We start from the raw sequence: 57,671 nt of genomic DNA, 5'->3' as shown, positions 1-57,671 counted from the left end.
TGTGTATTCAGGAGATTCGAAAGACACAGCGACATGACTCATAGCCCCCAAGTTATACACTTCATCGGGTTGAATCTCGGAGATCAAACGAGTTAAGTTTGATGTGTCTGATAAATCACCATAGTGTAAATGAAATTTTGGGTTTGATGAATGTGGATCTTGATAAATATGATCTACGCGATCAGTGTTAAAAGAAGAAGAACGTCTTTTAATCCCGTGAACTTCATATCCCTTTTCTAACAGAAATTCTGCGAGATATGAACCATCTTGCCCAGTGATACCGGTAATCAGAGCTTTTTTTACATTAGTCATTTCTTGTTTCCTATTAATTATAATCAATAACGATTTCTTAATACTTTTGCAGGTACCCCACCTACTACAGAATTAGGTGGGACATCTTTATTAACAAATGAACAGGCTGCAACAATAGCACCTTTCCCTATCGTGACATTTCCCAAAATAACCGAACCAAATCCGATAAAATTATCTCCTTCCAGTACTATAGTGGCAGGCTTGTTTCTTCCAGAGAAATATGCTGAAGATGACTCATTGAATAAATCATGGTCGTTACCAATAAATGATACACGTGAGGATATTAAACTATCATTTCCAATAGTCAGATTCACTTGTGAAATAAAATCAGCACCAATAGATACGTTATCACCCATTTTTACAAAATTAGGGATATAAACATTTGCACCTGGGCCAACATAAGCATTTTTTCCCCGCGAAATTTTCCCTCTATTTTTAAATCTAATTAATTGAAATCTCCAATTTCTTATAAAGGATCTGATTAAGGAAACTAAAAAACTCCTTTGAACATCGGGATTATCTTGTTTGCGTGACACTTTCAATTACCCCATCAACCATAGTCTCAACTGAATACCTATGTTTACAATCATTAACTATTTTTTCTCCGTCAAACATATTATATTGACGCCCGTGAAAATACTTTAAGATTTCATCTGCTAATGACTGAGGATCATTCGTATTAAAGAATCCTCCATTCAACCCGGTCTGTAATGCCTCAAGTTCAGGAGAATGGTTTTCATCCTTTGAAACCAACATAGGCACACCAAATGAAAGACTTTGGGTTATTGAGAGACCAACATATCCCGGAGATATTGATACAAAGCTTTTTGAATAAATCTCCTTCAGTTTTGAATGATCTGCGATATGTCCGTAAAACATAACATTTTCATCGATGCCGAGATCACGCGATATTTTTTTTAATTCATTCGATTGTTCGCCATCGCCAACAATATGAAAAACAATACTCGGTTCGACTTTACAAACTAACGGAATTGCTTTAATTAACACATCAACTTTTTTACTTGAAACTAAACGTCCTACATATATTACACCAGTGGATTTAGAGGACAAAACATTCATCATGTCATTTCTGTAATAAAGAGAGTTTGGAGCAACAAAAATTTCATTCTCTTTTTTACATTTTTCGCCATAAGCATTAAGTAATTCTTGTTTCTGATTATTGGTATACAATAATAATGAGCTTGACGCTTTTCTCATTAAGTTTCTAATCTTTTCTGTTTTGCTTTCTTTACCTTTCCTTGCCCAAACATGCCCCCAAAAGACTGTTTTTTTATTAAGAATTTTACGTAAACACAAAACAAGCCAAACTGAAAGGATTCTAGGATTAAGTTCACATATAAGAATATCAGCTTTAAGGACAGTCCTCCAAGGAAGGTGTTGAAATGCCAATTTTCTTTTAAAGAAAAAAGAATTTTTTATTACCGTTGTTTCATCTAGCGAGAGGACAAGTTTGCTTGTTTTGGTGGATTCTTCAAAATACTCTTCACCAACTACGATTTTAAATTGCATATCACGATCATTCATTACATCAACAAGATGACGAATAAACTGATTTCTATAATCTGCAATGGCCATTTGCGTTAGTACAATTAGCATTGTTCTTCCTCTATTATTTTAAATCTTTTTGCATTAAAAATTATTCTGTCCCTTTTCTAAATTACCATATGTAATGAAAATTAATGCAATCGAAGTGAAGAGTGCTTTATGCATCCAAAACGATAAGCTTACAAGTGAAACAAAAAATAAGAAAATGAACATTGCCGCTACTACAGGAGTTTTGACATCCCCTTTATTTGTAATAATGCTATAAAAACAACTTCCTATAAGTACTACGGTTAATAATATGCCAACAATTCCCGTTTCTGCTGCAGATTCGAAGAATATATTATGAGGGTACATGTTGAATCTTTGAATGAATATTCCCACTCCCTCTCCAAGTATTGGATGCTCATAAAACGTGGCTATTGCATGATGCCAAGCATCAATTCGTTCACTTTCGGACTGGCCATATTGCTCCGTAGCAATATGACCGAAAGTTGAAAATAAACGAGCTACTAATTCTGCATTATTGGTTATAATATACCCTATAAAAACTGCCATTCCACTTATAGCTAGTAACACTTTACCAAAATTCTTTCTTACAATAGAAAATTTATCTGACGATAAAAGAAGCAATAAAGCCAAAATAAATCCAATAACTACACTTCTCGTATTTGCGGCGAGAAATGCATAAACGATAGGAAGGAATGATATTAAATAAGGAATACTTTTTTTGCCCTTTTGAGTCATTATATAGTACACGTTCACAACAGCTGCCTGACCTAAAGTAATAGCAAGAGGTATAGTGCTTGAATCACCTACTGTAAGGCGCATTGTATATTGCGAAGAGCTATTATTTTGCATTAATGCTGTCACAGCAACAATAAAGCCAGTTATTAAAATTCCATGCATGTAATCATTAATAAACTTACCTTTATCTAAGTACAATACATAACTAAATCGTGCGAAGAAATAAAATGAAGCACCAAGGAAAAGATATCTTAACGAAAATTCTAGCCCTATGACTAAGTCATTTGAGAAAAAAGCAGATAATATATAGAGTAAAAAGAATCCAAATATTATTCCATCTGCGAATTTAAACCTAACTAATGAAACTTTATCTTTAAGAATGACTTTGCTGAAAATTGTGACAAAGCAAATTAACGGTCCTAACACATTAAATACAGGAGAATCAGAATCTCCGCCACTTATCATAGCATTAAATAAGTATGCATTTGATGCTAAAGCTAACCCAACCATCGGTCTAAGCCATGACAGACTTAGTACAGCAATGATGTAAAGAGCACCTGATATCATTGTTTTTCATCCCTTTATGAGATATTAAAATTCAAATAAAATCACACATTGCATCATTACCATTCCATTTATTTGAATTTAATAGTTGGGATTGAATTGCTCGTTCAAGTTCGTAACGGTTTACATCATCGTTTTCAATATTTACGATGATATGATCCATTTTAAGATCATTCAATACATGAAACACCTTAAAATTTTCATCCTTATCCCCTATGGCAATTGGATACGCTCCATATTCGAAAGCAAATAAGAGGCTATGCAATCTATTGGAAAGAATAATTTTTGTTTTTTTATAAATATCACCAAGAGCTTCGAAACTTGTTTTTGTTATATCATAATAATACTTTGTGACAATTAACCCATTTGCAACAAGTTCTTTTTCAATTAAATTGTTAAATACTATATCAGTTTGAACCTGTGTTACATTGTTTACAATTTTAATACTATTCTTTGTAGCTACGTCTAGTATTGCCGATGCTATCTTTTTCGCTTGTAACTCAGGTGGCAGATTAGATTGCTTATACGGACGAAATGAATAACTTATTGTATCTCTTTTTTCATCTAAATATTTCTCTCTATTTTTTAAAATAGAGTAATAAGCTAAATCTGAAACTCTCTTATATTTTTTAAATGAGTTACCCTCCACAAACTTCAATGAATAATCTTCTCGAACACCATATATATAAGATTTAGCACTAATATTCATTTCCGCTTTTAAAAAAGAACCACTTAGTGGGCCTACAGAAACACCTGTCTTAATAATCTTCACACCTATGAAGTGCAATACATTGACATAACTTATTTTTAAAAGCGCCTTGATGCCGGTTCCATATTCCTTGCTACCCCCAAACAGATGTCCCGGCTTATATATAAAGGCAACATCTCTATTTAATAGACGATAAACTAAAGGCATCAGGGCAAATTTAACTTTGCTAATTCCGACACAATTATCATTTTTAATGATATCGACAAATCCTTTAGGGATGTCTTCTGTTAGCAAAAAAATAGTACCTTTTTTACTTAATATATCTAATAGATTTTTTGCAATTAATGCATCGCCAAGATTTTCGTATTGTGTTGTTGGTTTATAAAATAAAAACATATTAAATTTCTCGTTCCCGTAAATAGTTTTTATTGAGACTAATTAATAACAACCATAATGCTATGACCATTTCTGTTATACAAAATGCCAGAACATATGCCCAAGTTAATGAATCCGTTAAAACTGATAGCAACCAAAACAAAGCAGTTGTCAAAATTGCATTTAACATTATTATCTTAGCATATTTTTGATGCCTTTCAGTCGATAATAAAGAGACACTATTATAATATGAAATAGCGATCAACAATGAATGCAACGATACAACTAAATAAAGAATATAATCTTGCTTCGTTGCTACATCCTTCAATTGAAACCATTGACAGAAATAGTCATAACCAAATACAAGAATAACACTTGCCATAAATAATATGGCAAAATTCACAACATTAAACTTTAAAAAAACCCTATTGAATTCTTTATATTTCTCTTCTGCCCATAACCTCGAAAGTTCAGCCCAGATACTTTTACCTAATAATGAGGAGAACATTACCATAAAACGAGATGTATTTCGTATAACAGTAACAAAAGCTAAAACCGCCGGACCGTAAAATGATGATATAATAACTGAACTACCCTGAAGAAATACAGCTTGACTGAAAGGTATTCCTGCATATGGAATAGATTGCTTAATAAAAGTAAAAAACTGTCCTAATGAAACTTTTGCATTAAATATTTCAATCTTAATAAATTTTAATTGTTTTATCAAAAGGCTTATCATAATAGTTATAACTATTAATCTCGCGAGTAAATAAGCAATAGATGCTTCAACGATATCTCCACCTGTTATTAATACTATACATACAAAGGCTATTTCTAAAAAGCGTGTAAATTGTGCCAATGCATTATATATATGATATCTTTCTGTTGCACGTCCAAGCGAGCATAATATTTGAGAGCATAGTATCATGCCTGCATGTAGAGACATAAATAAAACGGAATAGGTTATTAAATTTACATCAGAATCGGCTATACCTAAAAAACTTCTTAAATCAAAAAAAAACTGTCCTATTCCAAAAACCAAAATGATACTTAATAATAAAAATATCAAAAAAACACTTAGTTTTATTACATGAGCAGCTGCATTATATTCTTTTTTTATTATCGCTACACTGATTGCGTTTCCTGCATGGCTTGCAATACCTACATCTGTAGTTAATAATAAATTAGGTATCGTCCTAATTAATATCCACTCACCAAACTTAGCCAATCCCCATGAATGAATAAATAATGGTACTATAAGTAGTTTTTCTATAACATTAATCGCAAGGCCAAATCCTTGTGATAATAGCATGCTTAGTATTCTTTTATTCACACCCAGTCCTTAAGTAAATTAAATTTACCCGGGTTTGTATTAAACCCGGGAAATTAATTTAGCTTATCTATTCTTTCGATTTATACTCGTATTCATAATACGCATATTCACCATATTTATTACTAGCTTTTCTGGTCACAGCATTTAATATTACGCCTTTAACTATAACACCGCTATGTTCCAATCTATTTTTAGCAACATCGATTTCTTTGACAGTGTTTTTTTCAAAGCGAGCAACTAATAATGTGGTTCCTACATGGCGACCAATTATTGCAGCATCGGTCACTGCTAAAATTGGCGGAGTGTCTACTAATACAAGATCATACTTTCCACTTGCCCACTCAAGGAACTTTTCAATGCGACTCCCCATTAATAGCTCCGCTGGATTTGGTGGTATTTCACCACGACCAATGTAATCTAAGCCAGCTATATCAGTATGAACAACAGCCTTCTCGTAATCTACCCTACCTGTGAGTATCTCTGACAAGCCATTGTTGGGCAAACCGCCAAAGTAGTGATGCATATATCCTCGTCGCATATCTGCATCAATTAATAAAACTTTTTGTCCTGCCTGAGCAACTACCCCTGCAAGGTTAGTACTGACGAAGGTTTTGCCTATTTCAGGACTTGGACCTGATATCATTAAAATATTATTTTTCGCTTCTAACATTGCGAAATATAAACGCGTCCGTAACCCTCTAATAGCTTCAATAGCTAAATCTGCACCATTCTCCTTAATTAATACATCAAATTTTTTCTTATCCTTTTTCCTGCTGTTGTTTACATTTTTCAACTGCCAGTCAGATAAAGGGATACTCGCGTACACATTCAAACCATTTTCTTCAAGTTGTTCGGCACTTTGAACACCTTTATGGAACGCAACCTTAACTATGACATACATCAAGGACAGCATTGTTCCAAACACCGTTAGAACGACTATTACAAGCAGCTTTTTAGGTTTGATTGGATCGGGCTGTGTTACGGCATTATCAATTATTCGAACATTACCCACTGTACTTGCTTTAGTAATGCTCAATTCTTGTTCTTTGTTTAATAGTTGTAAATAGACATCTTGCCCAACCTGGACATCACGAGTTAAACGTAATACTTCTTGTTGTGTTTCTGGAAGATTATTAATCTTTTTCTTAAGATTATTTTTTTCTTCTTCCAGAGTTTTTCTTTTTTCTAAAAGAGCTCTATATGTTGGATGCTCTTTTGTATATAGTTTGGATACTTCGGCCTCAGAAAATGTTAGTTGATTAATCTGCGCATCTAATTGAACCATTGTATCCAGAAGAGATTTTGCCTCCATAGTTAAATCAACAGAACTATTTTGCTGTCTGTAATAATTTAGCTTATTTTCTGCAGCATTAAGCTCATTTTTTACATCAGGGATTTTTCGATCCAAAAAGTTTAAACTTTTTGCTGCCTCTTCCGATTTTCTCTCAATATTCTGTAACAAATAATTATCAGTAATACTTTGAAGTATCGTCTTTATTTTTTCAGGATCATTTCCTGTTAATGATAGCGACAATACACCTGTATCTTTTCCAGTATCTGCGACAGTGAATGCGTCATTAAGATCACTGAGTACTTGAAGAGTATCTTTGCGTTTTATACTAAATTCAGTACCTGGCGGAGACTCAATTTGCGTCAGCAATATTTCGAATCCATTTTTCGATACGGGCTCATTAACTTGACCTTTCAATTCGCCGGCATCATCAAGATTAATGGTATAGCTGTCTTTACCAGTTATTTTGATTGTAAACTTCGTGTCTAACGCATCATGAGGGACATTAAAATATTTTACATTTATTTTACTGCCGTCATCACCACGTATTTTCTTTAAAAACTGACCTATAATAGGCGTAGTTTTCTCTTCAATTACTACGCTCAGATTTAAATCATTGATAGTTTTACCAAGCACCATCCTAGATTTAATTAGTTCAATTTCAGCTGCTGATTGAGGCGGTGTTGTTGGAAGAACGTCAGAAAGGCTCGATAAAAAATTATTTCCTGCATTTTGTTCAACCTGCACTAATGAATCTGCTTCATATACGGGTGGAGCTAAAAATGCATATAAAAAACCTAGCCCCATAAAAAAGAAAGTTACAGAAATTATCAATCCTTTATGATCAATAACTTCACCAATTAAACGACCTAGATCGATCCCGTCACTTTCTTGGCTTCCTGTAGACATTGAATTAAGTTTATCAGTCATCTGATACCCTGCACTATTTAATTAAGACGTCTGCCCATTTTTGAGCTGATTCGTCGAGAAGTTTATATACAGATTCGAACGCTTCTTTACTTTTCATATATGGATCGGCTATTTCTCGTTGCCCTATCCAATGTCCGAATAACATAGTTTTGCCACGTAATTCCGGAGCTAGTTTACATATTAGGTCTATATGTTTTTTTTCCATAACAAGTATTAAATCATATTCTTTACAAATATCTTTAGTTACTTGTCTTGCAATGTGTTGATCAAGATCTAAATTGTTCTCAAAGGCGACCTTTTTTGCTGTAGCGTCCGCTGGATGGTTAACTAAAGCACCGAGTCCTGCAGAACCGATCTTGAAATCTTTCAGTCTTTTTTTCAGCAACATTTCGCCAGTTGGTGATCTGCAAACATTTCCAATACAAACAACTAAAACTGATTTAAACATATGGTTACCAGTTCCTTACATATCTCGCGGCTTCTGTCATATCATGTACCCCGGTAATAGTTGGAACCAATTGAGAGACTACACGGTTCCAACGTACTACTGGAGCAGCTGTAACGTAAACAATGTCGTAAGGTTGTAAAGCAAATTCGGTGCTTAGTACCATGGCAGATGCATCTTTCGCATTCAATTGGTAAACATTAGCGATTTTACCTTGCTTATCACCTTTGAGCTGTCTTATTACAAATACACCTGTCGCATCACTCAATGCTTGTGACATTCCTTCAGCATTACCTATAGCTTCAGCTAACGTCATCCCACTGCGATCCATTTTCATGGTGCTTTGTTTACCTACCTCGCCCATGACAAACACTTTCAGATCATCATTTCGTGGTACAAATAAAATATCACCCGGATAAAGCAAGTGATTTTGTGTGAGATCACCTTTTTGCATTAAGGCATATAAGGAGATCTTAGTATCTTTACCGTTATGCGTGAGAACGACATTTCTCCAATCAGCGTCAGGAGCCAAGCCACCCGCGGCATTAATAGCATCCATTACAGTCAACGGGATATTAGTGATTGGTTGTTGACCAGATTTAACAACTTCACCTGTAACATAGGTTTTTTGCGATCTAAAAGATGCTATGCTTACATCAACCTGAGGGCTTTCAATATAAGTCGTTAATCTGCTGGCGATATCCTGGCGTACCTGACTGAGGGTTTTTCCAGCTACTTGCACCTTACCGACATAGGGGTAGAAAATAGTTCCGTCAGAATTAACCCAGTTACCAGTATCGCTCGCGCTACGGTACTGGCCTGCCGGAGTAGTCAATTCCGGGTGATCCCATACGGTTACCATAAGTACATCGCCAACCCCAATACGATATTCATAGCTACGCAATAAATTATCCAATTGCGGGTTTGGTCGTGCTAACACAGATTCAGGACGAAGCTGATCAATTAACCCAGGTGTCATAGGATAGACATTGACCAATTTATCCAGATCGTAATCGCTATCCGGTAGCTCAACCACGTTCTTACGTAAACTATTCAATCCCTGACCCGGGATAATGGTACAGCCCGATAAAAAGCCGATTACCAACGCTAATGCCGAAATTTTAACAATTTTTTTCTTCATAATGTCACATCATTAGTAAACCAAGATTGCCAATTCCTGAGCAGCTGTCATCGCCGTTGCTTCCATGCCGGCTTATGGAGAGAAAAACTGACTGCGTCCTGCAGCGCTATCACACTCTCTCCCCTGTTTTCAGCATTCAGCCTTATAAACTAAACGGTATTTCTATCCCTGCGCTGGCGCCAACGTCATCGCTGTCGCTGTTGTTAGCGTTGGTGTACCACAAAGAAGTGTTTAGTCGAACCGATTGATAAACATCCCCACTCCAGCCTAGCTGTACTCCCTTTAGGGTATCAGAATGAGGGAATGCTTTATTAATCAATTGATTTTCTGGGTTAACTTTGGCGTATACCAGACGCGTGCTCCAGCGCTGGTTATCCTCCGTTATGATCTCAATTTTTCCGGCAAATAATTGGCCATCCCCACCCATGGCATCACCTAGTGAATAGCCCTGCTGATAATAACCATCCGTATAGATATGATGCCAATAACTATACCCTGTTCTGTTCATATTCGTACGAGTATCATGCGCTTCAATATACCAGTTCACCGCATCTTTACCCCAACCGTGGTGTCCTTCCACCCCTCCCAGGAACATATTCGCCGATGGTAAGTAGCCAGATTCATCCTCGCCAACCATCTGCCCATAGAAGCTAACTGGCCAACCCAAGGTCGGCTCCAGCTTGAATTTAAAATCAAAGCCTGCCAACTGGTTTCCCGGCTCATTCTCTGTCCCGGTATTATCTTTGCCAGTCAAACCATCCCAAAAGCTACTAAAAGATTCTGGTCGACCTTCCCCCCCCCACTGCATAATGCGAGACGCACCTAATTCTAACGACTGGAATGGCGTGAAGGTGAAACGGCCGCCGATAATTTTAGTATGTGGCACAGCGGTGTACTGATTCATTTGGCTGGCGGAGATCTGGTACTGCCATGGCCCCACCCAGCGCAGCCACCAAGTCTCTGGTGCCGCCTGCTCGGCCCGCTGCATCAGGAAGCCAGTCATTGGCCGCATGGCATCCCCGCGGATCAGGCTCCCTTCATAGCCCGGTCCCCACCATTGGGGTACCTGACCGAAGGAGAGCCACTGGTTCCAGAACTTCACCGCACCGTAGGCGCCGTTAGCGTTGAAGCGTGATCCGTTGCTGATCCGCTCCCCCCCTTCGACGTTGCCCTGCAGGTGAACATCCCACCACTCGCCGCTGTTGTTGAACGCCAGGCCTAACGAGTTATCCGCTGGCTGTGTCTGACCAAACCCCTGCGGAGTGCCCGGTTGATCGGTTGAAGTGTAGCCGGTGACCCGGAAATCCGCTTTTAAGGCAGACAGTCGCTGGTTAATTCGGGCCAGTACCACTTGCTCAGATGAATAGGACGGCTTGGCCTTTTTAAGCGCCCGGGCGATCTCTTCCTGGCTTAGCGGCCATGTCGACAGGCTCAGATGGATGACCCCGCGATCGGAAAGCCAGGCCAGGTCGTTACGCAAGTCGTTGTCATTTACCACTAACCCGGCCGCGTAAGCCTGGGCTCCCAGTGAGGAAAGCAAACCCAACGTAACGGCAATGCGCGCAATTTTTATCATTGTACAAGATCCATTTTCAGCCCCGCTGTTGTTTCTCAATGAGAATGAGGGGAATACCAAGATAGAAAGCGCTCGCGGCACCAGCTGACTTCGCTGTGCAACACCGGCGAGGCAAGTACATTTACCCTAAGCTGCTTGTTAACCTTTATAACACCCACCCAGCTCACAATGTAGGCGAATTTTACCGTACAGGCTATCGATGAGACGGGAATGTTGGTGAACAGGCGATATCAGCAGCCGCTCCTGACCTCTTTATAGGGATACCTGATGAGCATGATAGATATCTTATGGCGTTAATCACCCAGATTGCATCGATTTTTATAGCCGTTCAGAGTTGGAATTTTGTACAGCAGAAGGTGATTTCAGCGACGCTACCGCCCCTGGCTTAACAGCTACCAGCGCACTGACTACCTGAACGGCGTATTTAATCGGCCTTTGGGTCATAAATTGGTCAGGCCTTTATTTTTTGCGGCGTTAAGTCTACGGGATTTCGGTCACAATTGGGAGTCTTACTGCCGAATATTTGCCAATTAATCCCACCCGCTGTTTATTAGCGAAAAATAAGCGTCTCGCCAATAAAGATTATTTATTGCTCTTATCCACCGAACCTCTGCCTGGCGAAGCTATGCCGGCTCAGACACGGATAACCCTCTGTAAAAAAAGACCTTTTTCATCACGCTTACGTCATTTCAAAATCAGATGATGACGCTACAGTCAACTACAAATTCTAATAGTTTCTCGATGCAGGATTATTCATCCAACGTGGAACAGGTGCTCTCTAAACGCATTTAAGAAACGTCTGATCACAGCTATATCCACGTAAACTGACACTAACAATGTAGTAGCACTTCATTATTTCATAAATATGAATTATCAATTACCGGATATATAGTAGATTATTTTCTTATTTGTCTAATTAACCGGCGAAAACTTAATTTCCCCTGTAAAACAAATGGCGATTACCAGGCCTGCTTGTGCAGATCGGTACGCGTAAAGGGTTTATCCAGCGGCCCCACCGCGGTGGCGATTTGTCCCAGCAGGGACTGAGTCGGCGCTTTGCTGCCGCTATGTAACAGGATAAGAGGGACCATCACCAGGCATGCAACACCGCCCCATGAGATATTCACGCTTTCCGGATCAGAGGTACGTTTTTGCAACACCAGGAACAAAGCGCTGCCAGCAGCGCCCAGCAGCAGGCCGGCAATCACTTCCGAGACGGAATGCGCATGGATGACCAGTCGCGAATAGCCCACCACGGCGGCCAGAACATAGCCGGTAATAACGGCCGCTTTACGCAGACCGACGGAGAAACGGGCGCTGAGCAGCCACAGGAAGATAGGCCAGAAGGCCGCGGAGAGCGCGGAGTGGCCGCTGAAGCCGGTGTAATCCAGCTCGCGAATACCCAGACCCCAGCCCATAAAGGCCAGTTTGGAGGCGCAGACGATAGCGCCGGTGATGCCGAACAGCAAACTCCACTGCCACGCCAGCAACCGCGACGTTTTACGCAGCATCAGGACAATAAACAGCGCCGCTGCGCTGGGCAGCAAAACGGTGCTATCGCCAAAAAATGAGATGAGTTGCCAGTTCATATACCTGTGATCCTTCGATGATGTCCACTGCCGTGCTCAGGGATTATCCGTAATGTCTGTACCAGCTCGCATGCCAATTCATTTCACATTTTTATGCATGCAAGTGAGATGTTTAAAGCGGAAACATGATCGCAGTCAAGTTTTATTTTTGGCTGACGTTGACCGCTATCCCTGCGCTTTAGGAATTGTCGCACTAAGTGACTATTCATAAAGCATTATTGCCGCTACTCCGACCATTGCACCACAGAGGCCAGAGACAAACTACCAGAAGTCTCCGAAGCCATACGTTTCTTTACAATCGTTATAACATTCACGTTATGAATAATTTCTGCATAACGTTATGAGCGGCAGGACGAATGCTTCAGCCTTGCCGCTCGGTTTCAGGCTGGCGCTCAGGCCAGCAGTTTTTTAATGCTTTCGCGGAATTTGGCGCCTTCTTTCAGGTTACGCATCCCGTAGGTGACGAAGGCCTGCATGTAGCCCATTTTCTTCCCGCAGTCGTAGCTTTCGCCGGTCATCAGCATCGCGTCGACGGACTGCTTCTTCGCCAGTTCGGCAATGGCGTCGGTCAGCTGGATACGGCCCCATGCGCCCGGCTCGGTACGTTCCAGTTCGGCCCAGATATCCGCCGACAGCACGTAGCGCCCCACCGCCATCAGATCGGAGTCCAGAGTCTGCGGCTCGTCCGGTTTTTCAATAAACTCGACGATACGCGCCACCTGGCCTTCAGCCACCATCGGCTCTTTGGTCTGGATGACGGAGTATTCGGAGAGATCGCCCGGCATGCGTTTCGCCAGCACCTGGCTGCGGCCGGTCTCGTTAAAGCGGGCGATCATAGCGGCGAGGTTATAGCGCAGCGGGTCAGCGGTGCCGCCGTCAAGGATGATATCCGGCAGGACCACCACAAATGGGTTGTCGCCGACTACCGGGCGGGCGCAGAGGATGGAGTGGCCCAGGCCCAGCGGCTGCGCCTGACGCACGTTCATGATGGTCACGCCCGGCGGGCAAATGGCCTGCACTTCCGCCAGCAGCTGGCGCTTCACGCGCTGTTCCAGCAGGGCTTCCAGCTCGTAGGATGTGTCGAAGTGGTTTTCCACTGCATTCTTCGAGGAGTGCGTCACCAGAACAATCTCTTTGATCCCGGCGGCGACGATTTCGTCAACGATGTACTGAATCATTGGCTTATCAACGATCGGCAGCATCTCCTTTGGAATTGCCTTTGTGGCCGGCAGCATATGCATGCCTAGTCCTGCGACCGGAATAACCGCTTTCAAATTCGCCATATTCATCTTCACCTGTTTGGTTGCAAAACACGCGGTTTTGCAAAATTGTACATGTCACAAATCCATTGGAACTGATAATACACGGATACTGCCCGGGCATCTGCCCGCCAAATTCTTAAATTCACTGTCACGTAAAAGAATACACACAACTCCCTTTTACCAACAGTAAGAAGTGAGAATAATCTTATTTTCGTTCAGGTTATTCAGCGGCTCGTTCCTTTGCGCCGCGCGATGTGGCTGAGAGGCCCGTCTATCGTGGTCTGTTGGCCGCCGGCCCCGCCGCGCCGCGCGTATGCCCGAAAAGAATAGATATAGATAATAAATTTCGCCAGGCAATATATTTCAGCATAAACAGCCGGATATGATGACATATTAGCCTGAATCCGCGGCGGTGAACTGCGATCCGCCCTATTCTGCACTCACTTCATAATATGAATTATGCCGGTTTTGTGAGCTGGCTTCGCGCTTCGCTTTGCTCTGAGCATCCGCGCTCGCCGTGACGAACCGCGGGAGGAAGCCCTTTTGCCGCCCTCGCTGAAACGCAGCGGAAAAAGTTCTGATATCGGCAAGCTTATTCCATGGTCGCCGCCATGGTGTTATTTTTTCACTGTTCTTTTCCGGAACATAATTCTTATCGGTTCGCTTAATCCGCTGGAAATATATCCACCCACGGCAGGGCGATATCCGCGTCGTTATTGCATTTTAGACTCATCTTATCCATGATCGTGGTAACACATACCGCAGTCGTACAGGTTTTAATACATATGGAATGGATTGCCGATCCGTCAATCTGGGCAGGTCTCGTCACGCTGGTGGTTATCGAACTGGTGTTGGGTATCGATAACCTGGTCTTTATCGCTATCCTCGCCGAGAAGCTCCCTCCCGCCCAGCGCGACCGCGCGCGGATCACTGGCCTGATGCTGGCGATGGTCATGCGTCTCCTGCTTCTGGCCTCTATCTCCTGGCTGGTCACCCTGACCAAACCGCTGATTGTTTTTCACGACTTCAGCTTTAGCGCTCGCGATTTGATTATGCTGTTTGGCGGCCTGTTTCTGCTGTTTAAAGCGACCGTCGAGCTTAATGAGCGGCTGGAGGGGAAAGACAGCGATAACCCCACCCAGCGCAAAGGGGCGAAATTCTGGGCCGTCGTGGCGCAGATCGTGGTGCTCGACGCCATCTTCTCACTCGACTCGGTGATCACCGCCGTCGGCATGGTTGATCACCTGGCGGTGATGATGGCCGCCGTGGTTATCGCCATCAGCCTGATGCTGATGGCCAGCAAGGCGCTGACGCGCTTCGTTAACAGCCACCCGACCATCGTGATCCTCTGTCTGAGCTTCCTGCTGATGATCGGCTTCAGCCTGATTGCTGAAGGCTTCAGCTTTATCATTCCGAAAGGCTATCTATATGCGGCCATTGGCTTCTCGGTCATGATTGAAGCGCTTAATCAGCTGGCGCAGTTTAACCGCCGTCGCTTCCTCTCCGCGAATATGACGCTGCGTCAGCGCACTACCGAAGCGGTGATGAATCTGCTGAGCGGGCAGAAAGAAAAAGCTGAACTGGATGCTGACACGGCGTCGCTGGTCGCCGATCAGGATCAACATCCACTGTTTAATCCGCAGGAAAGACTGATGATTGAGCGGGTGCTGAACCTTAATCAGCGCAGCGTCAGCAGTATTATGACGTCGCGCCATGATATTGAGCGCATCAACCTCAGCGCGCCGGAGGAAGAGATCCGCAGCCTGGTGGAGAAAAATCAGCATACCCGGCTGGTGGTGACCGGCGGGAAGGATAATGAAGATCTGCTGGGTGTGGTGCATGTTATTGACCTGCTCCAGCAGTCCCTGCGTCAGGAGCCGCTGGATCTGCAGGCGCTGGTGCGTCAACCGCTGGTCTTCCCGGAGGGCCTGCCGCTCCTCTCGGCGCTCGAGCAGTTCCGCCAGGCCCGCACCCATTTTGCCTTTGTGGTCGATGAGTTTGGCTCCGTCGAGGGGATTGTGACCCTCAGCGACGTGATGGAGACCATCGCCGGTAATCTGCCCAATGAGGTGGAGGAGATCGATGCCCGGCACGATATTCAGCATCATCAGGACGGTTCGTGGACGGTCAATGGCCATATGCCGCTGGAGGACCTGGTGCAGTACGTTCCGTTGCCGCTGGATGATAAACGTGAGTATCACACCGTTGCCGGTCTGTTGATGGAGTATTTGCAGCATGTGCCGCAGGTGGGGGAGACCATTGAGATTGACGGTTATACGCTGCGCACGCTGCAGGTCAACAGCCATCGGGTGCAGAAGGTGCAGATCGTCCCGCCGGTAAAGCAGGATGAGCTGGATTATGAGGTGTAATCGTCAGGCATAAAACGGCCCGGGGTATCCCGGGCCGTAAAATTGATAGCCAGGTATCCTGTTTAATGCCTGATGGCGCTGCGCTTATCAGGCCTACGGGATGGCGAACTAATCGGGGGATGACACCCACCGTATAATCCAGGCCGGGTCAGGCGTAGCCGCCACACTGCCTGATGGCGCTGCGCTTATCAGGCCTACATTAAGTGGCGACGCAAACGGATGATATTGCGCACATCCCGGGCCGGGTCAGACGCAGCCGCCACCCGGCATCATTGTGACATTAAGCTTTGACGATAAACACAGCCCGGAAACTTCCGGGCCGCGGGGGTGGGAATTACAGCTTATCGAGCAGCTTTTTGGCATCGTTGCCGTCTTTGCTGCCTTTATTACGCTCAACCCAGTCGTTGAGGCGCTGCTTCGCTTCATCCTGCAGCTGTTTGCGCAGGATCTGATCGACCTGCAGACTGTAGCTCAGCGACTGCCACTCGCCGTAGATGCGCAGCGGGATAGCGGTCTGTTTCAGGCGGTCGATAAGCTTGCCCTCCCCTTTCCAGCCGCCGAGCACGCGCACGTTGAAGCGCATATCGCAGTTCTCTTTCTGCAGATCGAGCTGTCCTTCGCCGGTCATCGCCATCACGTCGGACTGCCCCTGCAGGCGGTTCAGCGTCACCAGCCCGTTATCCAGCGTCAGCCGGCTGCTCACGGAATCCAGGCGGGTGGCATTGTCGTAATTTTCCTGCGCCCGCACGTTGGTGCTGCGCTCCACGGCCTGCTGCACCAGCTGCTGGAAGTTCAGCCCTTCGGTGCGGGTATCGGCCATCTGGAGCTGAGCCTGTCCCTGCCAGTGGCGACGGAAATCATCGGCGTCAATGCGCGTTCCGGAAAATTCGCCGCTCAGCGACAGCTTGCCGGTCAGGTTTAAGGAATAGTTAAAGGCTTTGATCAGCGAACCGATCTCCACATTCTGCAGCGCCGGCTGGAACGTCGCCAGCGGCGTGTCGCCGCGGGCATCCAGGGTGCCAGGGAGAGAGAGCTGCCCGCCGTCAAGATTGCCCTGCATTTTGCTGACCGTCAGCAGCCCCTGCTGGTTGCTGATTTCGCTCTGCACCTGGGTGAAGTTCAGACCGCGCCACTGCAGCTGGTCGGCGCTCAGGGCCATTCGGCCGTTGAAGCCGCGCAGGCTCTGGTAATCTTCGCGCTCATCGCTGTCGGCGATCACCGGGCGCAGCGGTCGCGTCTGACTCTGGCCCTGCTGACTGGCGCTACTGTCCGTCGCCGGCGACCTTTGCGCCAGCAGACTATCGAGATCGAGAGTGGTGGCGTGCAGATCCAGCGACCAGTCCGGGCGGTCTCCCAGCACCACGCTGCCGCTGCCGGTAACGGTGCTGCGGTTAGCCATCAGATTCAGGTTGTCAAAACGCAGGGTCTTGTCATCTTCCTGCCAGCTGGCCTGCAGACTCCCCTGACCATTAATGCCGTCCGGTGGGAGCTCGGCGCCGCGCAGCTGCCAGCTAAGCTGGGTAAAGTCGGCTTTTAAGGAGTGCGGATAATCGCCGCCCTGCACGGTGGCGGAGAAGTTCAGCGCCAGGTCGCGCTGGTCGCGGTTCACCCGGCCGGAGAAATCCACGGTGGCCCGGTGATTCTCATCCTGCTCCATCTGCAGACGGATATCGCGCACGGTCACCTGCTCGCCGTTCTCGTGCTGGAAGAAGAGCACGCTGTCGGCCACCTGCAGCTGACGCACATCGTAGGACCATCCTCGATCCTCCGGGGCCAGCGGCAGGGTGTTGTCATGCGGCACCACCGGCGCTGAGCTGTCGCGAACCGCCTCGGTTTTCGGGGTCAGCTGGATCACCGCGCCCTTGAGCATCACCTGCTTCACCTGCAGCTGATGCGAGAGCAGCGGCAGCAGCGCCACGTCGAGGCGCATATTGTCGGCGCGGATCACCGGCTCTTCGGCGCCTCGGGCGGTCAGCGTCATCCGTCCGCTGAGAATGCTGAGCTGCGGCCAGACGTGCCAGCGCAGCGGGCCATCAAGGTCAAGCTGATAACCGCTGCGCTCTGCCACCTCATGCACCATATAGGCGCGAAAATCGTTGGGATTGACCAGCAATACCAACGAGGTAAGCCCGGCGACAATGACCGCCAGCAGGATCATCAGCGTTGTCAGTATTCGTCTCATGGCACCCTCAGCAACACCCCGTTGACGTTATCAATCCTTGTCGATTCGGCTCGCCACCGCGCCCTGCTGGTCGCGATATTTGGCGTCTTCACGGCGGTTATACGGCCGGGCCGCCGGGCCCGATAACGGTTCAAAGCTCAGCGCGCCGATGGGCATCCCCGGGCGCAGCGCCAGCGGCAGCTTACCGGAGTTGTAAAACTCAAGCACGATGCAGCCGGACCAGCCTGGATCGATACGGTGCGCGGTAACGTGCACCATCAGCCCCAGGCGCGCCAGCGAGGAGCGTCCGTCCAGCCAGCCTACCAGGTCGGCAGGCAGGGTGACAGACTCGTAGGTCACCGCCAGCGCCAGTTCGCCCGGATGCAGGAAAAAGGCTTCCCCTTCCGGCAGGACGATCTCTTCGCTCATCACGCGGTCCAGCGCGGCGCTGACCTCGGCCTTCGGGCCGCTTAAATCGATAAACGGCGCCGTGTGGCCACGGAAGGTGCGAAATTTATTACCCAGCCGTACATCAACCGTCGCGCCATTAATACGCTCAACGGGCGGACGCGGATTGATGGCGAGTCGCCCTTCATCCAACCAGGCTTCGATATCTCGGTCACACAGACGCATGGGCTTTCTCCTTATAAGGCTGCTTCCCGCACGCTTCGCGGCGGAGAGGGCAACAGGGCTACTCTTTGCACGTTACACAATTCGGCCAGGTTATTCAAAGAACTGACTGATTTTGGCCTTCAGAATATCAATAGCGATGCGGTTTTTGCCGCCGCGCGGCACGATGATGTCGGCATACTGCTTCGACGGTTCAATAAACTGCAGGAACATCGGGCGCACGGTTTTCTGATACTGGGCCATCACCGAGTCCATGGAGCGGCCGCGCTCGTTAACGTCGCGCTTAATACGGCGCATCAGGCAAATATCGAGAGGGGTGTCGACGAAAATAGAGAAGTTGAGCTCGTTACGCAGGCGCGCATCGGTCAGCAGCAGGATCCCTTCAAGGATAATCACCTTCTTCGGCTCGACGTGAATGGTGTTCGGCGTGCGGGTATGCTCGACGTAGCTATAGACCGGCAGTTCAATCGGCTGGCCGCTTTTCAGCATCTGCAAATGCTGGAACAACAGACTGTGGTCCATTGAGCTCGGGTGGTCATAGTTGGTTTTGACGCGCTCTTCCATCGACAGATGACTTTGATCTTTGTAATAGCTGTCTTCCGGAATGACGCCAATATGTTCGTCGCCAACTTGTTCACGCAATTCGCGATAGAGAGTACTGGCGATAAGACTTTTGCCAGAAGCCGATGCGCCGGCGATGCCTACAATGACGCACTGATGGGACATATCAGTCATAAATTTTTGCGACCTGATTAACCTGGATAGAGATGGAGGGTGGCGGCGGACCGCCAAACGCGGCAATTATAGGGATTTCAGCGTCCCGATACCAGTGGTATGCGCCCCGGGCGGCTATTCCGCCGCCGGCGCCCAGTCATCGGTATACCAGATATGCAACAGCGCGTAGGATCGCATCGGCTGCCAGCGGCGGGCATAGCGGGCGATGGCGGCCGGGGTCATTCCCGGAAAGCGCTGTTTAATCAGGTAATCATCCGGCAAAAAGATATCTTTCGCCTGCCAGCCGCGCAGGGCAAAGTAGTTTGCCGTCCAGCGGCCAATCCCGGGCAGGGTCTGCAGTTGACGCAGCCCGGCGTCAATATCCGCCGGCGCCGTCAGGGGCAGCTCGCCGCTGAGCGCCGCCCGGGCGAGGTGGATCAGCGCCTCCGCGCGTCGCAGCGGCATCCCCAGCGCCTTCAGCGCCTGCGGATCGGCCCGGGACAGCGCCTCTGGCGTCGGGAACAAGACATATCCAGGCGCCTCCGCCAGCGGTTCGCCCCAGCCAGCCGCCACTTTGGCGGTGAGCCGGGCGGCCATCGCCACGCTCACCAGCTGGCCCAGCACCGCGCGCACCGCCTGCTCGAAGGCATCCAGCGCCCCCGGCAGGCGCAGCCCCGGCCGCGCCTGCGGCAGGTCGCCCAGCGTGCGAGCGACCTGCCGCGGGTCGCAGGCTAAATCAAACAGCTGGCCAATTCGCGCATAGCAGATTTCCGCTACCGGCTGCAGTCCCGGGGAAAGGGTCACCCGCAGGCCCTGCGCCTCTTCGTCCGGCGCCAGATGAATCAGCCCGCGGTGGCCTTCCACGCCAAAGCTGCGGCTGTAGCCCCCATCGTGAAAACGCTCGACGCCGGCAACCGCGCGCGCCTGCAGAAAACCAACCATCCACGCCCAGTCATAGGGCGGGGTCCAGGGTAACAGCACCATAAGCTCTCCTTTATATAGCGTTTCAATGATAGTCGCCCTTGACCATCAGCGCCTTGCTTTTAAATTCCGGTTGTCGGCATGGCGACGATCCGCTAAAGTCGCCCCCCTTCTTCACCGGCATGGGGATTTTGCAGACGATGTTTATTGGTTTTGACTACGGCACCGCCAACTGTTCGGTGGCCGTGATGCGGGAAAACACCCCCCAGCTGTTAACGCTGGAAAACGGCAGCGCCCTGCTGCCCTCCATGCTCTGCGCGCCGACGCGCGAAGCGGTCAGCGAGTGGCTCTATCGCCATCATGATGTCCCCACCCACAGCGACGAAAACCAGGCGCTGCTGCGTCGGGCCATCGCCGCCAACCGCGACGAAGACATCGAGGTGCTGCGCAACAGCGTGCAGTTCGGTCTCGCCTCCCTGCAGCAGTATGTTGAAGATCCGCAAGAGGTCTACTTCGTTAAATCGCCCAAATCCTTCCTCGGCGCCAGCGGGCTGAAGCCGCAGCAGGTGGCCCTGTTTGAAGACCTGGTCTGCGCCATGATGCTGCATATCAAGCTGCAGGCCGAAAGCCAGCTGCCCGAGCAGATCGACCAGGCGGTGATTGGCCGACCGATTAACTTCCAGGGCCTCGGCGGCGATGAGGCGAACGCCCAGGCGCAGGGGATCCTTGAGCGGGCCGCCCATCGCGCCGGTTTCCGCGATGTGGTCTTTCAGTTTGAACCGGTGGCCGCCGGGCTCGATTTCGAAGCGACCCTCAGTGAAGAAAAGCGGGTGCTGGTCGTCGATATCGGCGGCGGAACCACCGACTGCTCCCTGCTGCTGATGGGCCCGCAGTGGCGGGAGCGCGCCGACCGCCAGCAGAGCCTGCTCGGCCACAGCGGCTGCCGCATCGGCGGTAACGATCTCGACATTGCCCTGGCCTTCAAATGCCTGATGCCCCTCCTCGGCATGGGCGGCGAAACGGAAAAAGGCACCGCGCTGCCGATCCTCCCGTGGTGGAATGCGGTGGCGATCAACGACGTGCCGGCGCAGAGCGATTTCTACAGCACCGCCAACGGCCGCCTGCTGAACGATCTGCTGCGCAGCGCCCGGGATGCCGACAAGGTGGCTCTACTGCTGAAGGTCTGGCGCCAGCGTCTTAGCTATCGTCTGGTGCGCAGCGCCGAAGAGAGCAAAATCGCCCTCTCCAGCGCCGCCAGCGTCGAAACCGCGCTGCCGTTTATTCAGGACGATCTGGCCACCGCCATCGCCCAGCAGGGTCTGGAAGCCGCGCTGGATCAGCCCCTGACCCGCATTATGGAACAGGTGCGGCTCGCGCTCGACAGCAGCCAGACCACCCCGGATGTGATCTATCTTACCGGCGGCAGCGCCCGTTCGCCGCTGATCAAAAAGGCGCTGGCCGCTCAGCTGCCGGGTATTCCGCTGGCCGGCGGCGATGATTTTGGCTCGGTGACCGCCGGGCTGGCCCGCTGGGCGCAGGTGGTTTTCCGCTAGCCCTCGTCCGGCGCTGCCGCGCAGCAGGTCTGTCCTGATCCTGGCGCTGCAGATTACACTGGAATATTCCTGGTCTCCCACGCAAAATGGCCTGTTCGTCCGGACAGGCCTGTCCACTCTCCCCCGCTTCCGGGGGCGTATTATCCATACCGTAGCCAGACGTCTGCGGTCAGTAATCTTTGCATGCCGCAAGGGGGCGTGATTGAAAAGGGTGTCTGCGATCTTCGCGGCGGTCCGGCGTTGCCGGCCGCGGCTCCTGGCAGGCTGGCTGCTCAGCTGTGGATTACTCTTGCTGCTGGTCGCCCCGCAGGCGCAGGCGGCGACGCGCCAGGTGGGGATTGATATTCCGGTCCAGTGGTACGCCGACGACAGCGGCCAGATGACCCTCGATCGCTTTGCCGCCCTGCCCACAGACCAGCTCGCCACCACCCGGCAGATCCCCTCCTTTGGTTATTCGCGAAAAACCTGGTGGCTGCGCAGCGAGCTGCCGGGCACGTGGTTTGCCGGGGAGCCGCGTTGGCTGCAGCTGGGCCCCACTTTCGTCGACCATCTGACCATTTACTACCGGCCACTGGGCAGCGATGGCCCGTGGACGCAGCGCATCTTTGGCGATCGCGACGGCGCCCGCGGAAGCGATCTGCATTATCGGGAAAGGGTGCTGATACTGCCCCCTCCGCCAACCGACGCCGGCTATGAGCTGGTCTTTCGCCTGCAGAGCACCAGCACCCTGATCCTGCTGGCCTCGCTCTCCTCTGCGCAGACGTTTGTGCAGCGGGCCACCGCTGACACCGCTTTCTGGAGCTTCTACTTCGGCCTGGCCGCTGTGGCCAGCGGTGTGGCGCTTTGGCTGGCGCTGGCCCTGCGCCGGCGTCTGCTATGGGGGATCTGTCTTTTCTCGCTCAATTATCCGCTGGTGGCCGCTCTGCACGGCTTCCCGGAGTGGTTCTTCGGCCACGCCGCGCTGCCCTTCCAGGATTTTATGATCAGTAGCCTCTCGCTGTTCAGCTATGCCACCGCCCTCTGGCTGCACAGCGAGATTTTTGATCTGAAGAAGAATATGCCGCGACTTCATCAGCTGCTGATCGCCGCCGTGATACTCAACCTGGTGCTGCAGGTCAGTATTCCGCTCGGGTTTTACGGCTTCGCGATGCAGATTGAAGGGGTAGTATTCATCATTATCACCCCGGTGCTGCTGTTCACCTCCTGGTGGCTGTGGCGCAAAAAAGCTATCGACCGTACCACCCTGCTGCTGGGTCTGCTGCCGCCGTTCTATGTCGTCGCCGCGGTGCTGGTGCAGTTGTCGATCCATGGGATTATCCCGTTCCATATGGCGATCTATTCCCTCTGGCAGTACGCGCTGATCGTCCACATCATTACGGTGCTGATCATTGCCATCCTGCGGGTGCGTGCTGAAAACCGCCAGCTGGAGCAGAAGCAGCGCCTGGCGCGCGAACTGCAGATTGAGCGTGAAGCCAGCTTCCACCAGCGGCAGTTTATGGGCATGGTGGCGCACGAATTCCGCACCCCGCTGGCGGTGATCCAGGCGGCGCTGGAGAATCTTCGCCTCTCGGCGGCCTCGACCAGCCAGGAGGCGCGCTTCGATCGCATCGGCCGCGCCGCCACCCGCCTGGTGCAGCTCACCGATAACTGCCTTGCCGACGCCCGGCTCGCCTCCCACGATCTGCACGTCGAGCGCCAGCAGACCGCCCTGCTGACGGTGATCAACATGGCCGCCTCGGTGGTGGCCATCTCCCATGATCACTACCTGAACATCCGCCAGCACGGCGCGGTGGAAAGCCCGCAGCTGCAGGCCGATGCCGGCCTGCTGTGCATCGCCATCGCTAATCTGCTGGATAACGCCGTCAAGTATTCGCCCCCCGGTGAAATCGCCATCGATATTCATTCCGATGCCGGGCAAACGGAGCTACGCATTCGCGACCACGGCCCGGGACTCCCCGCCGGACAGGCGGAACTGATCTTTGAGCGCTACCGCCGCGGCGAGCACACATCGCCGGTGCCAGGCGGCACCGGTCTCGGACTGTATGTTGCGCGTCAGATAGTGCAGGCTCATGATGGCAAACTGTGGCTGGCCGAGCATGGCCCGGACGGCTGCACCTTTATTCTCACCCTCCCCACGGTTGCTTAAGAGGAGAACGACGTATGGCTTTACGGCTGGCGATAATTGAAGATAACGCCGATCTGCTGGATGAACTGCTGGCCTGGCTGGGCTATCGCGGCTTCGAGGTGTGGGGGACGCGCAGCGCCGAAGCCTTCTGGCGGCAACTGCACAGCCATCCGGTGGATATCGTGCTGGTTGATATCGGCCTGCCCGGCGAGGATGGCTTCAGCGTACTGAACTATCTGCATGAGCTGGGGCACTACGGTCTGGTGGTGGTCAGCGCCCGCGGTCAGCAACAGGATAAACTGCAGGTGCTGAGCCTTGGGGCCGATGCCTATCTGATTAAACCGGTAAACTTCGCCCATCTTGCCGAGACCCTCACCGCCCTCGGCGTGCGCCTGCGCCAGGACCGTCCGGCGGCTCCGCCTGCGGAGGCGATCGGCACGCCGCCGGCCGTCTCCCCCGGCAGCTGGCGTCTGCAAGAGGATAAACTGATTTCACCCGACGCCCGGACGCTGGAATTAACCCAGCAGGAATATCGCCTGGTGGAGCTCCTGATGCGCAATCGCAACGAAGTGTGCAGCAAACTGGATCTCCATGCCTGCCTGTTTTCCCATGAAAGCGAGCCTGACCTGCACCGGATCGACGTGGTGGTTAGCCGCCTGCGTCACAAGGCACGCCAGCAGGGGATCCACCTGCCCGTTCGCGCAATCTTTGGTAAGGGACTGGCCTTTATTTCCTGAACGACGGGGCGCGTCGGCGGCCGTGCGGGATATAAAAAACTCGTAAGTGTTAATTTTTCTCATTTTCTGAGAGAAATGAGAGGAATGAGACTGACGATAACCTTAAGAACTTTCTTATAGTGCTAGCACATCAGGATGATGGCGTAAGATTTTCACGGGACAGAAAAGCATATAACAAAACGTATTAGCCGTTCGCGGCAAATTCTGACACCATGCAACACAATCAGGGTAAAAACGATGGCCATGCAAACGTGGTTAGTTTTATTGCTATGCATTTTTTTCTTCAGCATCTCTGTATACAGTCTTATTTCATATCTGAAAGACAGGAGGCGGCAGAAATTTACTTTTAACGATAAGCGTTCGATGCGTCGTAAATAATTCACTTTAAAATAATAAAAAATTATTGTAGGTGCTTTTATATCTTCAACACACCGCATACGCCCGGAGGATTTGTCACAGCATGGCGTTATGTTTTGCGTAAGGAAATAACGCCATGAGAAACATTAATGTCACCATCAACACCCGCAACGCCTTTGTCCGTGAATCGCTGGTAGCCATGGTCAATGACCTCACCCGGGGCGATCTGCGGGCGCGTTTTTCCTGGCGTAACACCGATCTGTCAGCTGAAGATATCATTATCTGCGAAGTGATCCCCGGGGAAATATACCTGTGTAATACCCTGATTAAGAACAGAAAAAGAGGAAGCTCGCTGATTATCCTCCATAGCTATGACCAGCTGCCGGAAGATGAGTTCATGATTAACTGCCTGAAAGGGGTCATTTTTGTTTCGCTAAAAACGGCCAGTATTCCGCAATTGCTGACGATCATTAAAAGCGAGCTCCAGCATTGTATGACCCCCACGGCTACCGACGCCGCAGGCCGGGAACTCAGCTGCGCCAGCTGTCCGCATCGCGTGTTATCGCGATCGCAGACCGCCGTAGTGCACGGTATTCTCGAAGGGCTGGATATGAGTAAAATCGCCGCCCTGCAGCGTGTGAGTCCCCGCACCGCCGCCTATCATAAGAATAAGATCATGGAAAAATACAGCCTGAATAATAATCATGAATTTTTCCAGTTTATGAATCTTTTACGAGAGCGCTGGTAGGCAAACAGCAGCACAAAAAAATAAGATATTGACCTGGCTATATTGTCGGAAATCCGAAAATAGCCGCAGGATGCTAAAAAATATCCAGCGCTGGCGGACATAACGTTAAACTCTGACGCTTCCTCGGTATAAAGACGTTACCGCCCGTCTTTATATAATAAAAAACACGCTACACGAGGAAAACTGATACTTCGTCACATTGCCCCTGACGTGCCTGTCAGGGGTTCTTTTTTCCTTGTGGAATAACGCCCTCAGTGAAAGGGCGCGGCAGGATCAGGCTTCCGCTTTCTCCACTTCCCAGTCCGGCTGCGCTTCCTCGTCGGTCAGCAACCCTTCATTTTTCGACAGCATCGCGGTGGCGATGCCATTACCCAGCACGTTGATGGCGGAGCGCCCCATGTCGAGGAAATGGTCGATACCCATCAGCAGCAGGATCCCGGCGACCGGTATATTGAAGCTGGGGATCGTCGCCGCCAGCACCACCAGCGCCGAACGCGGCACCCCGGCGATACCTTTCGAGGCCAGCATCAGGGTCAGCATCATGACCGTAATCTCGCTAAAGCTCAGCGGCACGTTATAGGCCTGGGCGATAAACATCGCGGCGAAGGAGCAGTAGACCATCGAGCCAACGAGGTTGAACGAGTAGCCAATCGGCAGGACGAACGAGACGATATTGCGCGAGCAGCCAAACTTCACCAGTCGCTCAAGGGTCTTCGGATAGGCCGCTTCCGAGCTGCTGGTGGTAAAGGCCACCAGCACCGGATCTTTCAGCATGTTCAGCAGGCGGAAAACCTCTTTTTTCAGCACCATATAGCCGACGGCAATCAGCACCGCGCTGGTCAACAGCACCGCCAGGTAGTAGCCGCCGATGAACGAAGCATAGTTGAGCAGGATCCCCAGCCCCTGGGAGGCAATCACCGACGAGATGGCGGCGAAGATGGCCAGCGGCGCAACGTACATCACATAGCCCGTCACCTTCAGCATAATGTGCGACACCACGTTAAGGGCCGCCACCAGCGGAGCATTGAACTTCTCCCCCAGCGACGCGCCGGCGATGCCGAAGAACATCGAGAACACCACGATCTGCAGGATCTCGTTGTTGGCCATCGCCTCGGTGATGCTGGTGGGGATGGTATGCGACAGGAATCCTTTCAGGCTCATGCCGCTGACCGCCAGGCCGGTATCCACCGCCTCTTTCGGCACCGCCAGGTTTAACCCGGCGCCCGGGTGCTGGAAGGTGACGATCACCAGCCCGACGAGAATGGATAGTACTGAGGAGGTGATGAACCAGACCATCGCCTTGCCGCCTACCCGGCCGATGGTCGCCGTCTCGCCGAGGCGCATAATGCCGACCGTCAGGGTGCTGAACACCAACGGCGCGATGACCATTTTGATTAACCGCAGAAACAGATCGGTGAGCAGCGTAATATTGTCCGCCCAGGCGGAGACGGTGGTTGGCGTCGCGTAGGCATGGATAGCCGCGCCGGAGAGGATCCCCATCAGCATAAAAATGACGATGAAGAGCGTGAGTTTGTTTGCGTTTGCCACAGCAATGACCCCTGATTATTTAACACGTTGATTTTTAAGTGCATATTTTATTATTATGAGAATGCACTGATTTATTCACCGCATAAATCTAATTAAAGCCCCCGCGGATACAACTATTTTTTGCTTTTTTAAACTAAAAGTTGATATCACCCCGGATATCGGCCGCGGGAGCGCCCGGCGTCGCGGCGGTTATCCAGACATTTCTCAACCTTCTTTTCATAATTCCTCCATTTTTACGGCCCCTTCCCTCACTAAACTAGTATCATTCAGCGAAACGCTTCAGGATGAGACCGTAAACTAATGAAAGGCAGTAACATACGTCGTTGGGGCGCCGCGCTGGCGGTAGTGATTATCGCCGGGGCCGCCTACTGGTTCTGGCACGATCGCGGGACGAGCGGCAGCGGGGCTCCCGCCGCCGGGCATGGCCCGCAGGGGCCGGGCGGCGCACGCCATGGCCGCTTTGGCGCCGCGCTGGCGCCGGTGCAGGCGGCCACCGCCACCGAAGAAGCGGTCCCGCGCTATCTTACCGGGCTGGGTACGGTGACGGCGGCCAACACCGTCACCGTCCGCAGCCGGGTCGACGGCCAACTGCTGAGCCTTCACTTCCAGGAGGGTCAGCAGGTCAAAGCCGGCGACCTGCTGGCGCAGATCGACCCCAGCCAGTTTAAAGTCGCTCTCGCCCAGGCGCAGGGTCAGCTGGCGAAAGATCAGGCCACCCTCGCCAACGCCCGCCGCGATCTCGCTCGTTACCAGCAGCTGGTGAAGACCAACCTCGTCTCCCGCCAGGAGCTCGACACTCAGCAGTCGCTGGTGGTGGAATCCGCCGGCACGGTGAAAGCTGATGAAGCGGCCGTCGCCAGCGCCCAGCTGCAGCTCGACTGGACCCGCATTACCGCGCCAATTGACGGCCGCGTCGGCTTAAAGCAGGTCGATATCGGCAACCAGATCTCCAGCGGGGATACCACCGGGATCGTGGTCCTTACCCAGACGCACCCGATCGACGTGGTCTTTACCCTGCCGGAAAGCAGCATCGCCACGGTGGTGCAGGCGCAGAAAGCGGGCAAAGCGCTCAGCGTCGAAGCCTGGGATCGCACCAATAAGCAGAAAATCAGCGTCGGCGAGCTGCTGAGCCTCGATAACCAGATCGATGCGACCACCGGGACCATCAAGCTGAAGGCACGCTTTAGCAATCTGGACGACGCGCTGTTCCCCAATCAGTTCGTTAACGCCCGCCTGCTGGTGGACACCCAGCAGAACGCGGTGGTGATCCCTGCCGCCGCGCTGCAGATGGGCAACGAAGGGCATTTCGTATGGGTGCTGAACGATGAGAATAAGGTCAGCAAACACAGCGTGACGCCCGGCATCCAGGACAGCCAGAAAGTAGTCATCAGCGCCGGGCTTTCCGCCGGAGATCGCGTGGTCACCGACGGGATTGACCGCCTGACCGAGGGGGCGAAGGTGGAAGTTGTCACCGCCAGCAGCGGCGAGCAGGCGCAGCCCGCCCCGCGCCAGAGCGGTAAACACGGAGCGCGTTCCTGATGCAGGTGTTACCTCCAGGCCGCACCGGCGGCCCGTCCCGGCTGTTTATTATGCGTCCGGTGGCCACCACTCTGCTGATGGTGGCTATCCTGCTGGCCGGGATCATCGGCTACCGCTTTCTGCCGGTCTCCGCCCTGCCGGAGGTCGATTACCCGACCATTCAGGTAGTCACCCTCTATCCGGGCGCCAGCCCGGACGTGGTGACCTCCGCCATCACCGCCCCGCTGGAGCGCCAGTTCGGCCAGATGTCCGGCCTTAAGCAGATGTCGTCGCAAAGCTCCGGCGGCGCCTCGGTAGTCACGCTGCAGTTCCAGCTGACCCTGCCGCTGGACGTCGCCGAGCAGGAAGTGCAGGCGGCCATTAACGCCGCCACCAATCTGCTGCCGAGCGATCTGCCCAACCCGCCGGTCTACAGCAAGGTGAACCCGGCGGATCCGCCGATCATGACCCTCGCCGTCACCTCCTCCGCCATCCCGATGACCCAGGTTGAGGACATGGTGGAGACCCGGGTGGCGCAGAAGATCTCCCAGGTTTCCGGCGTCGGTCTGGTGACCCTCGCCGGCGGCCAGCGCCCGGCGGTGCGGGTGAAGCTTAACGCCCAGGCCATCGCCGCCCTCGGCCTGACCAGCGAAACCGTGCGCACCGCTATCACCAGCGCCAACGTTAACTCCGCGAAAGGCAGCCTCGACGGCCCGGCCCGCGCGGTGACGCTTTCCGCTAACGATCAGATGCAGTCCGCTGAGGATTATCGCCGGCTGATTATCGCTTATCAGAACGGGGCGCCGATCCGGCTCGGCGATGTCGCCAGCGTCGAACAAGGGGCCGAAAACAGCTGGCTCGGGGCATGGGCCAACCAGCAGCGGGCCATCGTGATGAACGTCCAGCGCCAGCCGGGGGCCAACATCATCGACACCGCCGACAGCATTCGCCAGATGCTGCCGCAGCTCACCGAGAGCCTGCCGAAATCGGTGAAGGTGCAGGTCCTCTCCGACCGGACCACCAACATCCGCGCCTCGGTGCGCGACACCCAGTTTGAGCTGATGCTGGCCATCGCCTTGGTGGTGATGATCATCTATCTGTTCCTGCGCAACGTGCCGGCGACCATTATTCCCGGCGTCGCGGTGCCGCTATCGCTGGTGGGCACTTTCGCGGTGATGGTGTTCCTCGACTTCTCGATCAACAACCTGACGCTGATGGCCCTGACCATCGCCACCGGCTTCGTGGTGGATGACGCCATCGTGGTGATCGAGAACATCTCGCGCTATATCGAAAAAGGCGAGAAGCCGCTGGCCGCCGCGCTGAAGGGCGCGGGGGAGATCGGCTTCACCATCATCTCCCTCACCTTCTCGCTGATCGCGGTGTTGATCCCGCTGCTGTTTATGGGCGATATCGTCGGCCGCCTGTTCCGCGAATTCGCCGTCACCCTTGCCGTCGCTATTCTTATATCGGCGGTGGTCTCCCTGACCCTGACGCCGATGATGTGCGCCCGTATGCTAAGCCACGAATCGCTGCGTAAGCAGAACCGATTCTCGCGAGCCAGCGAGCGTTTCTTCGAACGGGTGATCGCCGTCTACGGCCGCTGGCTGAGCCGGGTGCTGAATCATCCGTGGCTGACGCTCGGCGTCGCCCTGAGCACCCTGGCGCTGTCGATTATCCTGTGGGTCTTTATCCCGAAAGGCTTTTTCCCGATCCAGGATAACGGCATTATCCAGGGTACCCTCCAGGCGCCGCAGTCGGTCTCCTTCGCCAGCATGGCCGAGCGCCAGCGGCAGGTGGCCAGCATTATCCTTAAGGATCCGGCGGTGGAGAGTCTGACCTCCTTCGTCGGCGTCGACGGCACCAACCCGGCGCTGAACAGCGCCCGCCTGCAGATCAACCTCAAGCCGCTGGACGAACGCGACGACCGTGTCCAGACGGTGATTAGCCGTCTGCAGCAGGCGGTGGACGGCGTCCCCGGCGTGGCGCTCTACCTGCAGCCGACCCAGGACCTGACCATCGACACCACGGTGAGCCGCACCCAGTATCAATTCACCCTGCAGGCAAACTCCCTCGAGGCGCTGAGCACCTGGGTGCCGCCGCTGCTCAGCCGCCTGCAGGCCCAGCCGCAGCTGGCCGACGTCAGCAGCGACTGGCAGGACAAAGGCCTGGCCGCCTATATCAAGGTGGATCGCGACAGCGCCAGCCGCCTCGGCATCTCAATGGCCGATGTCGATAACGCGCTGTACAACGCCTTCGGCCAGCGGCTGATCTCCACTATTTACACTCAGGCGAATCAGTATCGCGTGGTGCTCGAACAGGATACCGAGGCGACGCCGGGCCTGGCGGCGCTGGAGAATATCCGCCTCACCAGCAGCGACGGCGGCATCGTGCCGTTGACCGCCATCGCCACGGTGGAGCAGCGCTTTACCCCACTGTCGGTGAACCACCTCGATCAGTTCCCGGTGACCACCATCTCGTTTAACGTCCCGGACAACTACTCGCTGGGCGAAGCGGTGGAGGCGATCCTCGCCGCCGAACAGTCGCTGGATTTCCCGACCGATATTCGCACCCAGTTCCAGGGCAGCTCGCTGGCCTTCCAGTCGGCGCTCGGCAGCACCGTCTGGCTGGTGGTCGCCGCGGTGGTGGCGATGTATATCGTGCTGGGGGTGCTGTACGAGAGCTTTATCCATCCGATCACGATTCTCTCCACCCTGCCCACCGCCGGGGTCGGGGCGCTGCTGGCGCTGTGGCTGGCGGGCAGCGAGCTGGACGTGATCGCCATCATCGGCATCATTCTGCTGATCGGCATCGTGAAGAAGAACGCCATCATGATGATCGACTTCGCGCTGGCCGCTGAGCGCGAGCAGGGCATGCCGCCGCGAGAGGCGATCTACCAGGCCTGTCTGCTGCGTTTTCGGCCGATCCTGATGACCACCCTCGCCGCCCTGCTCGGCGCCCTGCCGCTGATGCTGAGCACCGGCGTCGGCGCCGAGCTGCGGCGTCCGCTGGGGATCGGCATGGTCGGCGGTCTGATGCTCAGCCAGGTGCTGACCCTGTTCACCACCCCGGTGATCTATCTGCTGTTCGACCGCCTGTCGCTGCACCTGAAGCGCCGCTTCCCGCGTCAGGAAGAGGAGGCGTAAGTGAAGTTTTTCGCCCTCTTCATTTACCGCCCGGTGGCGACGATCCTCATCTCGCTGGCCATCACCCTGTGCGGCATTCTCGGCTTCCGGCTGCTGCCGGTAGCCCCGCTGCCGCAGGTGGACTTCCCGGTGATCATGGTTAGCGCCTCGCTGCCGGGAGCCTCGCCGGAGACCATGGCCTCGTCGGTGGCCACCCCACTGGAGCGCTCCCTGGGGCGGATTGCCGGGGTCAATGAGATGACCTCCTCCAGCTCGCTCGGCAGCACCCGCATCATTCTCGAGTTTAACTTCGACCGCGATATCAACGGCGCGGCGCGCGACGTTCAGGCGGCGATCAACGCCGCGCAAAGCCTGCTGCCGAGCGGAATGCCCAGCCGGCCGACCTATCGCAAAGCCAATCCGTCGGATGCGCCGATCATGATCCTGACGCTGACCTCGGACACCTACTCCCAGGGTGAGCTGTATGATTTCGCCTCCACCCAGCTGGCGCAGACCATCGCGCAGATCGACGGCGTGGGCGATGTCGACGTCGGCGGCAGCTCCCTGCCGGCGGTGCGCGTCGACCTCAACCCGCAGGCGCTGTTCAACCAGGGCGTGTCGCTGGACGCGGTGCGCACCGCCATCAGCGACGCCAACGTGCGCAAACCGCAGGGGGCGCTGGAGGACAGCGCGCACCGCTGGCAGGTGCAGACCAACGATGAGCTGAAGACCGCCGCCGACTATCAGCCGCTGATCGTCCACTATCAAAATGGCGCCGCGGTGCGGCTGGGGGATGTCGCCACCGTCTCGGATTCGGTGCAGGACGTACGCAACGCCGGGATGACCAACGCCAAACCGGCGATCCTGCTGATGATCCGCAAACTGCCGGAAGCCAATATTATCCAGACGGTGGACAGCATCCGCGCCCGCCTGCCGGAGCTGCAGCAGACCATTCCGGCGGCTATCGACCTGCAGATCGCCCAGGACCGCTCGCCGACCATCCGCGCCTCGCTGGAGGAGGTGGAGCAGACGCTGGTGATTTCGGTGGCGCTGGTGATCCTCGTGGTGTTCCTGTTCCTGCGCTCGGGGCGCGCCACGCTGATCCCGGCCGTCGCCGTCCCGGTATCCTTAATCGGCACCTTCGCCGCGATGTATTTGTGCGGCTTCAGCCTCAATAACCTGTCGCTGATGGCCCTGACCATCGCCACCGGCTTCGTGGTGGATGACGCTATCGTGGTGCTGGAGAATATCTCCCGCCATCTGGAAGCGGGGATGAAACCGCTGCAGGCGGCGCTGCAGGGGAGCCGCGAGGTCGGCTTTACCGTGCTGTCGATGAGCCTGTCGCTGGTGGCGGTGTTCCTGCCGCTGCTGCTGATGGGCGGCCTGCCCGGCCGCCTGCTGCGCGAGTTCGCCGTCACCCTGTCGGTGGCGATCGGCATCTCGCTGGCGGTCTCCCTCACCCTGACGCCGATGATGTGCGGCTGGCTGCTGAAAAGCGGCAAGCCCCACCAGCCGACGCGCAACCGCGGCTTTGGCCGCCTGCTGGTGGCCGTGCAGGGCGGCTATGGTAAATCGTTAAAATGGGTGCTGAAGCACAGCCGGCTGACCGGCCTGGTGGTGCTGGGCACCATCGCCCTCAGCGTTTGGCTCTACATTTCGATCCCGAAAACCTTCTTCCCGGAACAGGACACCGGGGTGCTGATGGGCGGCATTCAGGCCGACCAGAGCATCTCCTTCCAGGCGATGCGCGGCAAGCTGCAGGACTTTATGAAGATCATTCGCGAAGATCCGGCGGTGGATAACGTCACCGGCTTTACCGGCGGCTCGCGGGTCAACAGCGGGATGATGTTTATCACCCTCAAGCCGCGCGACCAGCGCCACGAGACGGCGCAGCAGGTGATCGACCGGCTGCGCAAAAAGCTGGCCAACGAGCCCGGGGCCAACCTGTTCCTGATGGCGGTGCAGGATATCCGCGTCGGCGGCCGGCAGTCGAACGCCAGCTATCAGTACACCCTGCTGTCCGACGACCTGTCGGCGCTGCGCGAGTGGGAGCCGAAGATCCGCAAAGCGCTGGCGGCGCTGCCGGAGCTGGCGGACGTCAACTCCGATCAGCAGGACAATGGCGCCGAAATGGACCTGGTCTATGACCGGGATACCATGTCGCGCCTCGGCATCAGCGTCCAGGACGCCAACAACCTGCTGAACAACGCCTTTGGCCAGCGGCAGATCTCTACCATCTACCAGCCGCTCAACCAGTATAAGGTGGTGATGGAAGTGGATCCGGCCTACACCCAGGACGTCAGCGCCCTGGATAAGATGTTCGTCATTAACAGCGACGGCAAGCCGATCCCGCTGGCCTACTTCGCCAAATGGCAGCCGGCCAATGCCCCGTTGTCGGTGAACCACCAGGGGCTGTCGGCGGCATCCACTATCTCCTTTAACCTGCCCACCGGCCGCTCGCTGTCGGAAGCCAGCGAGGCCATTGACCGCGCGATGACCCAGCTCGGGGTGCCGTCGAGCGTGCGCGGCTCCTTTGCCGGTACCGCTCAGGTGTTCCAGCAGACCATGAACGCGCAGGTGATCCTGATCCTCGCGGCTATCGCCACGGTCTATATCGTGCTGGGGGTGCTATATGAGAGCTATGTGCATCCGTTGACCATCCTCTCGACGCTGCCCTCCGCCGGGGTGGGCGCTCTGCTGGCGCTGGAGATCTTCGATGCCCCGTTCAGCCTAATCGCCCTGATTGGGATTATGTTATTAATTGGCATCGTTAAGAAAAACGCCATCATGATGGTTGATTTTGCCCTGGAGGCGCAGCGCAACGGCAACCTGACGCCGGAAGAGGCGATTTTCCAGGCCTGCCTGCTGCGTTTCCGGCCGATTATGATGACCACCCTCGCCGCGCTGTTCGGCGCCCTGCCGCTGGTGCTCTCCGGGGGCGATGGCTCTGAGCTGCGCCAGCCGCTGGGGATCACCATCGTCGGCGGTCTGGTGATGAGCCAGCTGTTAACGCTCTACACCACGCCGGTGGTCTATCTTTTCTTTGACCGTCTGCGGCTGCGTTTTTCGCGTCACTCCTCTCAACCGGTAAGCGAATAACATGACAGACCTCCCGGCCAGCGTGCGCTGGCAGCTATGGATAGTGGCGTTCGGCTTCTTTATGCAGTCGCTGGACACCACCATCGTTAACACCGCCCTCCCCTCGATGGCCAAAAGCCTCGGGGAGAGTCCGCTGCATATGCATATGATTATCGTCTCCTATGTGTTAACGGTGGCGGTGATGCTGCCGGCCAGCGGCTGGCTGGCCGACCGGGTCGGGGTGCGCAATATCTTCTTCACCGCCATCGTGCTGTTTACCGCCGGATCGCTGTTTTGCGCCCAGGCCAGCACCCTCGACCAGCTGGTGATGGCGCGGGTGCTGCAGGGGGTCGGCGGCGCGATGATGGTGCCGGTCGGCCGCCTGACGGTGATGAAGATCGTCCCGCGCGATCAGTATATGGCGGCGATGACCTTCGTTACCCTGCCGGGCCAGGTCGGCCCGCTGCTCGGCCCGGCGCTGGGCGGGGTGCTGGTGGAGTACGCCTCCTGGCACTGGATCTTCCTCATCAATATCCCGGTGGGGATCGTCGGCGCTATCGCCACCCTCTGTCTGATGCCCAACTACACCATGCAGACCCGGCGCTTCGATCTCTCCGGCTTTCTGCTGCTGGCTGCCGGGATGGCGACCCTGACCCTGGCGCTCGACGGCCAGAAAGGGCTCGGCATTTCCCCTGCCTGGCTGGCGGGGCTGGTGGCCGTCGGCCTCTGCGCCCTGCTGCTCTACCTGTGGCACGCCCGCGGCAACGCCCGGGCGCTGTTTAGCCTTAACCTGTTTCGCAACCGCACTTTCTCTCTCGGCCTCGGCGGCAGCTTCGCCGGACGCATCGGCAGCGGCATGCTGCCGTTTATGACCCCGGTGTTTCTGCAGATCGGCCTCGGCTTCTCCCCCTTTCACGCCGGGCTGATGATGATCCCGATGGTGCTCGGCAGCATGGGCATGAAGCGGATCGTGGTCCAGGTGGTCAACCGCTTTGGCTACCGTCGGGTGCTGGTCGCCAGCACCCTGGGCCTGGCGGCGGTCAGCCTGCTGTTTATGTTTAGCGCCCTGGCCGGCTGGTATTACGCGCTGCCGCTGGTCCTGTTTCTGCAGGGGATGATCAACGCCAGCCGCTTCTCCTCAATGAATACCCTGACGCTGAAAGATCTCCCGGACGATCTGGCCAGCAGCGGCAACAGCCTGCTGTCGATGGTGATGCAGCTGTCGATGAGTATCGGCGTGACCATCGCCGGGCTGCTGCTGGGACTGTATGGCCAGCAGCATATGAGTCTCGACGCCGCCAGCACCCATCAGGTCTTTCTCTACACCTATCTGAGCATGGCGGCGATCATCGCCCTGCCGGCGCTCATCTTTTCCCGGGTACCGGATGACGTCGGCAGCAATACCGTCCTCCGTCGACGCAACAGGAGTGGATCGTGAAATTTTGGCGCCCGGGTATTACCGGCAAGCTGTTCCTCGCTATATTCGCCACCTGCATCGTGCTGCTGATCAGCATGCACTGGGCGGTGCGCATTAGTTTTGAACGCGGGTTTATCGACTATATCAAGCGCGGCAATGAGCAGCGCTTAACCATGCTCAGCGACGCGCTGAGCGAGCAGTATGCCCAGCATGGCAGCTGGGCGTTTCTGCGCAACAATGACCGCTTTATCTTCCAGCTGCTGCGCACCTTCGAACGGGATAACGACGACCGCTCGCCGCCGGGGCACGCCATGAAGCCGGACGCCGCCCCGGACGGGCCGCCGCCGGATGGCCCCCCTGACGGCCCGCGCCCGAGGCCGGAAATGCCGCCCCACGGCTGGCGCACCATGTTCTGGGTGGTGGATCAGTCGGGGCGCGTGCTGGTGGGGCCGCGTGAGCGCGTCCCGGAGGACGGCACCCAGCGCAGCATCGTGGTCAACGGCGCGGAGGTGGGCAAAGTGATCGCCTCGCCGGTAGAGCGGCTGACGCGCAATACCGACATTAACTTCGACCGGCAGCAAAAGCGCACCAGCTGGCTGATCGTCGCCCTTGCCACCCTGCTTGCCGCGCTGGCCACTTTCCCGTTGGCCCGCGGTCTGCTGGCGCCGGTGAAGCGGCTGGTGGAAGGCACCCATAAGCTGGCGGCGGGCGACTTTTCCACCCGCGTGACGGTGACCGGCGGCGATGAGCTCGGCCGCCTGGCGCAGGATTTTAACCAGCTCGCCAGCACCCTGGAGCGCAACCAGCAGATGCGTCGCGATCTGATGGCCGATATCTCCCATGAGCTGCGTACCCCGCTGGCGGTGCTGCGCGGCGAGCTGGAGGCGATTCAGGACGGGGTCCGGCGCTTTACCCCCGAGTCGATTCCTTCTCTGCAGGCCGAGGTGGCTACCCTCACCAAGCTGGTGGACGACCTCCATCAGCTGTCGATGTCCGACGAGGGGGCGCTGGCCTACCAGAAAACCTCACTGGATATCATCACCCTGCTGGAAGTGGCGGCGGGCGCTTTTCGCGAGCGCTTCGCCAGCCGGCAGCTAAGCATTCAGGTGTCGCTCCCGGAGCAGGCGATGATCTTCGGCGACCGCGACCGCCTGATGCAGCTCTTCAACAATCTGCTGGAGAACAGCCTGCGCTATACCGACAGCGGCGGCAGCCTGCACATTACCGCCCGCCCCAGCGGTCGCATGCTGGTGATTGACTTCGCCGACAGCGCCCCCGGCGTCAGCGATGAGCAGCTGGCCCGCCTGTGCGAACGCTTTTACCGGGCGGAAGGATCGCGCAACCGCGCCAGCGGCGGCTCCGGCCTCGGGCTGGCGATTTGCCTCAATATCGTAGCGGCCCACGGCGGCACCCTGCGTGCCGACCATTCGCCTTTTGGCGGGGTTAGCATTAAAGTTGAGTTACCTCTGGAACATGATTTACCGAGAGACGTATGACTGAATTGCCTGTAGATGAAAACACCCCACGCATCCTTATCGTGGAAGATGAACCGAAGCTCGGCCAACTGCTGATTGATTATCTGCAGGCCGCCGGCTATGCGCCTGCGTTGATTAACCACGGCGACAAGGTCCTGCCCTACGTCCGCCAGACGCCGCCGCACCTGATCCTGCTGGATCTGATGCTGCCCGGTACCGACGGTCTGACGCTGTGCCGGGAAATTCGCCGCTTCTCCGATGTTCCGGTGGTGATGGTGACGGCGAAAATCGAAGAGATCGACCGTTTGCTGGGGCTGGAAATAGGCGCCGACGACTATATCTGCAAGCCCTACAGCCCGCGGGAAGTGGTCGCCCGGGTAAAAACCATCCTCCGCCGCTGCAAACCGCAGCGCGATCTGCAGGCGCTGGACGCCCAGAGCCCGCTGATTGTCGACGAAGGTCGTTTTCAGGCCTCCTGGCGCGACAAGCTGCTGGACCTCACTCCCGCCGAGTTCCGGCTGCTGAAAACCCTCTCCCAGGAGCCGGGCAAAGTGTTCTCCCGCGAACAGCTACTCAACCATCTGTATGACGATTATCGGGTAGTCACCGATCGCACCATCGACAGCCACATCAAGAACCTGCGGCGCAAGCTGGAGGCGCTGGACGCCGAGCAGTCGTTTATCCGCGCGGTGTATGGCGTTGGCTACCGCTGGGAAGCGGACGCCTGCCGGCTGGCGTAGTTAGCCTTTTCCCGGCTCGCGCTGCGCTTCGCCGGGCTACACGTTCACCGCCATCTGCAATCCGTAGCCCGGGTAAGGCGTTTACGCCGCAACCCGGGAAACTCCATAGAGCCTATCCCACCAGACGTTATTAACGCTGTCAGTGTGAGTACTGCCCAGGTTCAAAATGGCAAACAAATTAGCCATACTGAAAGATACCTATCTGATATTTACTCCCCTTCGCCGCGGCGCTACAATGCCCGCCCTTAATGTGGGGACACTCCCCAACTCGCCGCACCAGGTGCGGCGAATCTGACCTGTCATCAGAACGAGAACACCATGTTTAAACCAGAACTCCTCTCCCCGGCGGGAACGCTGAAGAATATGCGTTACGCTTTCGCCTATGGCGCCGATGCCGTTTATGCCGGCCAGCCGCGCTACTCGCTGCGCGTGCGTAACAACGAATTCAATCACGAAAATCTGCAGCTCGGCATCAATGAAGCCCACGCGCTGGGTAAAAAATTCTATGTGGTGGTCAACATCGCCCCGCATAACGCCAAGCTGAAAACGTTTATTCGCGATCTGAAGCCGGTGGTGGAGATGGGTCCGGACGCGCTGATCATGTCCGATCCGGGTTTAATCATGCTGGTGCGGGAACACTTCCCGGAGATGCCGATCCATCTTTCAGTGCAGGCCAACGCCGTCAACTGGGCGACGGTCAAATTCTGGCAGCAGATGGGGCTGACCCGCGTGATCCTGTCGCGTGAACTGTCGCTGGATGAAATCGAAGAGATTCGCCGCCAGGTGCCGGAGATGGAGATCGAGATTTTCGTCCACGGCGCGCTGTGCATGGCCTACTCCGGCCGCTGCCTGCTCTCCGGGTATATCAACAAGCGCGACCCGAACCAGGGGACCTGCACCAACGCCTGCCGCTGGGAATACAACGTGGCGGAAGGCAAAGAGGACGACGTCGGCAACATCGTCCACAAATATGAGCCGATCCCGGTGCAGACCGTGGAGCCAACCCTCGGCATCGGCGCGCCGACCGATAAAGTCTTTATGATTGAGGAAGCCAAACGTCCGGGCGAGTACATGACCGCCTTTGAGGACGAGCACGGCACCTACATCATGAACTCGAAAGATCTGCGGGCTATCGCCCACGTTGAGCGTCTGACCCAGATGGGCGTTCACTCGCTGAAGATCGAAGGCCGCACCAAATCCTTCTACTACTGCGCGCGCACCGCTCAGGTTTACCGCAAGGCGATCGACGATGCCGCCGCCGGCAAACCGTTCGATACCAGCCTGCTGGAGACCCTGGAGGGGCTGGCCCACCGCGGGTACACCGAAGGCTTCCTGCGCCGCCATACCCATGACGATTATCAGAACTACGAGTACGGCTACTCCGTCTCCGAGCGCCAGCAGTTTGTCGGCGAATTCACCGGAGAGCGTAACGGCCCGCTGGCGGCCGTGGCGGTCAAAAATAAGTTCAGCGTCGGCGACAGCCTTGAGCTGATGACCCCGCAGGGTAACGTCAACTTCACCCTTGAGCATATGGAGAATGGTAAAGGCGAAACCATGCCGGTGGCCCCGGGCGATGGCTATACCGTCTGGTTGCCTGTGCCGGACGACCTGCCCCTGCAGTATGCCCTGCTGATGCGCAACTTTACTGGTCAAACAACCAGAAATCCGCACGGTAACTAGTTAATTTGCGTTATTTTTTCACGATGTAAGGATATTAGAATCGGATCACATACCGTTTCGATCGAAACAGGTATCATCCATTTCGCTGAAAAACATAACCCATAAATGCTAGTTGTACCAGGAACCACCTCCTTAGCCTGCGTAATCTCCCTTACGCGGGCTTATTTTTTTGCCTCTCCTCCGGTCTTCGCTTTCGTCATGCGGTACACTTTATGCAACATTGAGCAATAAAGGTTCCCTTGATGATGTCTACGTTTCCTGCCAGCTTACTGATCCTTAACGGCAAAGGTGCCAATGAACCGCAGCTACGCGAAGCGGTTAACCTGTTACGCGATGAAGGGATTGATATTCACGTCCGCGTGACCTGGGAAAAGGGCGATGCCGCTCGGTTTATCGATGAAGCCCTGCAGCTGAACGTTGAAACGGTGATCGCCGGCGGTGGCGATGGCACCATTAATGAAGTGGCGACCGCGCTGGTGGAGCGCGGCGGCAAGATGGCGCTGGGGATTTTACCGCTGGGCACGGCTAACGACTTTGCCACCAGCGTCGGTATTCCGCAGGACCTGGCCAGCGCCCTCAAGCTGGCGATCGTCGGCCGCGATGTGCCGATAGATATCGCCCGGGTGAATGATAAAACCGGCTTTATTAATATGGCGACCGGCGGGTTCGGCACCCGGATCACCACCGAAACGCCGGAAAAACTCAAGGCCGCGCTCGGCGGTGTCTCTTATTTAATCCACGGTCTGATGCGCATGGATACCCTGAAGCCGGACCGCTGCGAGATCCGCGGGGAGAACTTTCACTGGCAGGGCGATGCGCTGGTCATCGGCATCGGCAACGGCCGCCAGGCCGGCGGCGGCCAGCAGCTGTGCCCGGAGGCGTTGATTAACGATGGTCTGCTGCATCTGCGCATTTTCACCGGCGAAGAGCTGATCCCTGCCCTGTTCAGCACCCTGGCGAATCCGGAAAACTCGCCGAATATTGTTGACGGTGTCTCCTCGTGGTTTGAAATAACCGCGCCCCATGAGATGACGTTTAACCTCGACGGCGAGCCGCTCAGCGGCAAAACCTTCCGTATGGAGCTGTTACCGGCGGCCCTGCGCTGCCGGCTGCCGCCCGACTGCCCGCTGCTACGCTGAGGCGGACAGGGGCACACTGCCCGGCGGCGCTGCGCTGGCCGGGCCTACGGTTCGCAGATCTCATGCCGCGCGGATAAGCGCCGCGCCATCCGGGGAAGTCAACCCAGGCCGGGTCAGGCGGCAGCCGCCACCCGGCAAAAAAACCGGTTTGGCGCCCCCCTGAACCTTTCCCGCGGATTAAGGCTATCAATGGGGCGTGAGCGCAGAGAAGAGATTAACCGACCAGCTACATCCCGGGAATGTCTGCGCCCACAAATGGCTGACTTATACCACCGCCGCTGGCTCCGCGCTAAGCGCTTCCAGCAGTTCAGGTAAGGTTTGATAGCGGCCAGCGGCGGCCTGAAAACGCGCGTGCTGGCTATCTTCTGCAATCACTATCGTGGCAATCCCCGCCGACTGGGCCGCGCAAAAGCCGGTAAAGCTATCCTCAATCACCAGACACTGGCTGGCGTTGAGATTGAGCTTCCGCAGCGTCGTGAGGTACACCGCCGGGTGCGGTTTGCCGCGTGGTTCATCATCCGCGCTGGAGATCGCGTCAAAAAAGTGCCAGAGCGAAAGCTTGTTCAGCACAGCGGCAATAACCTGACGAGATGATGACGTGGCGAGCGCAATCTTATAACCCGCTTCGCGAAAATAGCGTAACGCCTCCTGCACCCCGCGCATCGGTTCGCCTTTCGCGGCAATCAGGCGGGTGATGCGCTGCAGGATGGCGTCTTCAAGCCGCTGCGGAGCGAGATCAAGCTGAAAATAGCGGCACCAGGTGCCGGCAATGTCGTCGAGGCGCTTGCCCTTGGTCAGGGTTTCACATTCAGCAACGCTCGCCGTTGCCCCCCACTGCGCGAGGGCGTCAATCTGCGCCTGACGCCACAGCGCCTCGGAATCAATAATCACGCCATCCATGTCAAAAATAACCGCCTGCATACTCATTCGTTCACCTCATTAAGGCTGGCATGAAGCGCATGCCAGCCGCAGTACCTATGAGAATTCAACCTGCTCGCGGGCGGTTGCTTCCTTGTGGGAGAACCCCGGCTGCTCCACGCGGATAAAGGCGCAGAGGAAAAAGGCCACCACGTACAATCCGGTATAGGCGATCACCACCCCGATGGTGCTGAAGAACGGCAGCAGCACCACGGCAATCGCCGGTGCGAGAAAGTTCGACATCCCCGCCGACAGGTTATAGACCGAAATGGCCGCACCTTTATGCTTCGGCTCCAGCGCCGGGAACACGGCCGCCAGCGGCACGAAGGCGGCGACAAAGATCCCGAGGGCGATGGCGGGGATCAGCGCCATCGCAAAGCTATGGCCAAAGTGCTGAGGAATGTAGTAAAACGCCAGGCTGGAGAGCGCCATCCCGATGCAGCCGAACCAGCGCACCACCTTCATCCAGCCCAGTTTTTCCCCGAGGATCCCCCACAGCACGTTAGAGAAAATGGTGGTGAAGAAGAAGACTGCCCATACCTGGAGCCATTCTGAAGTGCTGAAGCCCAGCTCATCGACAAACATCATCGGCATAATCACCGCAAAACCGAACAGCGAGAGGGTATTGATAATCCTCACCATGCTCGACAGCAGAATATTGCGGTTGGTATAGAGCAGCGTCGCGGCGCGTCCCAGCTCGGAAAACTTCTCACGGGTGGTGAGATTCTGCATATGCTGCGGCGTTTGAATATGGCGCAGGGAAACCAGGGCAATCACGCCCCCGGTAAGGCAGAAGGCCAGCGCCAGCCACAGGGTGCCCATTTCGCCAATGTGCGGAATGGTAAAGCTCGGAATATAGCTGCCGAAGACCCCGATGCCGATGGAATACACCGCCCAGAACCAGCCGATGGCCGAGCTGGCGTTGTCGCTTTTGACGTTATGGACAATCGCCACGATAAACGAGTAGAGGAACAGCGGATAGGCGAAGCCGCGGATGCCGTAGAAAAGCAGGATCAGCGCATAGTTGGCGTGACCGAGGCCGAAAACGAGGAACAGCACGTGGAATACGCACCACAGCACGAAGCCAATCATCATCGTTTTCAGCGGGGTGATAATTTCCGCCACCACGCCGGAAATCCACGCCGACAGCGCGGCGGCCAGGCCGTAGAGGGTAAAGGCAAAGGAGGCCTCCGCCGGAGAGAAGCCGAGCGCTTTGATATAGTGCGACAGAAAGGCTAATTCAAAACCGTCGCCGGTCATAAATACGGCAATGGCGATGTATCCCCAGAGCAGGTTCAGGGGTAAACCGAGCCACTGTTTATTATTGATAGACATAATGACCTCGTTTTCAGGGTACAGGGTGGCCGCTCCGCGACGTGCAACGAAGCGGCGGTTATGATGAAAATCAGTGCTGCCGATATTTAAGATCGTTTAAATACAGGGCTTTAAACTGCGCGTAGCGTTTCATCAGGGTGTGGTGGCGAACAGGATCCGCACGCCAGGTCTGCCAGACTTCCGGTTTTTCACACACCGCGGCAATGGGTTTGCCCGCCGCCAGGCAGGCCAGCCGCGCCGCGCCCAGCGCGCCGCCGGTCTCTCCGCCTTTGTGGGTCACCACCGGCATAGCGAGAATATCGGCCAGCAGCTGGGCCCAGAACGGGCTGCGGGCGCCCCCGCCCACCAGCGAGCACTGCGCGATCGGCGTCCCGCTCTCTTTCAATGCCTGCAGGCCGTCGTTGATCCCAAAGCTCACCCCCTCCAGCACCGCGTAGCCGAGCTGCGCGCGCAGGCTGGCGTGGGTCATGCCCCAGAAGATGCCGCGGGCGTCAGGATCGTTATGCGGGGTTCGTTCCCCGGAGAGATAGGGCAGGAAGAACGGCGCGTTGGCTTTATCCTCCTCGCTTAGCTCGGCAATCTCCGCCAGCAGCGCCACCTCCGTGGTGCCGGTCAGACGGCAGAACCACTGCAAACAGCTGGCGGCGCTCAGCATGACGCTCATCTGGTGCCACAGGTTCGGCAGCACGTGACAAAACGCATGTACCGCCGACTGCGGCGCCGGACGATAGGCATCGGTCACCACAAACAGCACCCCGGAGGTGCCGAGCGAAATAAACGCATCCCCCGGCGAGACCGCGCCGACGCCAATGGCGCTGACCGCGTTATCCCCCCCGCCCCCGGCCACCACCACCGAGGCGTTCAGCCCCCAGCGGGCAGCCACCTGCGGGTCAAGGGTGGCGGAAATCTCGCAGCCTTCGACCAGCGTCGGCATTTGGCTACGCGACAGGCCGCACTTGTCCAGCAGAGCGTCGGACCAGTCGCGCTTCGCCACGTCCAGCCACAGCGTCCCGGCGGCGTCCGACATATCGGAGACTTTCTTCCCGGTCATCCGGTAGCGCAGATAATCCTTCGGCAACAGCACCGTGGCGGTGCGCTGAAAGTGCTGCGGCTCATGACGGCGCACCCACAACAGCTTCGGCGCGGTAAAGCCCGGCATCGCCAGGTTGCCCGCCACCTGATGCAGCTCCGGCGCCATCGCCTCCAGCTCGGCGCACTCTGCGGCGCAGCGGGTGTCGTTCCACAGAATGGCCGGACGGATCGCCTCCCCCTCTGCATCCAGCAACACCGCGCCGTGCATCTGCCCGGAGAGGCCAATCGCCTTAATGGCCGGCCAATGCTGGGCGCATTTTTCCCGTAGCGTGGCCATCAGGTACTCCGTCGCCTCCCACCATAGCTCCGGCGCTTGTTCTGACCAGTGCGGATGAGGCCGCTGAATACTCAGCGGCGCGCTATGGCTGGCGATAACCTCATGGTTCTCATCAATGACCAGCGCTTTGACTTCCGATGTGCCGAGATCGATACCCAGATACATAGTCACCTCTTAGTTAATCAGCGTGTAAACGGCGGCGACTTTCTCGCGCATCAGCGCCAGGAAATCCGCGTTGTTGGTGAGATCACCAAACAGGGCTTTATCGCGCGCGTAGACAGCCACCGGATCCTGAGCCTCGAACATCTCATGCACCGCCTGCGCATCCAGGATGCCGTCCTGGTACTGATATGGCAGAGTTCCCTTGTGCCACTGCTCCATAAAGACGAAGAACAGCGCCGGCAGCATGGCGGTCGCTTCCGGGCGGACGCCGCGCTGGTAGCACTCCTGCAAGGTTGGCGCGATCATCGCCGGAATTTTCGAGAAACCGTCGGCGGCGACGCGCTGGTTGGTGTCCTGGATATAGGGGTTGGTAAAGCGCTTAAGCACCACATCCCGGTAGGTCGGCAGATCAATACCGTTATCGCCGAGACACGGAATAACGTCCTCCGTGACGTAGCGGTCGGCAATGGCGTAGATAACATCGGTCAGCGTGCTTTCATGAATATACTGCTGGCCGATTAAGGTTCCCGCCCAGGCAATGCAGCTGTGCGACGAGTTCAAAATACGGATTTTCGCCTCTTCATACGGGATGACCGACTCCACCATCTCCACGCCGACCGCCTCCAGATTCGGGCGGGCATCGCGGAAGTTGTTCTCCACTACCCACTGGATAAAGGTCTCCCCCATCACCGGCGCTTTGTCATCAATTCCGGTTTGCGCTTTGATGCGGGCCGGCAGATCGGCCGCCGGACGCGGGGTGATGCGGTCCACCATGGTGTTCGGACAGGTGGTATTGGCCGCCATCCAGTCAATCACCGCCTGTTTGCCGGTGAGCTGCAGGAACTCGACCATACCGTCGTGGAAACGCTCGCCGTTATGACGCACGTTATCGCAGTTGAGCAGGGTCAGCGGCCCGGCGTTGTCGGCCATGCGCTTTTCCAGGATCCGCGCGAGGGTGCCGTAAATGGTTTTGCACTCGCCTTGCAGGTCGGCCTGCAGATCGGGGTTGCTGGTTTCCAGCCGATGGCGAGTGTTCAGGTAGTACCCCCCTTCCGTCACAGTAAAGGCGATAACTTTGGTCTGCGGGTTTGCCCCTTCGTTAATCAGCGGCTGTAGCCCGGCCTGCCACGGCAGCAGTTTCTGGATTGAGGTGATCTCTTCATATTCGCGCTCCCCTTCCGGGCTGACGGTCTCGAGGACGTAACGTCCTCCCTGCGCCGCCAGCGCCTGTACCACCTGCTCGGCGTCGTTGCGAATATTCCCCGCCGCGATGCGCCAGCGATTATCCCCGGAAGCAATCAGACGATGCAGATACCACGCCTGATGCGCGCGATGAAAAGAACCCAGACCGATATGAAGCCATGTGAATTGATTATTCATGTTCTGCTCTCCTTGAGTTGATGGCGCCACTGTAATTGATCATTTGACCGAAATAAGAGCGATAGATCACAAAAGAGCAATTACCCAATTAAATTACAAATGACCAGTAAAGAGCAAAAGCTTGCCAGTTATGCCAACCACGGCGAGAATGCGGGTATTCGCCGGGCCAACTGCGTGCCCTGGCCAGCAACTTAGGGCGGGAAAACATGAGTAAAGAAGACGATATCCGGTTGGATCAGAAGGTGCGTGCCGCATGGATGTACTACATCGCCGGCCAGAATCAGAGCGAGATTGCCAGCCAGCTGGGCACCTCCAGACCGGTGGTGCAACGGCTGATCGCCGCCGCGAAAGAAGAAGGGATTGTGTCGATTAATCTGCACCATCCGGTAGCGAACTGCCTCGATTATGCGCAGTTGCTGCAGAAAAAATACCGCTTGATCGAGTGCAATGTGGTCCCCGCCTTTAGCGAAGAAAGCACCCTCGACAGTGTGTCATTTGGCTGCTATCAGCTGATGGCTCGCTATCTGCAGGATGATAAAGAGAAAATTATCGGTCTGGGCTCGGGCCTGACCCTGAAAAAAGCGCTGCAGCGCATCGATTTTGACAGCCTGAATACCCGCTGCGTGGCGCTGATCAGCGCCATGAACGCCGACGGGCAGTGCAATTATTACGATGACGTGCCCCTGCTGCTGACCCGCAAAATTAAGGCCAAGTACTATCAGTGGCCGGCGCCGCGCTACGCCCAAAGCGCGGATGAGTATGAAATGTGGTGCACCAATCGCTTATTCCGCAGCGTCTCCGGCGTCGCCCGCGAGGCGGACGTGATTTTTGTCGGTATTGGTCCGCTGGGCACGCAAAGTCCGATCTTTAAAGACGGCTTTATCAATCAGGCGCAGATGGATGAGCTGACCGCCCGCGGCGGCATTGGGGAGATCCTCGGGCGGTTTATTGATGCGCAAGGCGACGTGGTAGACAGCGAGATCAACCGCATGATCACCAGCTATGATATCCGCCAGAGCCACTGCCCGCGGATTGCCGCTGCCTGTGGAGAACATAAACGACCGGCGATCCTGGCCGCCCTTAAAGGCGGCTGGATCAATGGCCTGGTGACCGATGAGCATACCGCCCGCTGGCTGCTGACGCGGTAACGTTTAACAGCCAGACAGCGACTCAGCTGCTGCTCATCAGTCGCGGGGGAATTTCAATCCGCTGCTGGCTGGCTTCGCCGGCGTCAATAATCGAAAAAACAGCGTCCAGCATCGCCGGCACGTCCTGCTGCACCATGTCGATATCGTGCCCCAGCAGATAGACAAACGGATCCCAGTCGAAGCAGCCCATCGGCGGCTGCTCGCTGCCGGTTAGCCCCACCTGCGACAGCCAGCGCACAACCCCTTCCAGGGATATCGTCGAGTTAACAAATATCCCCTGCAACAACGTCTTCGCGCTGCCAAACCGCTCCTGCAGGCAGTCCTCAACGTGGCCTTTCGAATAGCCGGGGGCCAGAATATTCGCCTGCGGCACGCTAAGCCCCAGCTCGCGATGCGCATCGTGGAAGCCGCGTAAACGCTCGCTGGTGTTATGGTCGCTGCTGCGCCCGCCGATAAAGGTCAGCGGCGCCAGCTCTCCGCGGCGGCGGGCGCTATTAGCCAGGATCTTATGAGTCAACGCTTTCGCGCCGCCGTAGTTATCCGAAATCACCGACGGCGAGAGAGAGCCCGGCAGGTCGAGATTGACCGTTGGCACGCCCGCCTGCTGGCATAGCGCGGAAATTTTATCCGGATTGGTCGCCCCGGTCGCGACCACCCAGTCAACCTGCCAGGAGAGCATCGCCTTTACCGCTTCGATCTCCAGTTCCGGACGCCGGCGCGTACAGGTGATAATCGGCAGCAGGCCGCGCTCGCGGGCCATCTCCTCAAAGCGTTCGGCGATGGAACCGAAGTAGCGGTTATCATATTTGGGGATAATCATACCGATGACGTGTGATTTTTTACTGCGCAGCATGCTGGCCTGACGGTTAATCGCATAGCCCTGCTCCTCGGCAATCCGCGTCACCTTTTCCGCAAGCTTGGCGCTGATGCGGCGCTTTTTCCAGTTACCGTTGAGGATAGCGCTCACCGCGCTCGCCGAAACGCCGGAAAGTTCCGCCAGGTCGTAAATCGTTATCTTCTTCATTTTTCCAACTTGCGTCACAAAATCATGTCGCTGTTAATTTCCCCACTTGCTCAATCGATGAAGCGAGAGCAACATAGCTTCATCGATTGAGCATCCTTTTCACGCCAGGAAGTACGCGCGCATACCGCCTCAACATGCCAGCAAGCCTGAATTAAGATGCTGATATTCAATATGTTACCAGTTTTAGTCTATCACCTCGAACGTGATGCCCTCGCGTTCGATAGTTTTAACCAGACACGGCAAAGGATTATAAAATGAACCACTCTGTCTCCTCTATGAATACTTCCCTCAGCGGTAAAGTCGCCGCGATCACCGGCGCGGCGTCCGGTATCGGCCTCGAGTGCGCGAGGACCCTGCTGGGAGCTGGCGCAAAAGTGGTACTGATCGACCGCGAAGGCGAAAAGCTCAACAAACTGGTCGCCGAACTTGGCGAAAACGCCTTCGCCCTGCAGGTCGACCTGATGCAGGCGGACCAGGTCGATAACCTACTGCAGGGCATTTTGCAGCTTACCGGGCGTCTCGATATCTTCCACGCCAACGCCGGCGCCTATATCGGCGGGCCGGTGGCCGAGGGCGACCCGGACGTCTGGGACCGCGTGCTGCACCTTAATATCAACGCCGCCTTCCGCTGCGTGCGCAGCGTCCTGCCGCATCTGATCGCGCAAAAATCCGGGGATATTATCTTCACCAGCTCGATCGCGGGCGTGGTGCCGGTGATCTGGGAGCCTGTCTATACCGCGTCGAAATTCGCGGTACAGGCATTTGTGCACACCACTCGTCGCCAGGTGGCGCAGTATGGCGTGCGCGTCGGCGCCGTACTGCCGGGCCCGGTGGTTACCGCTCTGCTGGACGACTGGCCAAAAGCCAAAATGGACGAAGCGCTGGCCAACGGCAGCCTGATGCAGCCGATTGAAGTGGCGGAGTCGGTGCTGTTTATGGTGACGCGTTCGAAAAACGTCACCGTGCGCGACATTGTGATCCTGCCGAACAGCGTGGATCTCTGACCCTGGCCAGCCTGTGAGAGGATGTGATGCAAAACGATACGCAAAACATTATTGGCGTGGATGTCGGTTCGGGCAGCGTGCGCGCCGGGGTATTCAATCTGCGGGGCGAGCTCCTCGCCCACGCGACCCGGGAAATAACCCTGTTTCGCAGCGCCGGAAACAAGGTCGAGCAGTCGAGCCGTGAGATCTGGCAGGCGGTGTGCTACTGCATTAAAACGGCGGTGGCCAACGCCGGCGTTTCGCCGTCGTCGATCGCCGGGATCGGCTTCGATGCCACCTGCTCGCTGGTGGTGATTGGCGATAACGATGCGCCGCTGGCGGTCGGGCCTTCGGACGATGCGGACCGCAATATTATTGTCTGGATGGATCATCGCGCCACCGGGCAGGCGGAAAAGATCAATGCCACGGGCCACCCGGTACTGCGGTACGTTGGCGGCAAAATCTCGCCGGAGATGCAAACGCCGAAAATTTTGTGGCTGAAGGAGAATCGCCCGCACATCTATCAGCAGGCGCGCCACTTCTTCGACCTCGCCGATTACCTCACCTGGCGCTCAACCGGCGATGAAGCCCGCTCGGTCTGCACGGTGACCTGTAAATGGACCTACCTGGCGCATGAACAACGCTGGGATGCCGGTTACTTCCGCCAGATTGGCCTCGAAGAGCTGGCGGATGAAGATTTTGTCCGCATCGGCCAGCGGATTGTCGATCCAGGCACCCCCTGCGGCGAGGGCCTTTGCGCCACGGCGGCAGAGGAGATGGGCCTGCCGATCGGCACGCCGGTGGCGGTGGGGATGATTGACGCCCACACGGGCGGCATCGGTACCGTCGGCGTGCTTAACGGCGCGGTCAACAATATGGCCTATGTCTTCGGCACTTCTTCCTGCACCATGACCACCACTCAGGAAGCGGTATTCGTCCCGGGCGTCTGGGGCCCTTACTATTCGGCGATGGTGCCGGGCTACTGGCTAAGTGAAGGCGGGCAAAGCGCCGCCGGCGCGGCTATCGACCAGCTGCTGAGCTTCCATCCGGCGGCGGCGGAAGCGCGCGAGCAAGCGAAAGCCGCAGGCGTCCCTCTACCGGTCTGGCTGGCGGATCGCGTTCTGACGCAAGTTGCTTCGCCTTCTGAAGCGGTAACGCTGGCCGCCGGTCTGCACGTCGTTCCGGAGTTTCTCGGTAATCGCGCGCCGCTTGCCGATCCCCACGCGAAAGCGCTGATTGCCGGGCTGGGGATGGAGCGGGACCTGGATAACCTGACCGCGCTGTACGTTGCCGGCTTATGCGGGATTGGCTATGGTCTGCGACAGATCATTGACGCCCAGCGCGCCTGCGGAATTGAGAGTGAAAATATCGTCATCAGCGGCGGAGCCGGGCAGCATCCGCTGGTGCGTCAGCTGTTGGCCGACGCCTGCGGCGTTAGCGTCGTGAGCACCGCCAGCCCCGAGCCGGTGCTGTTAGGTTCCGCCATCCTCGGCGCGGTGGCGGGCAGAGTCGCGGCTTCGCTGCCGGAGGCCATGAAGCAGTTTACTCAGGTGGACGCCACCTATCACAGCGAGACGGCGTTTAGCCCGCTTCATCAGCGCAGGTATGCGGCCTATAAGGCGCTACAACAGACCGGCAGGCTGATTCGCGAATAACATACCTCCTTATTTTATAACAATAATGCTCCGCTGCTGTGCAGCGGAGACACTCATCTGCACTCTGAAATCGAGGTCAACATGTCCGTTAATAACAAACAGTGGTACGGTCTACCGCTCAACCTCATCTGGGGATATGTCGCCATCGCCGTGTTTATGACCGGCGACGGCTTTGAGCTGGCTTTTCTGTCGCACTACATCAAAGCACTCGGATTCACCCCGGCGCAGGCTTCCTTTGCTTTTACTCTCTACGGTCTGGCTGCCGCCCTGTCGGCGTGGGTCTCCGGCGTGGTGGCGGAAATCATTACCCCACGCAAGGCCATGCTGATTGGCTTCGTGCTGTGGTGTGTGTTCCACGTACTGTTCCTCGTCTTCGGCCTCGGTCGCGCCAACTATGCGCTGATCCTGCTGTTTTATGGCATCCGCGGCCTGGCCTACCCGCTGTTCCTCTACTCCTTTATCGTCGCCATTATCCACAACGTCCGCAGCGACAGTTCCAGCTCCGCGCTGGGCTGGTTCTGGGCGGTCTACTCGGTGGGTATCGGCGTGTTCGGCAGCTATATTCCGAGCTTTACCATTCCCCACATTGGCGAAATGGGCACCCTGTGGCTGGCGCTGCTCTTTTGCGCCACCGGCGGCATTATTGCGCTGGTGTCGATGCGTCATACCGAAACGCCGCGCCATATGCAGAACCTGACCACTCGTGAAAAATTCGCCGAACTGGGGCGCGCGGCGACGCTGCTCTATACCAACCGCAGCATTCTGTTCTCAAGCATTGTGCGCATTATCAACACCCTGTCGCTGTTTGGTTTTGCGGTGATCATGCCGATGATGTTTGTTGATGAGCTGGGATTTACCACCTCGGAATGGCTGCAGGTATGGGCGGCATTCTTCTTCACCACGATCTTTTCGAACGTTTTCTGGGGGATTATGGCGGAGAAAATGGGCTGGATGAAGGTTATCCGCTGGTTCGGCTGCATCGGGATGGCGCTTTCCAGCCTGGCGTTCTATTACCTGCCCCAGCACTTCGGCCATAATTTTGCCATGGCGCTGGTACCGGCTATTGCCCTGGGGATTTTTGTCGCCGCGTTTGTGCCGATGGCGGCGGTGTTCCCGGCGCTGGAGCCGAACCATAAAGGCGCGGCCATTTCGGTCTATAACCTGTCAGCCGGGCTGTCGAACTTTCTGGCGCCGGCGATTGCCGTGGTACTGCTGCCCTATTTCAGCACTATCGGCGTGGTAATAGCCTATACCGCCTTATATATTCTGGCCTTCTTCCTGTGCCCGTTAATCCGCGTTGAACAGCCTGGCTTTACCAGCGATCAGCATGCGAAACCGTTTACCGCCAACGCGGCAGAGTCTTAATAAACCGCATCTGGTACAAACAACGAGCAATCCGGGCGGTGCCGCCCGGATTTTTGCCTTATGCGATAGTCACTTTGCCATCCAGATAAACATCCTGCACGGCATTGATCAGCTTCACGCCGTCGGCCATCGATTTCTTAAACGCTTTGCGGCCCAGGATCAGCCCCATGCCGCCGGCGCGTTTATTGATCACCGCCGTGCGCACCGCGTCGGCAAGGTCGGTCTCCCCGCCCGCCGCGCCGCCGGAGTTGATCAGCCCGGCGCGGCCCATATAGCAGTTGGCCAGCTGGTAGCGCACCAGATCGATGGGGTTATCGCTGGTCAGTTTGCTGTACACCCGGTCGTCGGTATAGCCGAAGTTAACCGCTTTGTAGCCGCCGTTATTCTCCGCCATCTTTTGCTTAACGATATCGGCGCCGATGGTGGCCGCCAGGTGGTTGGCCTGACCGGTCAGGTCAGCGGAAACATGATAGTCGACACCGTCTTTCTTGAACGCCGAATTGCGCAGATAGGCCCACAGCACGGTGACCAGGCCCAGCTCATGGGCCCGCTCAAAGGCGGCGGAAATCTCTTCTATCTGACGACGCGATTGTTCCGAGCCGAAATAGATCGTCGCTCCCACGGCCACCGCCCCCATATTGAACGCCTGCTCAACGCTGGCGTAGAGGGTCTGGTCGTATTCGGTGGGATAGCTCAGCGTTTCGTTATGGTTGAGCTTCACCAGGAAAGGGATGCGATGCGCGTAGCGGCGCGACACCGAGGCCAGCACGCCGTAGGTCGACGCCACGCAGTTACAGCCGGCTTCGATCGCCAGCTCGACGATATTTTTCGGATCAAAGTACAGCGGGTTGGCGGCAAAGGACGCGCCCGCCGAGTGCTCCACGCCCTGGTCAACCGGCAGAATGGAAAGGTAGCCGGTTCCCCCCAGGCGTCCGGTATTGTACAGGGTCTGCATATTGCGTAGCACCGCCGGTGGTCGGTTGTTATCCACCATCACCCGATCAACATAATCTGCGCCAGGCAGATACAGCTGGTCGGACGGAATGGTTATACAACGGTGCTGCAACAGGCTCTCGGCATCTTTGCCCAGCAACTGCGTAATATCAGTCATAGCAATCTCCCGTAAGGCCGGCCGAAGCCGGCATGCATTATCCCAACCCAATTTTTTTGGGCAGGTTAAGCCTGGTACCGACTTAGGCTATTTTCCAGCCGGGGGGCCATTTTTTCAGGAGATTCTGCTGTCCCGTTGCGCTGCCATTTACCACCAGGCGTGGAAATGGTGCACCGGCCCGATACCGTGGCCCACCTCCAGAGAGTCGGCCTGCGCCAGAGCCGCCGACAGCCAGGCCTTCGCCTCGGTAACGGTGGCTGCCCAGTCCGTGTGACGCGGGCGCAGCGCCGCCAGCGCGGCGGAGAGCGTACAGCCGGTGCCGTGGGTATTTTTGGTCTGCACTCGCGGCGCGGTGAACCGCTGTTCCCCTTCGCGGGTGAAGAGCCAGTCCGGGCTTTCGGCATCGTCGAGATGGCCGCCCTTCATCAATACCGCGCCGCAGCCCAGCGCCAGCAGCGCCCGCCCCTGCTCCAGCATTTCCCGTTCGTTACGCGCATGGGGGGCATCGAGTAGCGCGGCCGCTTCCGGCAGGTTCGGGGTGATCAATGACACCTGCGGCAACAATCGTTGACGCAGGGTCTCCACCGCCGAAGCCGACAGCAGCGGATCGCCGCTTTTCGCCAGCATGACGGTATCCAGCACCACGTTGGCCACCCGGTAGCGCGCCAGCCGCTCGGCCACGGCTTCCACAATATCGGTCTCCGCCAGCATGCCGATTTTGGTGGTATCGATACGCACATCGCTGAACACCGAGTCGAGCTGCGCGGCCACAAAATCCGGTTCGATGCGATAGACCGACTGTACGCCGCGGGTATTCTGCGCCACCAGGGCGGTGATCGCCGAGCAGCCATAGGCCCCCAGCGCGGAGAAGGTTTTCAGATCGGCCTGGATACCGGCCCCGCCGCTGGGATCGGTGCCGGCGATGGTCAGGGCGTTGATGCGTTTCATCCCTGCACCTCCTGATACAGCGCGTCGAGAAACGCCGGAATAAAGCTGCCTGGGCCTCCCTGACGGGCGGCGATCTCCCCGGCCTGCTTCATCAGCCCGCAGGCGGCGGCCACGTTTTCCAGCCGGTCTCCCGGCAGCGCCGCGCTCGCCGCCACCACCGCCGACAGTGCGCAGCCGGTGCCCACTACCCGGGTCATCAGCGGATTGCCCCCCGCCACGCTGAGCACCCGCTCGCCGTCGGTGACGTAGTCCACCTCGCCAGTGACCGCCACCACGGTGGCCAGCCGACGAGCCAGCGCCTGGGCCGCCGGCAGCGCCGCGGCGGCCGTATCGGTGGTATCCACCCCGCGCCCGCCGGCGCTCATCCCGGCCAGCGCCAGAATTTCAGAGGCATTGCCGCGAATGGCCGCCGGCTGGAGGGCCAGCAGCTCGTGACAAAAGGCCGTGCGCACGGTCAGGGCGCCGACCGCCACCGGATCCAGCGTCCAGGGCTTGCCGGCCTGACGGGCGTGCTCCACCGCGGCGCGCATCGCCACGGCGCGATCTTCGGTCAGGGTACCGACGTTAATTAACAGCGCATCAGCGATAGCGGCAAATTGCGCCGCTTCGCGGGGATCGATCACCATCGCCGGCGAGGCGCCGACGGCCAGCAGAACATTGGCGGTAAAGGTCTGCACCACGTCATTAGTCATGCAGTGCACAAGGGGGGAATGGGCGCGCAGCAGATGGCGCAGGTGCGCGACAGGCGCGGGATTCAACAGCTCAGGCATAGTTTGCTCCCGCCAGACGAGGTAGAAGCAATGACCCTGCGGTCTCTGACTTCCCTACGCTGGCATTATCCAGATCAGGTGGTACGGGTATTTCTCAGCCTTCAACGAAGAAGGGCACCCCGAGTCATTTAGTAAGAATTAACTTACTTTTTGACAGCTTAGGGGAAGTTGCCCATTGAGGCAAGCCTGCCGTACAGGCTATAGGGTTCTTACAATGAAAGTGAACCTGATCATTGAGCAGTCGTCTTCGGTTAGGTATACGCCACAAATTTAGTCATGTAACAACTAATAGCAAGAGGATAATATCGACATGAAGGTTTTATCCACCTAGAAAATAGTCAGCATTTATGACTTATGGGAAGACAGGCTTGTGTAAAGGGACTGTACTATAAATTGGCGATTTATGATGTTATTCTCTGCTGCTGATATAAGAGGCATTCAATCCTAAGTGACTAAATTTGATAGGTTATTTATTGCTTTGGAGCATAAATGTAATTATTTTTAGTAAATTTCATAAACCATATTGTATAAGAGGTTAACGTAAGCAGTTTTGAGTTGAAAGTATAACCAAAGGCTCAAAAGCGGTGGTTATAGTAACTACAAAAGGATAGATACCAGAAACACTTAGTACCAGCGTACAAGATGTGTGATGGTCCTTCAAATTCTTCTAAGCCTCATCCATTTTGTTTGTTGTTTACCAAAGAGTTATATCAATGATTCATCTCGTGACCAAGGACTAGTAACACCTCTTGTTTTGAGTCCATAGGTACGAAAAAGCGACATTTCTCAACTTAACGGTCTATACTTCGCAGGACGCACCCTTAAAAAAACAATAAAATCAATGTATTACTTTTTGATTCTTTTCGTTACAATGTTAGTTATTTACATTTTCTATACTTTAACTTAAAGCTTGCTCATGAGAATTATGAATTTATACTTTGCTCGATCTCATATCAAATAGCTTGTAATTTGGATCACTTGTGAGTAGTGGCATGACATTGCTTCCTCCAAGATCCAACAGGAATTAAACCAACTATCAATAGGTCAATCAGAATTATGCGAAATGTAGCCACTACTCTCCTGGCCGTTGCTTCAATCCTAGCAGTATGCCAATCATCCGTATCAGCACGGATGACATGTTCTATCAATGTCGACATGAAATACGTCAAGCCTCCAATTTCAAGAATTAAAGATGATACAGGCAATCTTCGTCCTCCATCACCGATGCAGCAGGTTCATACGGAAAGCATGTTAGCTGGGCAAGATATTTATATTCAAAGCATTAAATCGGAAAAAGATCTGCGCCTAATGTTAGTAAGTGCGATCGCATGGAAAAATGGAATGGGAAATGAGTGGTTTGAAGCATCGAAAGAATATCTTCTAGCTTGGATTAACACTTATGAGCCGGAATATCACCCCATAAATGAAACTGTTTTTGATCAATTAATTCAAACGTACGTAATTATTAAGTCAAATCTATCACCCCAAGAGCGCAGCGATATAAACAAATATTTATATAGTTGGGCAAATGGATACATAACTCGAATGAATAATGCACCAAAAGGAATATCTTGGTATAGTAACTGGCAAAGCCACAGAATTAAACTCATTACATTAATAGCTGTTGCAACAGA

43 protein-coding genes, 2 pseudogenes and 1 riboswitch (2 of these 46 cut by a window edge) are annotated in these 57,671 nt (G+C 55.0%); of the genes and pseudogenes, 20 read left to right on the top strand and 25 right to left on the bottom strand.

Features of this window, described 5'->3' with window-relative positions; translation table 11 throughout:
* The 10 genes from gmd to ACR809_RS08675 all read right to left on the bottom strand — a co-directional run.
* Positions 1-312, bottom strand: the 5' portion of a protein-coding gene (gmd, locus tag ACR809_RS08720) for a GDP-mannose 4,6-dehydratase (protein WP_014907227.1). 813 nt of this gene lie to the left of the window's left edge; 312 of the gene's 1,125 nt are visible here — the first part of the coding sequence; it begins with the start codon at positions 310-312; the stop codon falls past the left edge of the window.
* 23 nt (positions 313-335) lie between these two features.
* Positions 336-848, bottom strand: coding sequence for an acyltransferase (locus tag ACR809_RS08715; protein WP_015875024.1), 513 nt, complete (start codon positions 846-848; stop codon positions 336-338).
* A complete protein-coding gene (locus tag ACR809_RS08710; protein WP_014907226.1) occupies positions 829-1,929 on the bottom strand; it encodes a glycosyltransferase in 1,101 nt (366 codons plus the stop codon). The genes ACR809_RS08715 and ACR809_RS08710 overlap by 20 nt, the downstream gene beginning before the upstream one ends.
* A 33-nt stretch (positions 1,930-1,962) precedes the next feature.
* Positions 1,963-3,189 carry an O-antigen ligase family protein gene (locus ACR809_RS08705; protein WP_015875025.1) on the bottom strand — a complete coding sequence of 409 codons (1,227 nt, stop codon included), beginning with the start codon at positions 3,187-3,189 and terminating at the stop codon, positions 1,963-1,965.
* A 31-nt stretch (positions 3,190-3,220) separates the two neighbouring features.
* Positions 3,221-4,291 (bottom strand): polysaccharide pyruvyl transferase family protein, encoded by a 1,071-nt coding sequence (locus ACR809_RS08700; protein ID WP_015875026.1) that lies wholly within the window; start codon positions 4,289-4,291, stop codon positions 3,221-3,223.
* A gap of 1 nt (position 4,292) precedes the next feature.
* Complete coding sequence (locus ACR809_RS08695) at positions 4,293-5,603, bottom strand: lipopolysaccharide biosynthesis protein (protein ID WP_124743276.1); 1,311 nt, start codon at positions 5,601-5,603, stop codon at positions 4,293-4,295.
* A 67-nt stretch (positions 5,604-5,670) separates the two neighbouring features.
* Positions 5,671-7,824, bottom strand: coding sequence for a polysaccharide biosynthesis tyrosine autokinase (locus ACR809_RS08690; RefSeq protein WP_015875028.1), 2,154 nt, complete (start codon positions 7,822-7,824; stop codon positions 5,671-5,673).
* Between the two features lie 13 nt (positions 7,825-7,837).
* Positions 7,838-8,272 (bottom strand): arsenate reductase/protein-tyrosine-phosphatase family protein, encoded by a 435-nt coding sequence (locus ACR809_RS08685; RefSeq protein ID WP_015875029.1) that lies wholly within the window; start codon positions 8,270-8,272, stop codon positions 7,838-7,840.
* Between the two features lie 4 nt (positions 8,273-8,276).
* Positions 8,277-9,410, bottom strand: coding sequence for a polysaccharide export protein (locus tag ACR809_RS08680; RefSeq protein ID WP_014907221.1), 1,134 nt, complete (start codon positions 9,408-9,410; stop codon positions 8,277-8,279).
* 142 nt (positions 9,411-9,552) lie between these two features.
* On the bottom strand, positions 9,553-10,986 hold the full coding sequence (locus tag ACR809_RS08675) for a capsule assembly Wzi family protein (RefSeq protein WP_101970433.1): 1,434 nt from the start codon (positions 10,984-10,986) through the stop codon (positions 9,553-9,555).
* Between the two features lie 287 nt (positions 10,987-11,273).
* Here ACR809_RS08675 and ACR809_RS08670 point away from each other — a divergent pair.
* Positions 11,274-11,401 (top strand): annotated as a pseudogene (locus tag ACR809_RS08670) (hypothetical protein).
* Positions 11,402-11,945: 544 nt separating this feature from the next.
* On the opposite strand, the gene ACR809_RS08665 reads toward ACR809_RS08670, so the two are convergent.
* Positions 11,946-12,575 carry a phosphatase PAP2 family protein gene (locus ACR809_RS08665; RefSeq protein ID WP_020324300.1) on the bottom strand — a complete coding sequence of 210 codons (630 nt, stop codon included), beginning with the start codon at positions 12,573-12,575 and terminating at the stop codon, positions 11,946-11,948.
* 315 nt (positions 12,576-12,890) lie between these two features.
* Positions 12,891-13,864: pseudogene (gene galF, locus ACR809_RS08660) on the bottom strand (GalU regulator GalF).
* 758 nt (positions 13,865-14,622) lie between these two features.
* On the opposite strand from galF, the gene ACR809_RS08655 reads away from it, so the two are divergent.
* Positions 14,623-16,206, top strand: a complete 1,584-nt coding sequence (locus tag ACR809_RS08655; RefSeq protein WP_440310709.1) for a TerC family protein — start codon at positions 14,623-14,625, stop codon at positions 16,204-16,206.
* Positions 16,207-16,540: 334 nt separating this feature from the next.
* Here ACR809_RS08655 and asmA read toward each other — a convergent pair whose 3' ends face one another.
* The 4 genes from asmA to alkA all read right to left on the bottom strand — a co-directional run bounded on the left by asmA (position 16,541) and on the right by alkA (position 20,695).
* The gene (gene asmA / locus ACR809_RS08650) at positions 16,541-18,388 is read right to left on the bottom strand and encodes an outer membrane assembly protein AsmA (RefSeq protein ID WP_004180531.1); all 1,848 of its coding nucleotides are present in this window, start codon (positions 18,386-18,388) and stop codon (positions 16,541-16,543) included.
* Between the two features lie 30 nt (positions 18,389-18,418).
* On the bottom strand, positions 18,419-19,000 hold the full coding sequence (gene dcd / locus ACR809_RS08645; protein ID WP_004151145.1) for a dCTP deaminase: 582 nt from the start codon (positions 18,998-19,000) through the stop codon (positions 18,419-18,421).
* A 90-nt stretch (positions 19,001-19,090) separates the two neighbouring features.
* The gene (udk, locus tag ACR809_RS08640) at positions 19,091-19,732 is read right to left on the bottom strand and encodes a uridine kinase (RefSeq protein ID WP_002912442.1); all 642 of its coding nucleotides are present in this window, start codon (positions 19,730-19,732) and stop codon (positions 19,091-19,093) included.
* A 114-nt stretch (positions 19,733-19,846) separates the two neighbouring features.
* On the bottom strand, positions 19,847-20,695 hold the full coding sequence (gene alkA, locus ACR809_RS08635) for a DNA-3-methyladenine glycosylase 2 (RefSeq protein WP_009307444.1): 849 nt from the start codon (positions 20,693-20,695) through the stop codon (positions 19,847-19,849).
* Between the two features lie 137 nt (positions 20,696-20,832).
* Here alkA and yegD point away from each other — a divergent pair, with 137 nt between their 5' ends.
* The 5 genes from yegD to ACR809_RS08610 all read left to right on the top strand — a co-directional run bounded on the left by yegD (position 20,833) and on the right by ACR809_RS08610 (position 26,152).
* Positions 20,833-22,185, top strand: coding sequence for a molecular chaperone (yegD, locus tag ACR809_RS08630; RefSeq protein ID WP_023284036.1), 1,353 nt, complete (start codon positions 20,833-20,835; stop codon positions 22,183-22,185).
* Positions 22,186-22,474: 289 nt separating this feature from the next.
* Positions 22,475-24,331, top strand: coding sequence for a sensor histidine kinase (locus tag ACR809_RS08625; protein WP_122051190.1), 1,857 nt, complete (start codon positions 22,475-22,477; stop codon positions 24,329-24,331).
* 14 nt (positions 24,332-24,345) lie between these two features.
* A complete protein-coding gene (locus ACR809_RS08620; RefSeq protein ID WP_122051189.1) occupies positions 24,346-25,047 on the top strand; it encodes a response regulator transcription factor in 702 nt (233 codons plus the stop codon).
* Positions 25,048-25,284: 237 nt separating this feature from the next.
* Positions 25,285-25,425 (top strand): small membrane protein, encoded by a 141-nt coding sequence (locus ACR809_RS08615; protein WP_162992528.1) that lies wholly within the window; start codon positions 25,285-25,287, stop codon positions 25,423-25,425.
* Positions 25,426-25,540: 115 nt separating this feature from the next.
* Positions 25,541-26,152, top strand: coding sequence for a helix-turn-helix transcriptional regulator (locus ACR809_RS08610; protein ID WP_009483956.1), 612 nt, complete (start codon positions 25,541-25,543; stop codon positions 26,150-26,152).
* Between the two features lie 273 nt (positions 26,153-26,425).
* Here ACR809_RS08610 and ACR809_RS08605 read toward each other — a convergent pair whose 3' ends face one another.
* Positions 26,426-27,700, bottom strand: coding sequence for a dicarboxylate/amino acid:cation symporter (locus ACR809_RS08605; RefSeq protein WP_004149053.1), 1,275 nt, complete (start codon positions 27,698-27,700; stop codon positions 26,426-26,428).
* A 300-nt stretch (positions 27,701-28,000) separates the two neighbouring features.
* Between ACR809_RS08605 and ACR809_RS08600 the strand changes: the two genes are divergently transcribed.
* The 8 genes from ACR809_RS08600 (at position 28,001) to yegS (ending at position 41,869) form a co-directional block, all read left to right on the top strand.
* Positions 28,001-29,239 (top strand): MdtA/MuxA family multidrug efflux RND transporter periplasmic adaptor subunit, encoded by a 1,239-nt coding sequence (locus ACR809_RS08600; protein ID WP_122051188.1) that lies wholly within the window; start codon positions 28,001-28,003, stop codon positions 29,237-29,239.
* Positions 29,239-32,361, top strand: a complete 3,123-nt coding sequence (locus ACR809_RS08595) for an MdtB/MuxB family multidrug efflux RND transporter permease subunit (protein ID WP_004149055.1) — start codon at positions 29,239-29,241, stop codon at positions 32,359-32,361. The genes ACR809_RS08600 and ACR809_RS08595 overlap by 1 nt, the downstream gene beginning before the upstream one ends.
* Positions 32,362-35,439, top strand: a complete 3,078-nt coding sequence (gene mdtC / locus ACR809_RS08590) for a multidrug efflux RND transporter permease subunit MdtC (protein WP_002912617.1) — start codon at positions 32,362-32,364, stop codon at positions 35,437-35,439.
* Between the two features lies 1 nt (position 35,440).
* Positions 35,441-36,856: an MFS transporter gene (locus ACR809_RS08585; RefSeq protein WP_004151136.1), complete on the top strand. Its 1,416-nt coding sequence runs from the start codon at positions 35,441-35,443 to the stop codon at positions 36,854-36,856.
* A complete protein-coding gene (baeS, locus tag ACR809_RS08580) occupies positions 36,853-38,331 on the top strand; it encodes a two-component system sensor histidine kinase BaeS (protein ID WP_122051187.1) in 1,479 nt (492 codons plus the stop codon). The genes ACR809_RS08585 and baeS overlap by 4 nt, the downstream gene beginning before the upstream one ends.
* The gene (gene baeR / locus ACR809_RS08575; RefSeq protein ID WP_004175198.1) at positions 38,328-39,050 is read left to right on the top strand and encodes a two-component system response regulator BaeR; all 723 of its coding nucleotides are present in this window, start codon (positions 38,328-38,330) and stop codon (positions 39,048-39,050) included. Before baeS ends, baeR begins: the two co-directional genes overlap by 4 nt.
* Before the next feature lie 318 nt (positions 39,051-39,368).
* Entirely contained in the window at positions 39,369-40,730 is a 1,362-nt protein-coding gene (gene trhP / locus ACR809_RS08570) for a prephenate-dependent tRNA uridine(34) hydroxylase TrhP (RefSeq protein WP_004144192.1), read from the top strand.
* A gap of 242 nt (positions 40,731-40,972) precedes the next feature.
* A complete protein-coding gene (yegS, locus tag ACR809_RS08565) occupies positions 40,973-41,869 on the top strand; it encodes a lipid kinase YegS (RefSeq protein ID WP_004151134.1) in 897 nt (298 codons plus the stop codon).
* A gap of 264 nt (positions 41,870-42,133) precedes the next feature.
* Here yegS and ACR809_RS08560 read toward each other — a convergent pair whose 3' ends face one another.
* The 4 genes from ACR809_RS08560 to dalD all read right to left on the bottom strand — a co-directional run bounded on the left by ACR809_RS08560 (position 42,134) and on the right by dalD (position 47,033).
* Positions 42,134-42,796: an HAD family hydrolase gene (locus ACR809_RS08560; protein ID WP_019725366.1), complete on the bottom strand. Its 663-nt coding sequence runs from the start codon at positions 42,794-42,796 to the stop codon at positions 42,134-42,136.
* Between the two features lie 48 nt (positions 42,797-42,844).
* Positions 42,845-44,122, bottom strand: coding sequence for a D-arabinitol transporter (dalT, locus tag ACR809_RS08555; protein WP_004175125.1), 1,278 nt, complete (start codon positions 44,120-44,122; stop codon positions 42,845-42,847).
* A gap of 70 nt (positions 44,123-44,192) precedes the next feature.
* On the bottom strand, positions 44,193-45,656 hold the full coding sequence (gene xylB / locus ACR809_RS08550; RefSeq protein ID WP_101862828.1) for a xylulokinase: 1,464 nt from the start codon (positions 45,654-45,656) through the stop codon (positions 44,193-44,195).
* A gap of 9 nt (positions 45,657-45,665) precedes the next feature.
* The gene (gene dalD, locus ACR809_RS08545) at positions 45,666-47,033 is read right to left on the bottom strand and encodes a D-arabinitol 4-dehydrogenase (RefSeq protein ID WP_122051186.1); all 1,368 of its coding nucleotides are present in this window, start codon (positions 47,031-47,033) and stop codon (positions 45,666-45,668) included.
* A gap of 206 nt (positions 47,034-47,239) precedes the next feature.
* Here dalD and ACR809_RS08540 point away from each other — a divergent pair, with 206 nt between their 5' ends.
* Positions 47,240-48,181, top strand: a complete 942-nt coding sequence (locus ACR809_RS08540; protein ID WP_122051185.1) for a sugar-binding transcriptional regulator — start codon at positions 47,240-47,242, stop codon at positions 48,179-48,181.
* A 22-nt stretch (positions 48,182-48,203) separates the two neighbouring features.
* Here ACR809_RS08540 and ACR809_RS08535 read toward each other — a convergent pair whose 3' ends face one another.
* Positions 48,204-49,205, bottom strand: coding sequence for a LacI family DNA-binding transcriptional regulator (locus tag ACR809_RS08535; RefSeq protein WP_004180590.1), 1,002 nt, complete (start codon positions 49,203-49,205; stop codon positions 48,204-48,206).
* Positions 49,206-49,459: 254 nt separating this feature from the next.
* Here ACR809_RS08535 and ACR809_RS08530 point away from each other — a divergent pair, with 254 nt between their 5' ends.
* From ACR809_RS08530 to ACR809_RS08520, 3 genes are all read left to right on the top strand, one after another.
* Positions 49,460-50,209 (top strand): SDR family oxidoreductase, encoded by a 750-nt coding sequence (locus ACR809_RS08530; RefSeq protein WP_004180592.1) that lies wholly within the window; start codon positions 49,460-49,462, stop codon positions 50,207-50,209.
* A 26-nt stretch (positions 50,210-50,235) separates the two neighbouring features.
* Entirely contained in the window at positions 50,236-51,843 is a 1,608-nt protein-coding gene (locus ACR809_RS08525; RefSeq protein ID WP_117097260.1) for an FGGY-family carbohydrate kinase, read from the top strand.
* 81 nt (positions 51,844-51,924) lie between these two features.
* Positions 51,925-53,208, top strand: coding sequence for an RbtT/DalT/CsbX family MFS transporter (locus tag ACR809_RS08520; protein ID WP_004890769.1), 1,284 nt, complete (start codon positions 51,925-51,927; stop codon positions 53,206-53,208).
* A 58-nt stretch (positions 53,209-53,266) separates the two neighbouring features.
* Here the strand turns inward: ACR809_RS08520 and fbaB are convergent, their stop codons facing one another.
* The 3 genes from fbaB to thiM all read right to left on the bottom strand — a co-directional run bounded on the left by fbaB (position 53,267) and on the right by thiM (position 56,037).
* Positions 53,267-54,319 (bottom strand): class I fructose-bisphosphate aldolase, encoded by a 1,053-nt coding sequence (gene fbaB / locus ACR809_RS08515; RefSeq protein ID WP_002912704.1) that lies wholly within the window; start codon positions 54,317-54,319, stop codon positions 53,267-53,269.
* Between the two features lie 147 nt (positions 54,320-54,466).
* Complete coding sequence (gene thiD, locus ACR809_RS08510) at positions 54,467-55,267, bottom strand: bifunctional hydroxymethylpyrimidine kinase/phosphomethylpyrimidine kinase (protein WP_004200471.1); 801 nt, start codon at positions 55,265-55,267, stop codon at positions 54,467-54,469.
* A complete protein-coding gene (thiM, locus tag ACR809_RS08505; RefSeq protein WP_012541053.1) occupies positions 55,264-56,037 on the bottom strand; it encodes a hydroxyethylthiazole kinase in 774 nt (257 codons plus the stop codon). The genes thiD and thiM overlap by 4 nt, the downstream gene beginning before the upstream one ends.
* Positions 56,038-56,071: 34 nt before the next feature.
* Positions 56,072-56,169: riboswitch (TPP riboswitch) on the bottom strand.
* A gap of 1,023 nt (positions 56,170-57,192) precedes the next feature.
* On the opposite strand from thiM, the gene ACR809_RS08500 reads away from it, so the two are divergent.
* On the top strand, positions 57,193-57,671 hold the 5' portion of the coding sequence (locus tag ACR809_RS08500; protein ID WP_225315333.1) for an alginate lyase family protein. The gene runs 457 nt beyond the window's last position; only the first 479 of its 936 coding nucleotides appear in the window; the start codon lies at positions 57,193-57,195; the stop codon falls past the right edge of the window.

Source organism: Klebsiella sp. CD33 (assembly GCF_051992865.1).
Lineage (GTDB): Bacteria > Pseudomonadota > Gammaproteobacteria > Enterobacterales > Enterobacteriaceae > Klebsiella > Klebsiella pneumoniae.
This window is presented reverse-complemented; position numbering and strand designations above follow the sequence as displayed.

What these genes read in the sequence shown, in the direction of transcription:
- ACR809_RS08710 (WP_014907226.1), bottom strand. Translation starts at nt 1,929, where the DNA reads ATGCTAATTGTACTAACGCAAATGGCCATTGCAGATTATAGAAATCAG.
- ACR809_RS08705 (WP_015875025.1), bottom strand. Translation starts at nt 3,189, where the DNA reads ATGATATCAGGTGCTCTTTACATCATTGCTGTACTAAGTCTGTCATGG.
- ACR809_RS08700 (WP_015875026.1), bottom strand. Translation starts at nt 4,291, where the DNA reads ATGTTTTTATTTTATAAACCAACAACACAATACGAAAATCTTGGCGAT.
- ACR809_RS08690 (WP_015875028.1), bottom strand. Translation starts at nt 7,824, where the DNA reads ATGACTGATAAACTTAATTCAATGTCTACAGGAAGCCAAGAAAGTGAC.
- ACR809_RS08685 (WP_015875029.1), bottom strand. Translation starts at nt 8,272, where the DNA reads ATGTTTAAATCAGTTTTAGTTGTTTGTATTGGAAATGTTTGCAGATCA.
- ACR809_RS08680 (WP_014907221.1), bottom strand. Translation starts at nt 9,410, where the DNA reads ATGAAGAAAAAAATTGTTAAAATTTCGGCATTAGCGTTGGTAATCGGC.
- ACR809_RS08675 (WP_101970433.1), bottom strand. Translation starts at nt 10,986, where the DNA reads ATGATAAAAATTGCGCGCATTGCCGTTACGTTGGGTTTGCTTTCCTCA.
- ACR809_RS08665 (WP_020324300.1), bottom strand. Translation starts at nt 12,575, where the DNA reads ATGAACTGGCAACTCATCTCATTTTTTGGCGATAGCACCGTTTTGCTG.
- ACR809_RS08655 (WP_440310709.1), top strand. Translation starts at nt 14,623, where the DNA reads ATGGAATGGATTGCCGATCCGTCAATCTGGGCAGGTCTCGTCACGCTG.
- asmA (WP_004180531.1), bottom strand. Translation starts at nt 18,388, where the DNA reads ATGAGACGAATACTGACAACGCTGATGATCCTGCTGGCGGTCATTGTC.
- dcd (WP_004151145.1), bottom strand. Translation starts at nt 19,000, where the DNA reads ATGCGTCTGTGTGACCGAGATATCGAAGCCTGGTTGGATGAAGGGCGA.
- udk (WP_002912442.1), bottom strand. Translation starts at nt 19,732, where the DNA reads ATGACTGATATGTCCCATCAGTGCGTCATTGTAGGCATCGCCGGCGCA.
- alkA (WP_009307444.1), bottom strand. Translation starts at nt 20,695, where the DNA reads ATGGTGCTGTTACCCTGGACCCCGCCCTATGACTGGGCGTGGATGGTT.
- yegD (WP_023284036.1), top strand. Translation starts at nt 20,833, where the DNA reads ATGTTTATTGGTTTTGACTACGGCACCGCCAACTGTTCGGTGGCCGTG.
- ACR809_RS08620 (WP_122051189.1), top strand. Translation starts at nt 24,346, where the DNA reads ATGGCTTTACGGCTGGCGATAATTGAAGATAACGCCGATCTGCTGGAT.
- ACR809_RS08615 (WP_162992528.1), top strand. Translation starts at nt 25,285, where the DNA reads ATGGCCATGCAAACGTGGTTAGTTTTATTGCTATGCATTTTTTTCTTC.
- ACR809_RS08610 (WP_009483956.1), top strand. Translation starts at nt 25,541, where the DNA reads ATGAGAAACATTAATGTCACCATCAACACCCGCAACGCCTTTGTCCGT.
- ACR809_RS08600 (WP_122051188.1), top strand. Translation starts at nt 28,001, where the DNA reads ATGAAAGGCAGTAACATACGTCGTTGGGGCGCCGCGCTGGCGGTAGTG.
- ACR809_RS08595 (WP_004149055.1), top strand. Translation starts at nt 29,239, where the DNA reads ATGCAGGTGTTACCTCCAGGCCGCACCGGCGGCCCGTCCCGGCTGTTT.
- ACR809_RS08585 (WP_004151136.1), top strand. Translation starts at nt 35,441, where the DNA reads ATGACAGACCTCCCGGCCAGCGTGCGCTGGCAGCTATGGATAGTGGCG.
- baeR (WP_004175198.1), top strand. Translation starts at nt 38,328, where the DNA reads ATGACTGAATTGCCTGTAGATGAAAACACCCCACGCATCCTTATCGTG.
- trhP (WP_004144192.1), top strand. Translation starts at nt 39,369, where the DNA reads ATGTTTAAACCAGAACTCCTCTCCCCGGCGGGAACGCTGAAGAATATG.
- yegS (WP_004151134.1), top strand. Translation starts at nt 40,973, where the DNA reads ATGATGTCTACGTTTCCTGCCAGCTTACTGATCCTTAACGGCAAAGGT.
- ACR809_RS08560 (WP_019725366.1), bottom strand. Translation starts at nt 42,796, where the DNA reads ATGAGTATGCAGGCGGTTATTTTTGACATGGATGGCGTGATTATTGAT.
- dalT (WP_004175125.1), bottom strand. Translation starts at nt 44,122, where the DNA reads ATGTCTATCAATAATAAACAGTGGCTCGGTTTACCCCTGAACCTGCTC.
- xylB (WP_101862828.1), bottom strand. Translation starts at nt 45,656, where the DNA reads ATGTATCTGGGTATCGATCTCGGCACATCGGAAGTCAAAGCGCTGGTC.
- dalD (WP_122051186.1), bottom strand. Translation starts at nt 47,033, where the DNA reads ATGAATAATCAATTCACATGGCTTCATATCGGTCTGGGTTCTTTTCAT.
- ACR809_RS08540 (WP_122051185.1), top strand. Translation starts at nt 47,240, where the DNA reads ATGAGTAAAGAAGACGATATCCGGTTGGATCAGAAGGTGCGTGCCGCA.
- ACR809_RS08535 (WP_004180590.1), bottom strand. Translation starts at nt 49,205, where the DNA reads ATGAAGAAGATAACGATTTACGACCTGGCGGAACTTTCCGGCGTTTCG.
- ACR809_RS08530 (WP_004180592.1), top strand. Translation starts at nt 49,460, where the DNA reads ATGAACCACTCTGTCTCCTCTATGAATACTTCCCTCAGCGGTAAAGTC.
- ACR809_RS08525 (WP_117097260.1), top strand. Translation starts at nt 50,236, where the DNA reads ATGCAAAACGATACGCAAAACATTATTGGCGTGGATGTCGGTTCGGGC.
- ACR809_RS08520 (WP_004890769.1), top strand. Translation starts at nt 51,925, where the DNA reads ATGTCCGTTAATAACAAACAGTGGTACGGTCTACCGCTCAACCTCATC.
- fbaB (WP_002912704.1), bottom strand. Translation starts at nt 54,319, where the DNA reads ATGACTGATATTACGCAGTTGCTGGGCAAAGATGCCGAGAGCCTGTTG.
- thiD (WP_004200471.1), bottom strand. Translation starts at nt 55,267, where the DNA reads ATGAAACGCATCAACGCCCTGACCATCGCCGGCACCGATCCCAGCGGC.
- thiM (WP_012541053.1), bottom strand. Translation starts at nt 56,037, where the DNA reads ATGCCTGAGCTGTTGAATCCCGCGCCTGTCGCGCACCTGCGCCATCTG.